The sequence below is a fragment of the Nocardioides sp. W7 genome, assembly GCF_022919075.1.
Lineage (GTDB): Bacteria > Actinomycetota > Actinomycetes > Propionibacteriales > Nocardioidaceae > Nocardioides.
Genome location: NZ_CP095078.1, coordinates 2,718,001 through 2,774,073, shown reverse-complemented (window position 1 = coordinate 2,774,073; position 56,073 = coordinate 2,718,001). Strand labels below are relative to the sequence as shown.

Annotated in this window: 54 protein-coding genes (2 of these 54 cut by a window edge); 21 read left to right on the top strand and 33 right to left on the bottom strand. The window is 71.5% G+C overall.

Translation table 11 applies throughout. The features are described 5' to 3' along the window. From MUB56_RS13185 to MUB56_RS13165, 5 genes are all read right to left on the bottom strand, one after another. On the bottom strand, positions 1-704 hold the 5' portion of the coding sequence (locus MUB56_RS13185) for a pitrilysin family protein (protein WP_244927480.1). The gene continues 688 nt to the left of window position 1, outside the view; the window shows 704 of its 1,392 coding nt (coding positions 1-704); it begins with the start codon at positions 702-704; the stop codon falls past the left edge of the window. A 7-nt stretch (positions 705-711) separates the two neighbouring features. Beyond that, positions 712-2,940 carry a polyribonucleotide nucleotidyltransferase gene (locus tag MUB56_RS13180; protein ID WP_244927479.1) on the bottom strand — a complete coding sequence of 743 codons (2,229 nt, stop codon included), beginning with the start codon at positions 2,938-2,940 and terminating at the stop codon, positions 712-714. A 246-nt stretch (positions 2,941-3,186) separates the two neighbouring features. Continuing rightward, complete coding sequence (gene rpsO / locus MUB56_RS13175) at positions 3,187-3,462, bottom strand: 30S ribosomal protein S15 (protein WP_110238780.1); 276 nt, start codon at positions 3,460-3,462, stop codon at positions 3,187-3,189. A gap of 205 nt (positions 3,463-3,667) precedes the next feature. Then, positions 3,668-3,925: a DUF6458 family protein gene (locus tag MUB56_RS13170; protein WP_244927478.1), complete on the bottom strand. Its 258-nt coding sequence runs from the start codon at positions 3,923-3,925 to the stop codon at positions 3,668-3,670. A 51-nt stretch (positions 3,926-3,976) separates the two neighbouring features. Beyond that, positions 3,977-6,175 (bottom strand): MMPL family transporter, encoded by a 2,199-nt coding sequence (locus MUB56_RS13165; protein ID WP_244927477.1) that lies wholly within the window; start codon positions 6,173-6,175, stop codon positions 3,977-3,979. 110 nt (positions 6,176-6,285) lie between these two features. On the opposite strand from MUB56_RS13165, the gene MUB56_RS13160 reads away from it, so the two are divergent. Next, positions 6,286-7,458 (top strand): sensor histidine kinase, encoded by a 1,173-nt coding sequence (locus tag MUB56_RS13160; protein ID WP_244927476.1) that lies wholly within the window; start codon positions 6,286-6,288, stop codon positions 7,456-7,458. Then, positions 7,410-8,051 carry a response regulator transcription factor gene (locus tag MUB56_RS13155; RefSeq protein WP_244927475.1) on the top strand — a complete coding sequence of 214 codons (642 nt, stop codon included), beginning with the start codon at positions 7,410-7,412 and terminating at the stop codon, positions 8,049-8,051. The genes MUB56_RS13160 and MUB56_RS13155 overlap by 49 nt, the downstream gene beginning before the upstream one ends. Positions 8,052-8,130: 79 nt before the next feature. Here the strand turns inward: MUB56_RS13155 and ptsP are convergent, their stop codons facing one another. Beyond that, positions 8,131-9,825: a phosphoenolpyruvate--protein phosphotransferase gene (ptsP, locus tag MUB56_RS13150; protein WP_244927474.1), complete on the bottom strand. Its 1,695-nt coding sequence runs from the start codon at positions 9,823-9,825 to the stop codon at positions 8,131-8,133. A gap of 99 nt (positions 9,826-9,924) precedes the next feature. On the opposite strand from ptsP, the gene MUB56_RS13145 reads away from it, so the two are divergent. Genes MUB56_RS13145 through MUB56_RS13130 form a run of 4 tightly spaced genes read left to right on the top strand, consistent with a single transcriptional unit; the run spans position 9,925 to position 14,045 of the window. Beyond that, on the top strand, positions 9,925-10,692 hold the full coding sequence (locus tag MUB56_RS13145) for a DeoR/GlpR family DNA-binding transcription regulator (protein ID WP_244927473.1): 768 nt from the start codon (positions 9,925-9,927) through the stop codon (positions 10,690-10,692). Further along, positions 10,689-11,648, top strand: a complete 960-nt coding sequence (locus tag MUB56_RS13140; protein ID WP_244927472.1) for a 1-phosphofructokinase family hexose kinase — start codon at positions 10,689-10,691, stop codon at positions 11,646-11,648. The genes MUB56_RS13145 and MUB56_RS13140 overlap by 4 nt, the downstream gene beginning before the upstream one ends. After that, positions 11,649-13,745 carry a fructose-specific PTS transporter subunit EIIC gene (locus MUB56_RS13135; RefSeq protein WP_244927471.1) on the top strand — a complete coding sequence of 699 codons (2,097 nt, stop codon included), beginning with the start codon at positions 11,649-11,651 and terminating at the stop codon, positions 13,743-13,745. A 42-nt stretch (positions 13,746-13,787) separates the two neighbouring features. Next, entirely contained in the window at positions 13,788-14,045 is a 258-nt protein-coding gene (locus tag MUB56_RS13130; RefSeq protein ID WP_244927470.1) for an HPr family phosphocarrier protein, read from the top strand. Between the two features lie 86 nt (positions 14,046-14,131). Here the strand turns inward: MUB56_RS13130 and MUB56_RS13125 are convergent, their stop codons facing one another. From MUB56_RS13125 to MUB56_RS13095, 7 genes are all read right to left on the bottom strand, one after another. Continuing rightward, entirely contained in the window at positions 14,132-15,322 is a 1,191-nt protein-coding gene (locus MUB56_RS13125) for a sulfite oxidase (protein WP_244927469.1), read from the bottom strand. Between the two features lie 32 nt (positions 15,323-15,354). Continuing rightward, positions 15,355-16,353, bottom strand: coding sequence for a hypothetical protein (locus tag MUB56_RS13120; RefSeq protein ID WP_244927468.1), 999 nt, complete (start codon positions 16,351-16,353; stop codon positions 15,355-15,357). Next, complete coding sequence (locus MUB56_RS13115) at positions 16,350-17,285, bottom strand: bifunctional riboflavin kinase/FAD synthetase (protein WP_244927467.1); 936 nt, start codon at positions 17,283-17,285, stop codon at positions 16,350-16,352. The genes MUB56_RS13120 and MUB56_RS13115 overlap by 4 nt, the downstream gene beginning before the upstream one ends. A gap of 43 nt (positions 17,286-17,328) precedes the next feature. Then, positions 17,329-18,204: a tRNA pseudouridine(55) synthase TruB gene (truB, locus tag MUB56_RS13110; protein ID WP_280637407.1), complete on the bottom strand. Its 876-nt coding sequence runs from the start codon at positions 18,202-18,204 to the stop codon at positions 17,329-17,331. Then, on the bottom strand, positions 18,201-18,689 hold the full coding sequence (rbfA, locus tag MUB56_RS13105; protein ID WP_244932328.1) for a 30S ribosome-binding factor RbfA: 489 nt from the start codon (positions 18,687-18,689) through the stop codon (positions 18,201-18,203). The genes truB and rbfA overlap by 4 nt, the downstream gene beginning before the upstream one ends. 88 nt (positions 18,690-18,777) lie before the next feature. After that, the gene (gene infB / locus MUB56_RS13100; protein WP_244932327.1) at positions 18,778-21,714 is read right to left on the bottom strand and encodes a translation initiation factor IF-2; all 2,937 of its coding nucleotides are present in this window, start codon (positions 21,712-21,714) and stop codon (positions 18,778-18,780) included. 103 nt (positions 21,715-21,817) lie between these two features. Then, on the bottom strand, positions 21,818-22,195 hold the full coding sequence (locus tag MUB56_RS13095; RefSeq protein WP_280637406.1) for a YlxR family protein: 378 nt from the start codon (positions 22,193-22,195) through the stop codon (positions 21,818-21,820). Between the two features lie 78 nt (positions 22,196-22,273). Here MUB56_RS13095 and MUB56_RS13090 point away from each other — a divergent pair, with 78 nt between their 5' ends. Continuing rightward, positions 22,274-23,074: a glycoside hydrolase family 16 protein gene (locus tag MUB56_RS13090; protein ID WP_244932325.1), complete on the top strand. Its 801-nt coding sequence runs from the start codon at positions 22,274-22,276 to the stop codon at positions 23,072-23,074. A gap of 12 nt (positions 23,075-23,086) precedes the next feature. On the opposite strand, the gene nusA is transcribed toward MUB56_RS13090, so the two are convergent. Continuing rightward, the gene (nusA, locus tag MUB56_RS13085) at positions 23,087-24,070 is read right to left on the bottom strand and encodes a transcription termination factor NusA (RefSeq protein WP_244932324.1); all 984 of its coding nucleotides are present in this window, start codon (positions 24,068-24,070) and stop codon (positions 23,087-23,089) included. Further along, the gene (gene rimP, locus MUB56_RS13080) at positions 24,071-24,562 is read right to left on the bottom strand and encodes a ribosome maturation factor RimP (RefSeq protein WP_244932323.1); all 492 of its coding nucleotides are present in this window, start codon (positions 24,560-24,562) and stop codon (positions 24,071-24,073) included. It abuts the gene before it with no gap. A gap of 114 nt (positions 24,563-24,676) precedes the next feature. Here rimP and MUB56_RS13075 point away from each other — a divergent pair, with 114 nt between their 5' ends. Beyond that, positions 24,677-25,180 (top strand): hypothetical protein, encoded by a 504-nt coding sequence (locus tag MUB56_RS13075; protein WP_244932322.1) that lies wholly within the window; start codon positions 24,677-24,679, stop codon positions 25,178-25,180. Further along, a complete protein-coding gene (locus MUB56_RS13070) occupies positions 25,177-25,593 on the top strand; it encodes a ferritin-like domain-containing protein (protein ID WP_244932321.1) in 417 nt (138 codons plus the stop codon). Before MUB56_RS13075 ends, MUB56_RS13070 begins: the two co-directional genes overlap by 4 nt. A 249-nt stretch (positions 25,594-25,842) precedes the next feature. Here the strand turns inward: MUB56_RS13070 and MUB56_RS13065 are convergent, their stop codons facing one another. Then, positions 25,843-26,547 carry an HAD family hydrolase gene (locus MUB56_RS13065; RefSeq protein ID WP_244932320.1) on the bottom strand — a complete coding sequence of 235 codons (705 nt, stop codon included), beginning with the start codon at positions 26,545-26,547 and terminating at the stop codon, positions 25,843-25,845. Positions 26,548-26,570: 23 nt separating this feature from the next. On the opposite strand from MUB56_RS13065, the gene MUB56_RS13060 reads away from it, so the two are divergent. Next, positions 26,571-27,257 carry a hypothetical protein gene (locus MUB56_RS13060; protein ID WP_244932319.1) on the top strand — a complete coding sequence of 229 codons (687 nt, stop codon included), beginning with the start codon at positions 26,571-26,573 and terminating at the stop codon, positions 27,255-27,257. A gap of 19 nt (positions 27,258-27,276) precedes the next feature. On the opposite strand, the gene MUB56_RS13055 is transcribed toward MUB56_RS13060, so the two are convergent. The 7 genes from MUB56_RS13055 to MUB56_RS13025 all read right to left on the bottom strand — a co-directional run bounded on the left by MUB56_RS13055 (position 27,277) and on the right by MUB56_RS13025 (position 35,617). Continuing rightward, a complete protein-coding gene (locus MUB56_RS13055; protein ID WP_244932318.1) occupies positions 27,277-29,076 on the bottom strand; it encodes a proline--tRNA ligase in 1,800 nt (599 codons plus the stop codon). Positions 29,077-29,152: 76 nt separating this feature from the next. After that, positions 29,153-29,518, bottom strand: a complete 366-nt coding sequence (locus MUB56_RS13050; RefSeq protein WP_244932317.1) for a DoxX family protein — start codon at positions 29,516-29,518, stop codon at positions 29,153-29,155. Positions 29,519-29,530: 12 nt separating this feature from the next. Beyond that, positions 29,531-30,376, bottom strand: coding sequence for a GNAT family N-acetyltransferase (locus MUB56_RS13045; protein ID WP_244932316.1), 846 nt, complete (start codon positions 30,374-30,376; stop codon positions 29,531-29,533). 59 nt (positions 30,377-30,435) lie between these two features. Continuing rightward, entirely contained in the window at positions 30,436-31,587 is a 1,152-nt protein-coding gene (gene ispG, locus MUB56_RS13040; protein ID WP_244932315.1) for a flavodoxin-dependent (E)-4-hydroxy-3-methylbut-2-enyl-diphosphate synthase, read from the bottom strand. A 37-nt stretch (positions 31,588-31,624) separates the two neighbouring features. Then, positions 31,625-33,046 (bottom strand): polysaccharide pyruvyl transferase family protein, encoded by a 1,422-nt coding sequence (locus MUB56_RS13035; RefSeq protein ID WP_244932314.1) that lies wholly within the window; start codon positions 33,044-33,046, stop codon positions 31,625-31,627. A 103-nt stretch (positions 33,047-33,149) separates the two neighbouring features. After that, the gene (locus tag MUB56_RS13030; protein ID WP_280637405.1) at positions 33,150-34,511 is read right to left on the bottom strand and encodes a site-2 protease family protein; all 1,362 of its coding nucleotides are present in this window, start codon (positions 34,509-34,511) and stop codon (positions 33,150-33,152) included. After that, positions 34,508-35,617 carry a 1-deoxy-D-xylulose-5-phosphate reductoisomerase gene (locus tag MUB56_RS13025; RefSeq protein ID WP_244932313.1) on the bottom strand — a complete coding sequence of 370 codons (1,110 nt, stop codon included), beginning with the start codon at positions 35,615-35,617 and terminating at the stop codon, positions 34,508-34,510. Before MUB56_RS13025 ends, MUB56_RS13030 begins: the two co-directional genes overlap by 4 nt. Positions 35,618-35,654: 37 nt before the next feature. Here MUB56_RS13025 and gabT point away from each other — a divergent pair, with 37 nt between their 5' ends. From gabT to MUB56_RS13010, 3 genes are read left to right on the top strand one after another with little or no spacing between them, the layout of a single operon-like run. Then, on the top strand, positions 35,655-37,001 hold the full coding sequence (gene gabT, locus MUB56_RS13020) for a 4-aminobutyrate--2-oxoglutarate transaminase (RefSeq protein WP_244932312.1): 1,347 nt from the start codon (positions 35,655-35,657) through the stop codon (positions 36,999-37,001). 46 nt (positions 37,002-37,047) lie between these two features. After that, positions 37,048-38,853 (top strand): amidohydrolase family protein, encoded by a 1,806-nt coding sequence (locus MUB56_RS13015; protein WP_244932311.1) that lies wholly within the window; start codon positions 37,048-37,050, stop codon positions 38,851-38,853. Continuing rightward, a complete protein-coding gene (locus MUB56_RS13010; RefSeq protein WP_244932310.1) occupies positions 38,850-39,299 on the top strand; it encodes a nuclear transport factor 2 family protein in 450 nt (149 codons plus the stop codon). Before MUB56_RS13015 ends, MUB56_RS13010 begins: the two co-directional genes overlap by 4 nt. Before the next feature lie 134 nt (positions 39,300-39,433). On the opposite strand, the gene MUB56_RS13005 is transcribed toward MUB56_RS13010, so the two are convergent. Continuing rightward, complete coding sequence (locus MUB56_RS13005) at positions 39,434-39,865, bottom strand: VOC family protein (protein ID WP_244932309.1); 432 nt, start codon at positions 39,863-39,865, stop codon at positions 39,434-39,436. Between the two features lie 52 nt (positions 39,866-39,917). Next, positions 39,918-40,334 carry a DUF1761 domain-containing protein gene (locus tag MUB56_RS13000; RefSeq protein WP_244932308.1) on the bottom strand — a complete coding sequence of 139 codons (417 nt, stop codon included), beginning with the start codon at positions 40,332-40,334 and terminating at the stop codon, positions 39,918-39,920. Between the two features lie 100 nt (positions 40,335-40,434). Here MUB56_RS13000 and MUB56_RS12995 point away from each other — a divergent pair, with 100 nt between their 5' ends. After that, entirely contained in the window at positions 40,435-41,457 is a 1,023-nt protein-coding gene (locus tag MUB56_RS12995) for a WYL domain-containing protein (protein WP_244932307.1), read from the top strand. A gap of 527 nt (positions 41,458-41,984) precedes the next feature. Here the strand turns inward: MUB56_RS12995 and MUB56_RS12990 are convergent. The 3 genes from MUB56_RS12990 to MUB56_RS12980 all read right to left on the bottom strand — a co-directional run bounded on the left by MUB56_RS12990 (position 41,985) and on the right by MUB56_RS12980 (position 44,140). Next, on the bottom strand, positions 41,985-43,037 hold the full coding sequence (locus MUB56_RS12990) for an HNH endonuclease signature motif containing protein (protein WP_244932306.1): 1,053 nt from the start codon (positions 43,035-43,037) through the stop codon (positions 41,985-41,987). Then, positions 42,982-43,230, bottom strand: a complete 249-nt coding sequence (locus MUB56_RS12985) for a hypothetical protein (RefSeq protein WP_244932305.1) — start codon at positions 43,228-43,230, stop codon at positions 42,982-42,984. Before MUB56_RS12985 ends, MUB56_RS12990 begins: the two co-directional genes overlap by 56 nt. 340 nt (positions 43,231-43,570) lie before the next feature. Further along, complete coding sequence (locus tag MUB56_RS12980) at positions 43,571-44,140, bottom strand: TetR/AcrR family transcriptional regulator (RefSeq protein ID WP_280637414.1); 570 nt, start codon at positions 44,138-44,140, stop codon at positions 43,571-43,573. Positions 44,141-44,375: 235 nt separating this feature from the next. Between MUB56_RS12980 and MUB56_RS12975 the strand changes: the two genes are divergently transcribed. Both MUB56_RS12975 and MUB56_RS12970 read left to right on the top strand, forming a co-directional pair. Next, positions 44,376-45,173 (top strand): alpha/beta fold hydrolase, encoded by a 798-nt coding sequence (locus tag MUB56_RS12975; RefSeq protein WP_244932303.1) that lies wholly within the window; start codon positions 44,376-44,378, stop codon positions 45,171-45,173. Between the two features lie 4 nt (positions 45,174-45,177). Next, a complete protein-coding gene (locus MUB56_RS12970; RefSeq protein ID WP_244932302.1) occupies positions 45,178-45,960 on the top strand; it encodes an SDR family oxidoreductase in 783 nt (260 codons plus the stop codon). Between the two features lie 69 nt (positions 45,961-46,029). On the opposite strand, the gene MUB56_RS12965 is transcribed toward MUB56_RS12970, so the two are convergent. Both MUB56_RS12965 and MUB56_RS12960 read right to left on the bottom strand, forming a co-directional pair. Next, on the bottom strand, positions 46,030-47,322 hold the full coding sequence (locus MUB56_RS12965) for a sigma-70 family RNA polymerase sigma factor (protein ID WP_244932301.1): 1,293 nt from the start codon (positions 47,320-47,322) through the stop codon (positions 46,030-46,032). A 40-nt stretch (positions 47,323-47,362) separates the two neighbouring features. Beyond that, positions 47,363-47,737, bottom strand: coding sequence for a YciI family protein (locus MUB56_RS12960; RefSeq protein WP_244932300.1), 375 nt, complete (start codon positions 47,735-47,737; stop codon positions 47,363-47,365). Between the two features lie 227 nt (positions 47,738-47,964). Between MUB56_RS12960 and MUB56_RS12955 the strand changes: the two genes are divergently transcribed. Both MUB56_RS12955 and MUB56_RS12950 read left to right on the top strand, forming a co-directional pair. Then, the gene (locus MUB56_RS12955) at positions 47,965-48,405 is read left to right on the top strand and encodes a VOC family protein (protein ID WP_244932299.1); all 441 of its coding nucleotides are present in this window, start codon (positions 47,965-47,967) and stop codon (positions 48,403-48,405) included. A 47-nt stretch (positions 48,406-48,452) separates the two neighbouring features. Then, a complete protein-coding gene (locus MUB56_RS12950; protein ID WP_244932298.1) occupies positions 48,453-48,878 on the top strand; it encodes a hypothetical protein in 426 nt (141 codons plus the stop codon). Here MUB56_RS12950 and recQ read toward each other — a convergent pair. Beyond that, complete coding sequence (gene recQ, locus MUB56_RS12945; RefSeq protein WP_244932297.1) at positions 48,868-50,685, bottom strand: DNA helicase RecQ; 1,818 nt, start codon at positions 50,683-50,685, stop codon at positions 48,868-48,870. The two genes, MUB56_RS12950 and recQ, sit on opposite strands and share 11 nt — an antisense overlap. 80 nt (positions 50,686-50,765) lie before the next feature. On the opposite strand from recQ, the gene MUB56_RS12940 reads away from it, so the two are divergent. After that, entirely contained in the window at positions 50,766-50,969 is a 204-nt protein-coding gene (locus MUB56_RS12940) for a sigma factor-like helix-turn-helix DNA-binding protein (RefSeq protein WP_244932296.1), read from the top strand. A 3-nt stretch (positions 50,970-50,972) separates the two neighbouring features. Here MUB56_RS12940 and MUB56_RS12935 read toward each other — a convergent pair whose 3' ends face one another. Next, positions 50,973-52,187 carry a saccharopine dehydrogenase C-terminal domain-containing protein gene (locus MUB56_RS12935; protein ID WP_244932295.1) on the bottom strand — a complete coding sequence of 405 codons (1,215 nt, stop codon included), beginning with the start codon at positions 52,185-52,187 and terminating at the stop codon, positions 50,973-50,975. A gap of 82 nt (positions 52,188-52,269) precedes the next feature. Then, positions 52,270-53,703: a gamma-aminobutyraldehyde dehydrogenase gene (locus MUB56_RS12930; protein WP_244932294.1), complete on the bottom strand. Its 1,434-nt coding sequence runs from the start codon at positions 53,701-53,703 to the stop codon at positions 52,270-52,272. 334 nt (positions 53,704-54,037) lie between these two features. Here MUB56_RS12930 and MUB56_RS12925 point away from each other — a divergent pair, with 334 nt between their 5' ends. Together MUB56_RS12925 and MUB56_RS12920 are read left to right on the top strand one after the other, a co-directional pair. Beyond that, entirely contained in the window at positions 54,038-55,426 is a 1,389-nt protein-coding gene (locus MUB56_RS12925; RefSeq protein WP_244932293.1) for an aspartate aminotransferase family protein, read from the top strand. A gap of 172 nt (positions 55,427-55,598) precedes the next feature. Next, on the top strand, positions 55,599-56,073 hold the 5' portion of the coding sequence (locus tag MUB56_RS12920) for a type IV toxin-antitoxin system AbiEi family antitoxin domain-containing protein (RefSeq protein WP_244932292.1). Its footprint extends 467 nt past the window's final position; the window shows 475 of its 942 coding nt (coding positions 1-475); its start codon is at positions 55,599-55,601; its stop codon lies beyond the right edge, outside the window.

Below are 56,073 nucleotides of genomic sequence, written 5' to 3'. Positions count from 1 at the left end.
AGGTTCGCCGGCCGGTAGTGCTTGCGGTAGAAACGCAGGATCTGGGCGCGGGTCAGTGCCCTGATCGAGTCCTCGGTGCCGCCGATGTCCCTCCCGAGGGCTGAGTTGCGGCCCCAGGCCTGCTCAGCGAAGAGGTTGTGCACGACGTCGTCGGGGTCGTCGTCGTGCATCGCGAGCTCGTCGAGGATCACGTCGCGCTCGGCCTCGACGTCCTCGTCGGCGATCGACGAGCCGGTGATCATGTCGCCGAGCACGTCGACGGCCAGCGGCAGGTCCTCGTCGAGGACCCGCGCGTGGAAGCAGGTGTACTCCTTGGCGGTGAAGGCGTTGAACTCCCCGCCGACCGCGTCGAGGGCGATGGAGATGTCGAGCGCGGAGCGCTCGGCGGTGCCCTTGAACAGCAGGTGCTCCAGGAAGTGCGAGCAGCCGTGCAGGGTCGCCGACTCGTCGCGCGAGCCGACGCCGACCCAGACGCCGATGGCGACCGAGCGGGCACCGGCCAGGTGCTCGCTGATCACGCGCAGCCCGCCCGGCAGGACGGTACGACGTACCAGCGATGTCACCTGCCCGTCGGCGTCGCGGACGGTCTGGAGCGTCCTGGTCGAGCCGACCTTCTGGGTCGGCTTCGGGACCGGACGCTGGGGAGAACGGGCCGACCGGCCAGCAGAGGACTGCTGGCCGGTCGGCTCGGTGCGGGGTGCCACGTGGAGGTCAGGCCTCCTCGGAGGCAGCCTCGTCGGTGCCCTCGGTGCCCTCGGTCTCCTCGACGACCGGGACCAGCGACAGCTTGCCGCGGTCGTCGATCTCGCCGATCTGGACCTGGATCTTCTGGCCCACGGAGAGGACGTCCTCGACGGCGTCGACGCGCTTGCCGCCGGCGAGCGGGCGGAGCTTGCTGATGTGCAGCAGGCCGTCCTTGCCGGGCATCAGCGAGACGAAGGCGCCGAAGTTCGTCGTCTTCACGACGGTGCCGAGGTAGCGCTCGCCGACCTCGGGCATCGTCGGGTTGGCGATCGCGTTGACGGCGGCGCGGGCGGCGTCGGCCGCCTCGCCGTTGGTGGCACCGATGTAGATGGTGCCGTCGTCCTCGATCGAGATCGACGCGCCGGTGTCGTCCTGGATCTGGTTGATCACCTTGCCCTTCGGACCGATGACCTCGCCGATCTTGTCGACGGGGATCTTCACGGTGATGATCCGCGGCGCGGTCGACGCCATCTCCTCGGGCGCGTCGATGGCCTCGGCCATCACGTCGAGGATCGCGAGACGAGCATCCTTGGCCTGGTTCAGCGCGGCAGCCAGGACCTCGGCCGGGAGGCCGTCGAGCTTGGTGTCGAGCTGGAGGGCCGTGATGAACTGGCGGGTGCCGGCGACCTTGAAGTCCATGTCGCCGAACGCGTCCTCGGCCCCGAGGATGTCGGTGAGCGCGACGTACGACGTCTGCCCGTCGACCTCGCCGGAGATGAGGCCCATCGCGATGCCCGCGACCGATGCCTTCAGCGGCACACCGGCCTGCAGCAGCGACATCGTCGAGGCGCAGACCGAGCCCATCGAGGTCGAGCCGTTGGAGCCCATGGCCTCGGAGAGCTGGCGGATGGAGTAGGGGAACTCCTCGCGCGTCGGCAGCACCGGCAGCAGGGCGCGGCGCGCGAGCGCACCGTGGCCGACCTCGCGGCGCTTCGGCGAGCCGACGCGGCCGGTCTCACCGGTGGAGAACGGCGGGAAGACGTACTTGTGCATGTAGCGGCGGTGCTTCTCCGGCGACAGCGTGTCGAGCTGCTGCTCCATCTTCAGCATGTCGAGCGTGGTGACACCCAGGATCTGGGTCTCGCCGCGCTCGAACAGCGCCGAGCCGTGGACGCGCGGGATCACGTCGACCTCGGCGTGCAGCGGGCGGATGTCGGCGAGGCCGCGACCGTCCATGCGGATGTTGTCGCGCAGCACGCGCTCGCGCATGACCTGCTTGCTGACCGAGCGGAACGCCGCGCCGATCTCCTTCTCGCGACCCTCGAACTGGCCGGTGAGCTTCTCCAGCAGAGCGGCCTTGAGCTCGTCGGTCTTGGCCTCGCGCTCCAGCTTGTCCGCGATGGTCATCGCGACGGCCAGGTCGGCCTTCGTGGCGGCCTCGACGGCCTCGAAGACGTCGTCCTCGTAGTCGAGGAAGACCGGGAAGTCCTGGATCGGCTTGGCGGCGACGCCGGCGAGCTGCTGCTGCGCCTCGACGAGCTGCTTGATGAACGGCTTGGCGGCGTCGAGGCCGCCGGCCACGATCTCCTCGGTCGGCGCCTGGACGCCGCCCTGGACGAGGGTGAAGGCCTGCTCGGTGGCCTCGGCCTCGACCATCATGATCGCGACGTCGCCGGTGTCGGTGACGCGGCCCGCGACGACCATGTCGAACACGGCGTCCTCGAGCTGGCTGTGGGACGGGAAGGCGACCCACTGGCCCTCGATCAGCGCGACGCGGACGCCGCCGACCGGGCCGGAGAACGGCAGGCCGGAGAGCTGCGTCGACAGCGACGCGGCGTTGATCGCCAGCACGTCGTACGGCGCGTCGGGGTTGAGCGCCAGGACGGTGATGACGACCTGGACCTCGTTGCGCAGACCCTTCTTGAAGGTCGGGCGCAGCGGGCGGTCGATCAGACGGCAGGTGAGGATCGCGTCCTCGCCGGGGCGACCCTCGGAGCGGAAGAACGAGCCGGGGATCTTGCCCGCGGCGTACATCCGCTCCTCGACGTCGATCGTCAGGGGGAAGAAGTCGAAGTGGTCCTTCGGGTGCTTGCCTGCGGTGGTCGCCGAGAGCAGCATCGTGTCGTCGTCGAGGTACGCGGTGACGGAACCCGCGGCCTGACGGGCCAGCAGCCCGGTCTCGAACTTGACGGTGCGGGTGCCGAACTTGCCGTTGTCGAGAACAGTCTCGACGGCGTGGATGACGGGATCGGTCAAGGATTCGTCCTTGTCTTGCTCGCGGAGCGATCCACGGCGTCCCGCTTGATAAGCGAAGGCCGGTCTTCGATCGAGGCCCGCAGCACGGAGCCGACCACGTCGGCGTCCTGAGAGCCACTACCGAGGACCGAGCCAGAACGGGCGGGTCGCTCCTGTGGTGGGGTGTTCAGTTGGAAATCTAGCGCAGCCACGGGGCCGGGCCAGTAAAGCGTGAAGGGCCCACCGAGGCGGGCCCTTCACGGTGCGTCAGCGGCGCAGGCCGAGGCGCTCGACGATCGAGCGGTAGCGCGCGATCTCGGTCTTCTGCAGGTAGTTCAGCAGCCGACGACGCTGTCCGACCAGCAGCAGCAGGCCACGCCGGCTGTGGTGGTCGTGCTTGTGCGTCTTCAGGTGCTCGGTCAGGTGGCTGATCCGGAAGCTGAGCAGCGCGATCTGCACCTCGGGCGAACCAGTGTCGCCCTCGGTCGTGGCGTACTCGGCGATGATCTTCTTCTTGGTCTCCGCGTCGGTGCCGATAGACATGCGGGCTCCCTCTCTGGTTCGCTGCGCGGCGCGCCGGGGCCTGTTCACCCGGGCACTCTGGATCCGCGGCCGTTGTACGGCGATGGTGTGATGGTGCGGCTGCCCGTGACGGACAACCGATCAAGGCTATCGCGCGACCGCACAGGCCCCAAATGCAGAGCTGCCGCCCATCCCTCGCGGGATGGACGGCAGGTCGCGGGACTGCTCAGATGCCGCCGGGGTCGGCGTGGGTCGAACGCCGCTCCTGGACGGTCTGCGAGCCGTCGGGGTGGGTCGTCGTGGCGACGGTGCCCGTGCGGCGACGACCCATGGTCGAGGCGACCGTCAGCACGAGGGCGAGCACGCCGACGCCGGCCAGGATCAGGCCTGCTGTGTAGAGGTCCACACTGCCGATGGAGTCACCGACGGCGAACGCGAGAATCAAGCCGAGGGCGAGGAGGAAGATCCCCAGTCCGTAGCCCATAGCGGTTCCTTTCGTCTGGCCGTTCCCCTGTGGACGGTCTGCCCGCACTAGTCACCGATGCGGCGCCTCCGCAAACCCTGGGGCGTCGACGTACGCCGGGTCGGTCCCCACCACCGGCTCGCCCCGCGGAGCGACCGGACGGGTCGGCCACCAGGCGCGCTCCCCCAGCAGCACCAGCGCGGCGGGAAGCAGCACCAGCCGGACCAGGGTCGCGTCGAGCAGGATCGCGGCGGAGAGCCCGACGCCCATCATCTTCATCTCCAGCATGGACAGGGTCGCGAAGATCGCGAACACCGAGACCATCACGGCGGCGGCGCTGGTCACCACGCCCGCGGTGTCGGCGACCCCCCGCTGGACCGCGAGCCGGGTCGGGAGGCCCTGATCGACGTACTCCCGGATCCGGCTGACGACGAACACGTGGTAGTCCATGGAGAGCCCGACCAGCACCACCAGGACGAACAGCGGCAGCCAGTCGATGACGAAGCCGGAGCTCTCGAAGCCCAGCAGCGACTCGAACCACCCGTGCTGGAAGACCAGGGTCATCAGCCCGAAGGCGACCCCGACCGAACCGAGGTTGAGCACGGTGGAGACCAGCGCGACCGGCAGGCTGCGGAACGTCGCGGCCATGATCACCAGCGTCAGCAGCAGCACGAACCCGATGATCAGCGGCAGCCGCTGCTGCTGGCGCTCGACGAAGTCCAACGACTCCGCCGGGCCACCGCCCACGGCGTGCTCGGAGCCGGTCGGAAGGCCGGCGATCGGGAGCAGCTCCTCGCGCAGCTGGCGCAGCGCGTCGTCGACCCGCTCGTCGGACTCCTCGTAGGGCATCGAGATCTCCAGCACCGACGTCCGACCGTCGTCCGAGGTCAGGACCGGCGCACCGGTGCTCACGAACGAGCCGGTAGCGGCGGCGTCGCGGTCGAGCTGCTCGAGCGCGGCCACGACGTCGTCCTGCTGCTCGGCGTCGGCGTGGACCACCACGTCGGCCACCGAGCCCTCGGACGGGAACGCTGCAGAGACCTCACGCATGGTCTGCACCTCAGGGATGGACGCCGGGAGCGTCTCGAGGTTGGCGGAGTGGGTCTTCATCCCGAGGGCGGGCAGGGCGAGCGCCACGACGATCGTGCCGGCCAGCAGCAGGGCGACCTTCGGGTGGCGGACGACCGGCGCGAGCAGCCGGCGGCTGATGCCACCGCGTCCGATGCGGGAGTTGAGGCGCCACAGCAGCGGCACCCGGGGCCGGTCCACCCAGCGGCCGAGGCCGGCGAGCAGCGCGGGAAGCACCGTGATCGAGCCGAGGACGGCGATGGCGACGACGAGGATGGAGCCGACGGCCAGCGAGTTGAAGGTCGTGTCGCCCATCAGGAACAGGCCCGCCATCGAGGCGATCACGGCGCCGCCGGAGACCAGGATCGAGTGCCCGGAGGTCTGCGCCGCGATCTCCACGGCGTCGAGCGTGCTGTGGCCCTTGGCCCGCTCCTCACGCTCGCGCTTGAGGTAGAACAGCGAGTAGTCGACGCCGACGGCCATGCCGATCAGCACGATCATGCTGGTGACGGTGGAGTCCGCGTGCACCAGGTGCGAGAGCGGCGCGCTGATGCCGATCGTGGCGGCCACGCTGGTCGCGGCGAGCAGCACCGGGAGCCCGGCGGCGATCAGTGCGCCGAACGCGACGAGCATCAGCAGCAGCGTGACCGGGAGGCTGATCACCTCGGCCGATGCCAGGTCGTCGGCCACCCGTTCGTCGATCGCCACGTCGAGGGACAGGTCGCCCGTCTGGCGGACCGACACGTCGGGATGGTTGGCCGCGACCTCGTCGGTGACCGCGCGCAGTGGCGCGACTGTCTCCGCGTCGTCCGGGTCGTCCGCGCCGTCCTCGGCCAGCCGGACCGCGATCAGCAGCGCGGAGCGGTCCGGGCTCCACTGCGGTTCGGCGACCTCGTCGACGCCGTCGGCGGCCGTCATGGCGGTGACCAGGTCGGCCGCCGCCGCGTCGGCGGCGGCGGCGTCGCCGGTGATGAGGACCATCTCGGACGACGGCTCCTCGAGGCCGGCGTCCGCGATCAGCTGATCGGCGCGACCGGACTCGCCGAGCCGGTAGTCCGCATCAGTCGTCTCCTGGGTGGGAACCGCGGCGGCGAGGCCGACCGCGACGACGACCAGGACGAGCCAGCCGAGCACGGCCCGCCAGGGGTGGGCGGCGCTCCAGCGGGCGGCCCGGATGGGTACTGAGGTGAGGGGATTCGTCATGGCTCCCAGCCTCGTGATCGGCGGACCGTCCGACAGGGGCGTGCGGACCCGGACCCGGGGTGGTGCCAGCACCACCGCGCCGCACCCGCTGTTTCCGCGAGGATGAGGGGGTGAACGCGACTCCCCCTGCCCTCGATCTCCGGCCGCCGAGCCGACTGCTGATGACGGGGTACGCCGGGCTCCAGGTGCTGGCGTTCGTGCCGGTCGTGCTGCTGTTCGTGCTCTGGGTCGTCGGCGGTGTGCTGATGATCGTCTGGGTCGGCGCCCTGCTCCTCACCGCCGCGGTGCCGGCCACCCGCGCCCTCGCGAACGCCCACCGCCGGATGGCCGGACGGGTGCTCGGTCACCCGCTGCCCGCGCCGTACGCACCGCTGCGCGGGCTGGGCCCGGTCGAGCGGCTGCGGGCCATCGCACTGGACCCGATGACCTGGCGCGACCTGGGCTGGATGCTGATGATGATGACGGTCGGCTTCGCGATCTCGCTGCTCGTCGTCGTGCTGCTGATCGGCGTGGTGACCTGGTGGGTGTGGTGGTACGCCGCGGCGCCGCTGATGCGGCTGCGCAGTGCCCTGGACCGGGCTCTCCTCTCCCCCGGCACCACCGAGCGGCTCGAGCAGCGGGTCCAGCAGCTCACCGAGACCCGTGCGGACCTGGTCGACCACTCCGCCGCCGAGCTGCGCCGACTCGAGCGCGACCTGCACGACGGCGCCCAGGCGCGCCTCGTCGCGCTGTCGATGAGCCTCGGGATGGCGGACTCGATGTTCGCCCGCGACCCCGAGGCCGCGCGCAAGATGGTCAGCGACGCGCGGGCGACCACGACCGCCGCGCTGGGCGAGCTGCGCTCCGTCGTGCGCGGCATCCACCCGCCGGTGCTGGCCGACCGCGGCCTCGCCGGCGCCGTCGAGGCGCTCGCGCTGGACATGGCCGTCCCGGTGGACGTGAGCGCGTCGCTCCCCGGCCGCCCGCCCGCCCCGGTGGAGTCGGCCGTCTACTTCGCGGTGGCCGAGTGCATGGCCAACATCGGCAAGCACGCACAGGCCCAGCACGCGTGGATCCGGGTCTCCCACCGCGACGGAATGCTCCGCGCGGAGGTCGGCGACGACGGGCGCGGGGGCGCCGATTCCGCCGCCGGGACCGGGATGCGGGGTGTCATGCGGCGTCTGGGAGCCTTCGACGGCACGATGATGGTCTCGAGCCCGACCGGCGGGCCGACCATCGTCACCCTGGAGGTCCCGTGCGGCTTGTCCTCGCCGAAGACCACGCCCTCCTCCGGGCCGGCCTGATCCAGCTCCTGGAGGGCAACGGGTTCACGATCGTCGCGGCGGTCGACAACGCCGGCGACCTCGAGACCGCGCTCCGGCTCCCGGAGGCGGAGGGGGCGGTGCTCGACGTCCGGATGCCACCGACGCACACCGACGAGGGCCTGCGTGCAGCGATCGGTGTACGCACGGAGCGGCCGGCGTTCCCCGTCATGGTGCTCTCGCAGTACGTCGAGCACCTCTACGCCCGGGAGCTGCTCGCCAGCGGCGAGGGCGCGGTCGGCTACCTGCTGAAGGACCGGGTCGCCGACGTCGAGGAGTTCGTGGAGGGCGTACGACGCGTGCTCGCCGGCGGCACCGTCCTCGACCCCGAGGTCGTGGCCACGATCATGGCCCGCCGCCGCGAGGAGCCCGTCGACCGGCTCAGCCCGCGCGAGCGCGAGGTGATCGCGCTGATGGCCGAGGGCCGGTCCAACACCGCCATCGCCACCGAGCTCGTGGTCACCGAGAAGGCCGTCGCCAAGCACATCAACGGCATCTTCACCAAGCTCGACCTCCCGCTCGACACCGACGACCACCGCCGGGTCCGCGCCGTGCTGGCCTGGCTGCGGCTCTGACCTGACCCGCGTGCCGGACGTCATCCGGATGGAGCCACCTACGGCTCCGTCCGGATGACGTCCGCTGCGTGCGAAGGCCTCAGGCCCGCTCCAGCACCCCGAGCACCGCCGCGCGCCCGGCCATCGGGTCGGCGGCGGACAGCGCCGCCTCGGCGGCCTCCTCGCAGACATCCATCGTGACCGAGGCGAGCCGCGCGCCGACGGGGCGTACGGCGGCGGCGGCCATCGACAGCGACGTGACGCCCATGCCGACGAGCGCGCACGCGAGCAGCGGGTCGGCAGCCGCCTCCCCGCAGACCCCGACCGGCTTGCCGGCCTGCTGCCCGGCGTGGGCGGTGATGGCGATCAGCTGGAGGACGGCCGGCTGCCACGGGTCGGTGAGGTGCGCCAGGTCGGTCGCCATCCGGTCCGCGGCCATGGCGTACTGGGTCAGGTCGTTGGTGCCGATCGAGAGGAAGTCGACCGCCTCGAGCATCCGGTGCGCGAGCAGCGCCGCCGAGGGCACCTCGACCATCACGCCGGCCTTCAGGCCCCGGCTGCGGACCTGCGCGGAGAACGCCCGTGCTTCGGCCACGGTCGCCACCATCGGCGCCATCACCCAGGTCTCGGTGTCGGTGGACTTCGCGGCCGCGGCGATGCCGTCGAGCTGGCGCTCCAGCAGCGCGGGGTTGTCGAAGGAGAGCCGCAGCCCGCGCACACCGAGGGCGGGGTTCTCCTCGCCCTCGTGGGTCGCGAACGCGACCGGCTTGTCGGATCCGGCGTCCAACGTGCGGACCACGACGTACCTGCCGTGGAACGGACGCAGCACCTCGGCGTAGATCTGGGCCTGCTCCTCGACCGACGGCTCGTCCTTGCGGTTGAGGAAGCACAGCTCGGTGCGGAACAGCCCGACGCCCTCGACCGGCGCCCCGGCGGCCTGCGAGGAGGACTCGCCGTCGGCGACGTTGGCCAGGATCTTGACGGCGGTGCCGTCGGCCGTGCGGCCCGGTCCCTCCCACGCGGCCAGGGCGGCCCGGCTCTCGCGGTCGGCGGCGACCTTGCGCTCGGCCTCGGCGGCGTCGGGGTCGCTCTCGACCGTGCCCGCGGTGCCGTCCACCAGGAGCGGGGTACCGCCGGCCAGCCCCATCGCCCCGCCCACGCCCACCACGCAGGGGATGCCGAGCTGGCGGGCGATGATCGCGGTGTGGCTGGTCGGCCCGCCGCGCTCGGTCACCAGCGCCACGACGAGCGCGGGATCCAGGCCCGCGGTGTCGGACGGCGCGAGGTCCTCGGCGACCAGCACCGACGGCAGCTCGGGCGTGGGTACGCCGGGCTCGGGCTCCCCCACCAGGTGCGCGGTGACGCGCCGCTCGATGTCGCGCAGGTCCGTGACCCGCTCGGCCATCAGCCCGCCCATGCCGGTGAAGATGCCGACGAACTGCTCGACCCCGGCGTGCAGCGACGCCAGCAGGTCGTCGCCGGCGCGCAGGTGCTTGCGCACCGCGCCGCGCAGGCCCTTGTCCTTGGCGAGACCGGCACTGGCGGTGAGCACCTCGGCGGCCGCGCCGGAGGCCTTCTCGGCCTTGCGGGCGAAGCCGTCGGCGACGGCCGCGACGGCGGCGTCGTACGCCGCGAGGGCGGCCTCGTCGTCGGCGTACCCGCCGCTGCCGAAGGCCTCGACGGCGGCCGGCGAGATCTCGGCGCGGGCCAGCAGGGCGGGGCCGTACGCCGCACCCGGGACGACGGGGGTGCCCGTCAGAACGACGGAGGGGACTGCGGGAGAACCGGTGACCATGCTCACAAGTAAACGCCCGGCGACCTTGACAGTCAACACAAACGGGGCTAAAACAACAGATACACAGATTCGAGCAGGGAACAGGGAGGGTGGCGGGCGATGTACGCCGAAGAACGCCAGCAGGCGATGGCTCAGCTGGTGGCCGAGCACGGGCGCCTGTCGGTCAACGTACTCGCCGAGCGCTACGACGTCACCACCGAGACGGTACGGCGCGATCTCTCCGCCCTGGAACGGATGGGGCTGGTCCGGCGGGTGCACGGCGGCGCGGTCCCCTCCGACAGCCTCGCGGTCATCGAGTCGGGCCTGCTCGAGCGCGACCAGGCCAACACGCCACAGAAGGAGCGGATCGCCCGCGCGGCGCTCGAGCTGCTCCCGCCGGCCGGATCCACGGTCCTGCTGGACGCCGGCACCACCACCAACCGGCTGGCCAGCCTGCTCCCCCGCGACCACCGCCTGGTGGTGCTCACCCACGCCGTGCCGGTGGCCGCGCGGCTCGCCGGCAACCCCCAGGTCGACCTGCACCTGCTCCCCGGCCGGGTCCGGCCGACGACCCAGGCCGCCGTCGGGGCCGACACCGTCGCCGCCCTGTCCCTGCTCCGCGCGGACGTGGTGTTCCTCGGCAGCAACGGCGTCTCGGTCGAGCACGGTCTCTCCACCCCCGACCACGAGGAGGCGGCCGTCAAGCGGGCCATGGTCCACAGCGCCCGCCAGGTCGTGGTCCTCGCGGACGCGAGCAAGGTGGGGATCGAGTCCCCGGTCCGGTTCGCCTCGCTCGCCGAGGTCGACGTCCTGGTCACCGACACGGGGATCGACCCCGCGGACAAGGCGGCCTTCGCCGCCTCCGGAATGGAGGTCCGAACCGCATGATCATCACGCTCACGCCCAACCCCAGCCACGACCGGACGGTGACCCTCGGCGGCCCGCTCGAGCGCGGTGCCGTGCAGCGCGCCGAGTCGGTGCTGTCCCAGGCGGGCGGCAAGGGGGTGAACATCTCCCGCGCCTCGGTCGCCGCCGGCATCCCCTCGATCGCCGTGCTCCCCGCGGCGAAGGACGATCCCTACGTCCTGGAGCTGCTCGCCGCGGGCATCGACTGCCGCCCGGTCCCGAACGACGGCACGCTCCGGGTGAACATCACCATCAGCGAGCCGGACGGCACCACCACCAAGCTCAACAGCCCGGGTCCGACGGTGACCCCGCTGGTACTCCGTGGACTGGCGGAGTCGCTGCGCCGACGGGCCGCCTCGGCCGACTGGATCGTGCTCGCCGGCTCGCTGCCGCCCGGCGCGCCGGTCGAGTGGTACGCCGAGCTGGTCGGCGCCCTGCGCGACACCGGCGCCCGGATCGCCGTCGACACCAGCGACGAGCCGCTGCGGGCACTGGTCGAGCGGCTGGCCGACGCGCCGCCGCACCTGATGAAGCCCAACGGCGAGGAGCTCGCCTCCTTCACCGGCGGCGACCCCGACGTCCTCGAGTCCGACCCGGAGGCGGCGGCGAAGGCGGCGTACTCGCTCATCGACCGGGGCGTCGAGACGGTGCTGGCCACCCTCGGGGCCAACGGCGCCGTCCTGGTCACGGCCGACGGCGCCTGGCACGCCACGCCCCCGCCGACCGAGGTCGTCAGCACGGTCGGAGCGGGGGACTCCAGCCTCTTCGGGTACCTCCTCGGTGACATCGAGAACAGAGCACCAGCGCAACGACTCGCGCTCGCCGTCGCCTACGGCAGCGCGGCCGCCGGACTACCCGGCACCACCATCCCGCACCCCACCGAGGTCCGGCCCGAGCTCGTCTCGGTCCGCGACCTGCGGCCCACCCAGGGAGACTGAATGTCCGACCTGATCACCACGGCCCTGGTCCGCCTCGACGCGAACCTCGGGTCCGACAAGCACGACGTCATCCGCGCCCTCGCCGGCGTCGTCTCGGACGCCGGCCGAGCCACGGACGTCGACCAGATCGTGGCGGACGCCCTCGCCCGCGAGACGACTTCGCCGACCGGTCTCCCGGGCGGCATCGCGATCCCGCACTGCCGCACCGCTGGGGTGGCAGAGGCCACGCTGGCGTTCGCGCGGCTCGACCCGCCCGTCGACTTCGGCGCCAAGGACGGCCCGGCCGACCTGGCGTTCCTGATCACCGCACCGGCCGGCGGCGACGCCACCCACCTCCAGCTGCTGACCAAGCTCGCGCGCGCCCTCGTCAAGCCGGCCTTCACCGACTCGCTGCGTGCGGCCGAGACGCCCGAGGACGTCGTCGAGCAGATCGAGATCGTGCTCGGCCCGGCGCCGGCACCCAAGCCGACCGCTCCGGCCGCACCGGCCGCGTCCGCAGCTGCTCCCGAGAAGTCCGAGCAGCCCGCCGAGACCCGGCGCCTGGTGGCCGTCACCGCCTGTCCGACCGGCATCGCGCACACCTACATGGCCGCCGAGGCCCTCGAGGCCGCCGCCGCCAAGGCGGGGGTCGAGATCGCCGTCGAGACCCAGGGCTCGGCCGGCGCGAAGCCGCTGGCCCCCGAGACCATCGCGGCGGCCGACGCCGTCATCTTCGCGGTCGACGTCGGCGTTCGGGACCGGCACCGGTTCGCCGGCAAGCCGGTCGTCTCCTCCGGCGTCAAGCGCCCGATCGACGAGGGCGACGTGATGATCGCCGAGGCGCTGCGCTACGCCGGTGACCCGAACGCGCCCCGCGTCGAGGGCTCCTCGTCCGGTGGTGACGACAGCACGTCGTCGACCGGCGCAGGTGAGACCTGGGGCGGGCGCACCCGTCGGGTGCTGATGACCGGCGTGTCGTACATGATCCCGTTCGTCGCCGCCGGCGGTCTGCTGATCGCGCTCGGCTTCCTGCTCGCCGGCTACGAGGTCGCCGACAAGAACAGGTACGGCCAGATCATGGTCGACAGCACGATCTTCGACCTCCCGGACGTCGATGAGCTCGGCCTCGAGCACGCCCTCTTCGGTTCCGGGCTGATGGCCTACCTCGGCGCGCTCTTCTTCGTCATTGGCAAGACCGCGTTCATGTTCTTCGTCCCGGCCCTGGCCGGCTACATCGCCTACGCCATCGCCGACCGGCCGGGCATCGCCCCCGGCTTCATCATGGGTGGCCTCGCGACCAACATCTTCAACGTCCAGAACGGCGACGGCATCACCGGCAACACGGCCGCTGCGGCCACGGGCTTCCTCGGCGCGATCGCCGGCGGCGTGCTCGCCGGTCTGATCGCGCACTGGATCGCCGGGTGGCAGGTGCCCTCCTGGGCGCGCGGCCTGATGCCGGTGCTGGTCATCCCGCTGTTCACGTCGATCATCGCCGGCCTGCTGATGATCGTGGTGCTCGGCAGGCCGATCGGCTGGCTGATGGACCAGCTCAACGACGCCCTCAATGACATGAGCGGCAGCTACGCCATCCTGCTGGGCGTCGTACTCGGGCTGATGATGGCCTTCGACATGGGCGGCCCGCTCAACAAGGTCGCGTACAGCTTCGCGGCCGCCGGCGTGGGCGGGGCGGCGCTCGCCTCCGATGCCCCCGAGCTGAAGATCATGGCCGCGGTCATGCTCGCGGGCATGGTCCCGCCGATCGCCCTGGCGCTCGCGACCGTCGTACGACCCGGGATGTTCAGCGTGCCCGAGCGGGAGAACGGCAAGGCCGGGTGGCTGCTCGGCGCCTCGTTCATCACCGAGGGCGCCATCCCCTTCGCGGCCGCCGACCCGCTGCGGGTGATCCCGGGGATCATGCTCGGCAGCGCCGTCACCGGCGGCCTGTCCATGGCCCTCGACGTCAGCGTCCGGGCCCCGCACGGCGGGATCTTCGTGCTCTTCGCGGTCGACAACGTGATCTGGTTCGTCGTCTCCCTCGCGGCGGGGGTCCTCGTGGGCGCCGCCGCAGTCATCGCCCTGAAGTCCATCGGCAGGAACCCCGCCACCGTGTCCGCCTGAGCGATCGCCCCAGCTCCACCCAGCCCCCAAGAAGGAGAAGCCATGCCCACCAAGTCCGTCGTCGTCGGCTCCGCCGTCGGCCTTCACGCCCGACCCGCCGCGATCATCTCGGAGGCCGCCGGCGAGCTCGACTCGGAGGTGCTGATCGGCATCCCCGGTGACGAGGCCGTCGATGCCAGCTCCGCCCTGCTGATCATGACCCTGGGCGCCGGCAAGGGCGACACGGTCGAGGTCTCCGGCGACAGCGAGGCCGACGTGGACACCATCGCCGCCCTCGTCGAGAAGGACCTGGACGCTTAGCCGCGAGTCAGCAGAAGCAGCGGGCCGAGTCAGCACTACTGGTGCTGACTCGGCCCGCTGTTTCTGCTCACTCGGCGATCGGTGGGTCAGACGACGGTGACCGGGTGCCGGACGACCGCGTCGAAGAAGTACCCGTTGCTGTTGTACGGCGTCACGTCCGGCTGGGTGCGACCGCGCACGTCGGTGGCACGGGCGAGCAGGGTGTGCTCCCCGGCGGCCGGGTGCTTCCAGACGACCGACCATCGCGACCAGCCCGCACCTCGACGCCCACGGTCGGCCAGCTTGGCGGTCCGCCAGGTCGCACCGCCGTCGAGGCTGACCTCGACCCGCTTGATCGGCCCGGCCCCGCTCCACGACCGGCCGGTGAGCTCGATCCGGTGCCGGCGGGCCAGCTGCGCCCCGAGCGGCAGCTCCCACGCCGACCGGACCGGGTTGACGCTCAGCGGCGGCGCGTCCGCGGGGTACGAGCCACCGGTCAGCCGGTACCACTTGGTGTTCCACGGCGAGGTCAGCTCGGTGCTGGAGACCTCGAGCGAGCCCAGCCACTTGATGCTGGCGATCCCGACCCAGCCCGGCAGGACCAGCCGGAGCGGGTAGCCGTGGTCGGGCAGCAGCGGCTGGCCGTTCATGCCCCAGGCGAGCAGCGCGTCGTCGTACGCCTTCGTGATGGGGAACGGGCGCCGCACCGGTCCGTAGTCGACCCCGCCCGTGGCGTAGCTCGGGTCCAGTCCGGTCGCCTGGATCGACACCGCGTCGCGACTCACGCCGAGGGCGCGCAGGACGTCGGCGAGCCGCACGCCCTGCCAGGTCACCGTGCCGACCGCGCCCAGGGTCCAGGCGGTGCCGCTGACGCTCTCGCCCTGCTGGCTGGCGAAGAAGCTACGACCGTTGCCCGTGCACTCGTGCACCGTGGTGACCTCGGCGGGCCGGAAGCCGCGCAGGTCGCGCAGCGAGAGCGATCGCTCCCGCCTGACCGCGTCCCCGAAGACCCGCAACCGGTACGACGACGCGTCGATCGTCGGCGTCACCGTGTGGTTGCGGACGAACAGGTCCGGCTGCGGGGTGAGGTAGCGGCGCGGGTCGACCGAGGCCCAGCGCGTCTCCGCGTTGGTGCCGAAGTCGACGAACCGCTCGGGCGGCAGCGCCTTGAGGATGGCCGGCGCCCCGGCGACCGCGCGCCAGGTGGTGCCGGCGAGGAAGCCGGCAGTGGAGGCCGCTGTCGCACCGGCGGCAGCGGCGGCGAGGAGGGTGCGTCGGGTGATGCCGTTGCGGGACATGCCCGGATGTTAACACCAGTTAGTCAGTTGACTTAAGAGTTTGATGCTCGCAGCGCGAGGTAGACCGTGCGTACGCCGACGGCGCGCTCCAGCTCGATCAGCACGCTGCCGAAGAACTGCTCGCGGTAGGTCTCGTCGGTCACCGTCGAGACGGTGAGGTAGAGGCTGGAGAACGCCGCCAGGAACACCGACACCTTGACCAGCTCGAGCGAGAGGGTCGGGAAGCCCGGGAGGGTGTGCACGTCCTGCCCGAGCCCGGTCCAGCCGCCCACGATGCCGGGCTCCATCACGACGGCCCCGAAGAGCATGAAGAACAGGAAGACACCGACGGCGAGCAGCAGCACCTGGGTCGCCTGGATGACCACCAGGACGAGCACCAGGTTCCAGCGCTCGTACCCCGTCACCTCGGCGTACGACGTCGGATCGGCGTCCGGGTCGTCCACCAGCTCCCGCGCGATCGCGGCCAGCGGGGTGTCGGCCGTCGCCCTCAGCAGCATGCCCTCGTCGACGTGGTCGTCGGTGCGGTCCACCTCCTCGGGCAGCCGCACCAGCAGGAACGCCCCCGCCAGGGTGCCGAAGAGCAGCACGATCAGCCACAGGTCACCGGCGTCGAGACCGGAGGCGACCTCCCAGGCCTCGGCGTTGACGAACAGGAACGTCACGAAGAGCAGCAGCAGCGGCAGCGCCCGCGTCATCATCGGCAACAGGGTCCACAGGCTCCGGAAGGTACGGCGCAGCGCCCAGGTGACGATCGAGCGGGCCTCCAGCGCGGTGAGGGCGTACCAGGTCGCCGCCACCCCGAACACCGTCCAGAGCACCGAGGGCAGGAAGCCGACCTCGTCGGCGAGCTGCCACACCACGACACCGACGGCCGCGGCGCCGAGCCCGGTCCCGACCACCAGCGGCACGATCCGACGCGGTCGCAACGCCGCTCGTACGGCGGCCCGCTGCTCGGGCACGAAGTAGGCCAGCCCGTGCTGCAGGAACCACTGATCGGTGGCCGCGACGGTCCGGTCGACGTCGGCCGTCACGACGCGAGCAGCTCGCGCGCACGCTCGACGTCGCCGGCCATCTGCTCGACCAGCTCCTCGACGGACTCGAAGGCGACCATGCCGCGCAGCCGGTCGACGAAGGAGACCTCGACGTCGACGCCGTACAGCTCCAGGTCGGTGCGGTCGAGCACGTAGCTCTCGACGCGGCGCTCGCGGACGCCGTTGAAGGTCGGGTTGGTGCCGACGCTGATCGCCGCCGGGAAGATCTCGCCGGTGTCGAGCCGCTGCAGCCGGCCGGCGTACACCCCGTCGGCCGGCGCGGCGGTGAGTCCGTCGGTGGGGACGTTGGCGGTCGGGAAGCCGAGCTCGCGGCCCCGCTGGTCGCCGCGGACGACGGTGCCGCGCACGGCGTACGGGCGCCCCAGGGCCTCGGCGGCCCCGGCGACGTCGCCCGTCGCCAGGCAGGTGCGGACGTACGTCGAGGACCACACCATCGGGCCGCCGTCGAGCGGGATGCCCTCGGCGGTGAACCCGAGCCGCTCCCCCGCCGCGCGCAGCGACGCCACGTCGCCGGCGGCCTTGCGTCCGAACCGGAAGTTGGCGCCGACCACGACCGTGGCGGCGCGCAGCGCGTCGACCAGGACCCGCTGCACGAACTCGTCGGGCTCCCAGCCCGCGACGTCGAGGTCGAAGGGCACCGCGAGGACCGCATCGGCGCCCGCCCCGGCCAGCAGCTCGGCGCGCACCTCGATCGAGGTCAGCGTGCTCGGAGCGTGCTCGGGCCGGAGCACCGCCATCGGGTGCGGGTCGAAGGTCACCGCCACCAGGGTCAGGCCACTCGCGTCCGCCAGGTCGCGGGCCCGGGCCAGCACCTGTCGGTGACCGAGGTGGACCCCGTCGAAGTTGCCGACGACGACGGCCGTGGGGCCGAGGTCGGCCGGGACGTCGTGGAGGGAGCGCCAGATCTGCACGCCGAAACCCTACTCAGGCTCGCGCGCGGACCCCCAGCCGGTCTCAGACGAAGACGGCGACCGGGCGGGCACGGCCCTCGCGCGGCTCGTAGAGCGCGAGGAACTCACCGTCCGGGGCGAAGACCGCCACCAGCCCCTCGAGGGGTACGTCGAGGGGTCGTCCGACCCGGACGTCGCGCGCCTGCTCGTCGTCGATCTCGACGGCCGGGAACGCGGCGCGGGCGGCCTCGGCGACCGGCAGCAGGGCAAAGGACTCCCCGAGCTCGTCGAGGGTCCGCGCGACCCCCAGGTCGTAGGGGCCGACGGCGGTCCGCCGCAGTGCGGTCAGGTGCCCGCCGACCCCGAGGGCGGCACCGACGTCGCGGGCGATCGCCCGCACGTAGGTGCCGCTGGAGCAGCGCAGTGAGAGGTCCACGTCGAGGTGGTCGCCGGCCGAGCGGACCTCGTGGACGACCAGCTCGTGCACGGTCACCGGGCGCGCCTTCAGCTCGACCTGCTCACCGTCGCGGACCCGCTGGTAGGCGCGCTTGCCGTCGACCTTGATCGCCGAGACCGCGGTCGGCACCTGCTCGAGGTCGCCGACCTGCCCGGCGAAGGCCGCGCGCACGCCCGCCTCGTCGAGGTGGCCGGCGCTCGCGGTGGCCGTGACCTCACCCTCGGCGTCGTCGGTGGTCGTCGCGACGCCGAGGCGCACGGTGGCGTCGTACCCCTTCTCGGTCAGCATCAGGTGCCCGAGAAGCCGGGTGGCCCGGTTGACGCCCAGCACCAGCACGCCGGTCGCCATCGGGTCCAGCGTGCCGGCGTGCCCGACCTTGCGGGTGCCGGCGAGCCGGCGGACCTTCGCGACGACGTCGTGGGAGGTCATGCCCCCCGACTTGTCGACGACGACCAGGCCCGCCGCGGTGGCGGGGTCGCTCACTCGTCGTCGGCGAGACCGGCGGCGGGCTCGTCGGCGTCGTCCTCGTCGGCGGCGTCCGCCTCGCGCGGCTTCTTGTACGGGTCGGGCTCACCGGCGTACGCCGCACCCCGGCGCGCAGCGACCTCGTCGTCCAGCGCCTTCGCGCGGGCCAGCACCTCGTCGAGATGCCGGGCCGACTCGGGCAGGGCGTCCGCGACGAAGGTCAGCGTCGGGACGATCCGGGTGCCGAGCTGCTTGGCCACCTCGGAGCGGAGCAGGCCCTTGGCCGACTCCAGGGCGGCGGCCGTGGCCGCGAGTGCGGCCTCGTCGTCGCCGGTGGAGTCGAGGACGGTGTAGAAGATCGTGGCCTGCTGGGAGTCACCCGTGAGCCGGACGTCGGTGATGGTCACGAACCCGAGGCGCGGGTCCTTGATCCGGCGTTCCAGCATCTCGGCGACGACGACCTGGATGCGATCGGCGATCTTGCGGACACGGGGGTTGGCCATGCTGCTCACTCTCTCAGAGACTCAAATGACGCGAGTCGGCGCCAGCTTCCCGAACGGTGCGGAAACTGGCGCCGACTCGGCGGATGGATCAGTTGCGGGCGATCTCGCGCATCTCGAAGGACTCCACGATGTCGCCGATCTCGATGTTCTGGTAGTTCTTCAGGACCAGACCACACTCGAAGCCCTCGCGGACCTCGGAGGCGTCGTCCTTCTCCCGCTTGAGCGAGGCCAGGTCGAGGTTGTCCGCGACGATCTTGCCGTCGCGGAGCAGCCGCGCCTTCGCGTTGCGTCGCAGCAGGCCACTGGTGACCATGCAACCGGCGATGTTGCCGATCTTCGACGAACGGAAGATGTTGCGGATCTCGGCCTGTCCGAGCACCGACTCCTCGTAGATCGGCTTGAGCATCCCCTTGAGGGCCGCCTCGATCTCCTCGATGGCGTTGTAGATGACCGAGTAGTACCGGATCTCCACGCCTTCCTTCTCCGCCATCTCGGTCGCCTTGCCCTGGGGCCGGACGTTGAAGCCGATGATGATGGCGTCGGACGCGGCCGCGAGGTCGACGTTGGTCTCGGTGATCGCACCGACACCACGGTCGAGCACCCGCAGGCTGACCTCGTCGCCGACGTCGATCTGCGACAGGGCGTCCTCGAGGGCCTCGACCGAGCCGGACACGTCGCCCTTGAGGATGAGGTTGAGCTCCTGGCTCTCGCCCTTCTCCATGGAGGCCATGAAGTCCTCGAGGGTACGACGCACGCGGCGCTTGGCCTGCATGGCCGCCCGCTCGCGCGACTCGCGCTTCTCGGCGATCTGGCGGGCCATCCGGTCGTCCTCGACCACGATGAAGTTCTGGCCTGCGCCAGGCACCGCGGTCAGACCGAGCACCATCGCGGGACGCGACGGGTAGGCCTCGGTGATGTTCTCACCGTGCTCGTCGAGCATGGCGCGCACGCGGCCGTAGCCGGCGCCCGCCACGATCGAGTCGCCCACGCGCAGCGTGCCGCGCTGGACCAGCACCGTGGCGACCGGGCCGCGTCCGCGGTCCAGGTGCGCCTCGACGACCAGACCCTGGGCGTCCTGCGTCGGGTTGGCCCGCAGGTCGAGCGACGCGTCGGCGGTCAGGATGACCGCCTCGAGCAGCTTGTCCAGGTTGAGCTCGGACTTCGCGGAGACGTCGACGAACATCGCGTCGCCGCCGTACTCCTCGGGCACCAGGCCGTACTCGGTGAGCTGGCCGCGGACCTTGGTCGGGTCGGCGTCGGGCTTGTCGATCTTGTTGACCGCCACCACGATCGGCACCCCGGCGGCCTTGGCGTGGTTGAGCGCCTCGACCGTCTGCGGCATGACGCCGTCGTCCGCCGCCACCACGAGGATCGCGATGTCGGTGGCCTGGGCACCACGAGCACGCATGGCGGTGAACGCCTCATGACCCGGGGTGTCGATGAAGGTGATCCGACGCTCGTTGCCGTCGACGTCGACCGCGACCTGGTAGGCACCGATGTGCTGCGTGATGCCACCGGCCTCCTTGGCGCCGACGTTGGCGTTGCGCAGCGCGTCGAGGAGCCGGGTCTTGCCGTGGTCGACGTGACCCATGACCGTGACGACCGGCGGCCGGATGACCAGGTCGGACTCGTCGCCCTCGTCCTCGCCGAACTCCAGGTCGAAGGACTCGAGCAGCTCGCGGTCCTCGTCCTCCGGGGAGATGACGAGCACCGTGTAGTTGAGCTCCTCACCGAGCAGCTCGAACGTCTCGTCGTTGACCGACTCGGTCGCCGTCACCATCTCGCCGAGCGAGAACAGCATCTGCACCAGCGCCGAGACGTCGACGCCGATGCGCTCGGCGAAGTCGGTCAGCGAGGCGCCACGAGGCAGCTTGACGGTCTCGCCGTCGCCCTTGCGGACGCGCACGCCACCGATCGTCGGGGCCTGCATGGCCTCGAACTCCTGGCGACGGGCCCGCTTGGACTTGCGCCCACGACGCGAGGGACCGCCCGGGCGACCGAAGGCACCCTGGGTCGTTCCGCGCTGGCCGGGACGGTTGCCGCCGCCGGGGCGACCGCCGCCCGAGGGACCGAAGCCACCGGGACGGCCGGGTGCACCGGCACCGGCGCCCGGACGACCGGGAGCACCACCGGGGCCACCGCGACCGGGGGCACCACCGGGGCCACCGCGACCGGGAGCACCACCGGGTCGACCCGGACCACCGGGGCCACCGGGACCACGGCCTCCGGGGCCACCGCCGAAGGCGGCCGGGGACTTGGGCATCATCGCCGGGTTCGGACGCGGCATGCCGGGACGACCCGGAGCGCCACCGTCACGAGCGGCCGGCGGCCGCGGCGGACGCTGGTCGCCACCGGCAGCCGGGGCGGCACCCGGCGCACCAGCGGCCGGGGTCTCGCCGCTGCGCGGCGGGGTGGGCTTGCGGCCCATGCCCTGGCTCGGGGCGAACGGGTTGTTGCCCGGACGCGGAGCACCCGGGCGACCGACGGGCCGCGGGGCGGGCGTCGGCGCCTTGGGAGCAGCGGGGGCGGGAGCCGAGGCGGCCGGCGCCACGGGTGGCTCGGGGGCCTCCGGCGCGGCGGGCTTCTCGGCAGCCGGCTTCTCTGCAGGAGCCGCCGGTCCGGGCTTCGGGCCCGGGCGCGGAGCGGCCTTGGGTGCGGGAGCCTGCGGCGCGGCGGCGGCAGGTGCCTCCGGCGCGGCGGGAGCCTCGGCAGCGGGCACAGCCGGGGCGACAGGTGCCTCGACGGCCGGTTCGGCCTTCGCAGCCTCTTCGACGGGCTTGCGGGGGCCGGGCTTGTGGGCGGACGGCTTCGGGGCCGGCGCCGCGGGGGCCTCGGCCGGCGCAGCGGCGCCGCCGGAGGCCTTCAGGGAGTCGCCGACCTCCTTGCGGAAACGCATCTCCGCGGGCAGCTCGACGGTCGAGCTCGCCGACTTGACGAACTCACCCATCTCCTTGAACTTCTCGAGAACGAACTTGCTCTCGACTCCGAACTCTTTGGCGAGCTCGTGTACTCGGGTCTTGGCCACGCTTCTCCTTCTGGCCTCGAGACCCGCGAGCTCGGAAGTCCGGGGGTGTTGCTCGAGACCGTTAGTGGTTGTGCAAACTCATCGGGAAGTACTCATCGAGTGCTCATGAGCTGCTGCTCCAGTTTCTGTCGGTCGGTGGTGATGGTTCGTGGTGCGCTGCTGCCATCCTCTGCAGGAGCTCCCCCAACGGCTCGGTGGTGAGTCCCGCCCCGCCTGCGGTGAACCGCAGGGCACGAGCGAAGGCCTTCCTCCGCACCGCGAGGTCGTAACACTCGATCGTGGGGTGCACATGCGCCCCACGGCCGGGTGCGGTGCCGTGTGGATCGGGCGAGACGGCTGGTCGGCCATCCGCGTCCGAACCGACGGTCACCCGCAACAGCTCGCGCTTCGCGGCCCGCTTCCGGCATCCGACGCACGTCCGGACCGGTCCCTGCGGGATGTCGGTGTCCGGGCATGCCGAAGATGTCTGTTGGCGGGCCACTGCAAGGCAACCTTACCCGCAACCGGGGCCCGAACCCGAACCGGGCGCGGCGTCGGCCCGCGCCACTAGGCTCCGAGCATGGCCTTCTCGGACCGATTCCGCGGTCCCGGGCTCGACCGGGACACCTGGCTCCCCCACTACCTGCCGGCCTGGAGCTCCCGCTCGGCCTCGGCCGCCTCGTTCCACCTGGGCCCGGACGGGCTGGTCCTCGACGTCCCCGTCGAGCACCCCGTGTGGTGCCCCGACGACCACGAGCCCCCCCTGCGGGTCTCCGGCCTGCAGTCGGGCAGCTTCTCCGGACCGGTCGGCAGCACCCTCGGCCAGCAGCCGTTCCGCACCGGTCAGGTCGTGCTCGAGGAGCAGCCCCGGTTCGAGGGCAAGCTGCTGGCGGCTCCGGCCGCGGTCGAGATCCGGTGCCGGATGAGCCTCTCCCCCCGGTCGATGGCGTCGCTGTGGCTGGTCGGGTTCGAGGACCGGCCCGAGCGGTGCGGCGAGATCTGCGTGGTCGAGGTCTTCGGACGCTCCCTGCGCGACGGCCTCGACGGTCCCAGCGCCGAGGTCGGCCACGGGCTGCACGCCTTCCGCGACCCCGGGCTCACCGAGGACTTCGCAGCGCCTCGGCTGTCGCTCGACGTGTCCGAGTGGCACACCTTCGCCGCCGCGTGGGAGCACGACGAGGCCGTCTTCACGGTCGACGGCCGGGTCGTACGCCGCTGCCCGCGCCCGCCGGCGTACCCGCTGCAGCTGATGCTGGCGGTGTTCGACTTCCCGGGCTGGTCGGTCGGCGACGACGACCACCTGGTGCCGCGCCTGGAGGTCGCCGAGGTCTCCGGCCTCGGCGACTCCCCGACGGACCGGTCAGCCCGGCCGGTCACCTAGCGCGTTCGTGCCTCAGGCATCGCTGCTCGGCTCGTCGTCGGAACGGATGTCGATGCGCCAGCCGGTCATCCGCGCGGCGAGCCGGGCGTTCTGACCCTCCTTGCCGATGGCCAGCGACAGCTGGAAGTCGGGCACCACGACGCGAGCCGAGCGGGCGGCGAGGTCGATCACCTCGACCGAGGTGACCCGGGCCGGCGAGAGCGCGTGCGCGACCAGCTCGGCGGGGTCGTCGGACCAGTCGACGATGTCGATCTTCTCGCCGTGCAGCTCGGACATGACGTTGCGGACGCGCTGGCCCATCGGGCCGATGCAGGCACCCTTGGCGTTCACGCCGGAGGTGGTCGACTTCACCGCGATCTTGGTGCGGTGGCCGGCCTCGCGGGCGATCGCGGCGATCTCGACCGTGCCGTCGGCGATCTCGGGGACCTCCAGCGCGAAGAGCTTCTTCACCAGGCTCGGGTGCGAGCGGGAGAGGGTGATCTGCGGACCGCGCATCCCCTTGCGGACCGAGACGACGAGGCACTTGATCCGGGTGCCGTGGGAGTAGTTCTCGCCCGGCACCCGCTCGCTGACGGGCAACAGCGCCTCGAGCTTGCCGAGGTCGACCATCACGTCGTCGGGGTTGCGACCCTGCTGGATCACGCCCGAGATGATGTCGCCCTCCTTGCCGGCGAACTCACCGAACCGGATGTCGTCCTCGGCGTCGCGGAGGCGCTGCAGCATGATCTGCTTCGCCGTCGTCGCCGCGATCCGGCCGAAGCCCTGGGGCGTGTCGTCGTACTCCTCGCCCTCCGGGTTGCCGTCCGCGTCGGCGTCGCGGACCAGGACGTTCACGTGCCCGGTCTTGCGGTCGAGCAGGACACGCGCGGTCTCCTGCGCGCCCGGGGTCTTGTGGTAGGCCGTCAGCAGCGCCTGCTCGATGGCCTCGACGAGCACGTCGAAGGAGATCTCCTTCTCGCGCTCGAGCATGCGCAGGATGCTCAGGTCGATATCCATCTAGCTCTCCTCTGTGGGGCGGTTGAACTCAATCTGGACGAGCGCCTTGGCGATCCGGGAGTACGGCACCTCGCGGCGCTCGCCCTCCACCTCGAGGGTCACCGCGCCCGACGCGTCCTCGTCGAAGGACCGGACCCGGCCGACGACGACGGACTCGTCGGCGAGCACGACCCGCACCAGGCGGTCGACGTTGCGGCGCCAGTGGCGCGGGAGGGACAGCGGGCGGTCGACCCCGCGGGAGGTCACCTCGAGGGTGTACGGGTGCTCCCCCATGACGTCCGAGGCCTCGAGGACGCGGTCGACCTCGCGGGTCGCCTCGGCGACGTCGTCGAGTGTCACCCCGCCGTCCTTGTCGACGGCGACACGCAGCACCCGACGCTTGCCGGCGGGAGTGATCTCGACCGCCTCGACATCGAGCTCGAGAGCACGCAGGGGGTCGGCGAGCTCTGCCTCGATCCGGTCCCTGAGGGCATCCTGGCTGGCACTGCTCACGGGTGAGCGACCTCCCTTTTCTGTTGTCTGCTGCTCGTCTGTCTGTGCTCGTCCTTGTCGGCACACCTTAACCGCTGGGCGAGCAGGGTTCATCCTGCCCGATAGGGTCGCGCCGTGCTTCGCCGTCTGCCCCCCGTCACCCGTCGGACGACGGTCGGCGCCACCCTGCTCGGCCTGGCCGCCGTGGCCGGCTGCGACCTCGAGGACCTCGACCCGCGCTCGGATCCCACGAGCCCCGGCGACCCGGTCGCCTCGGCGCTTCCGGAGGACGCCGACACCACCCTGGTGAGCGGTGTCGTCGGCGACCTGACGGCGCTCCTGGCGAGCATCCGCGCGGTCCCGCGCGGCGAGCGCGCGTCGTTCCGGCCCCTGGCCCGGCTGCACCGGCAGCACCTCGCCGAGCTCGACGCACCCGAGGAGACGGCAGGCACCTCGACGCCCGCCCCGGCCCCCGTCGCGGCCGTCGAGCTGATCCGTGAGGAGGAGCGCCTGCAGGGTCGGCTGACGACGGCCGCGGTCGCGGCCCAGAGCGGCGAGCTGGCCCGGCTGCTGGGCTCGATGTCCGCGGCGGTCGCCCAGCAGCTCGCCGTGCTCCCCCGGGCGGTGGGATCGCGATGAGCGAGGTCGACGCCCTGCAGACCGTGCTCGCCGCCGAGCACGCGGCGGTCTACGTCCTCGGGGCGCTGGGCGGCCAGACGTCCGCCTCGGCGCAGCCGGCGCTCTTCGCGGCCCTGCAGGACGCCCACGCCGCGCACCGCGACCGCCGCGACCAGGTGGTCGCGCGCCTGCAGGGCCTGGGCGCGTCGCCGGTGCCGGCCGAGCCGGCCTACGAGCTGCCGCCGGACCTCGGCACGGTCGCGGCGGTCACGACCCGGGCGCGTGAGCTGGAGGCCGGGTGCGCGTCGACGTACGGCTTCCTGGTCGGCAGCACGACCGGCGCGCTGCGCCGGTGGGCCGTCGAGGCGCTGACCGACGCCGCCGTGCGGGGCCTGGGCTTCGGCGCCGCGCCGGAGATCCTTCCCGGCAGCTGAGGACCGGGTCGAGAGACGGCCCGGGAGACGGCAACGGCCCGGTGCTGGTCGGTTGCGGGGAACTCCCGAGATGTTCCCCGGAACCGACAAGCACACGGACCGCTGGCGGCCTGGACACGGAGGCCGTTTCCGAAGAACGGCCCAGAGGTGGGGACCGGCGGCACGTCCTTCTTGCACAAGTCTGCAACATGGGCCTCCGCGGCGCGACCGACGGCCCTCCTCACAAACCTGCAATGCAGAAACCTGCAGTCACGACCACCGACGTACGACGTCCAGCACCTCGCCGAGGCGGTGGACGACGGCGTCGGGCTCGCCCTCGGTGTGCCCGAGCTGGTCGGTCGGGATCGTGCTGTGCGGCACGTGGATGGCGCGCAGGCCGGCGTTCTGCGCGCCCCAGACATCGTCGAAGAGCCGGTCGCCGACGTATACGCACCGGGCGGGATCGGTCGCGCCCACCGCGGCCAGCGCGGCCCGGAAGGCCTCGGGCGACGGCTTCGTGCACGCGATCTCGCTGGTGTAGACGTCGCCGTCGACGAGGTGGAGCACGCCGTCGCGCTCGAAGAAGCCCTCGTGCCAGGCCCGCGGCCAGATCGTGTTCGACAGCACGCCCACCTTGACCCCGTCGGCCCGGAGCGCCTCGAAGAGCGGGCCGACCTCGGAGTCGGTCTCGGTGTGCGGCTCCCAGAACTCGTAGTAGGCCGCGAGCAGGTCCGGGTCGTGGGCGAGCCCGGCCTCGGTGAACAGGTCGGCGATCGTGGCGCTCTGCTGGTGGTCGCGGCTGCGACCCCAGATGATCCGGTTCGCCTCGTGCAGCCGGGCCTGGGACACCTCGACGGGGTGGTCGACGTCGATCACGGCCTGGGCGAGCGCCAGTGACTCCGCGTGGAAGTCCACGTCGTGCCAGCGGGTCAGGGTGCCGCCCCAGTCGAAGATCACCGCGTCGATGCCAGCCATGGGCAGCACCCTAAGGTGTGCGCGTGGCCGGCATCGGGACCCTCGCGGAAGGCCCGCTGCACGCCGCGGTGAAGCAGTGGCTGGCGCGGCCGGGCGACCGGTTCGAGGTCCCGGTCGAGCGGTTCGTGGTCGACCTGGTGCGCGCCGACGGCGAGCTGGTCGAGATCCAGACCGGCGGCTTCGGCCCGCTCGGGCCCAAGCTGGACGCGCTGCTCGACGGCCACCGGATGCGGATCGTGCACCCGGTCCCGGCGGAGCGGCGGATCGTGCGGGTCGACTCCGACGGCGTCGTGCTGTCCGAGCGCCGCTCGCCGAAGAGCGCCTCGGTCCTGGAGGTCTTCGACCGGCTGGTGGCCTTCCCGTCGCTGATCGGCCACCCGCACCTCGTGGTCGAGGTGCTGCTCTGCCGCGAGGACCACGTGCGCGGCCCGGCACCGACCCGGAGCACCGGCAACCGGCGCCGGACCAAGGACCCCGGCACGCGCCATCTCGACGCCGTGCTCGGCAGCCACGAGGTACGCCGACCCGTCGACGCGCTCGGGCTGCTCGGGGCCGAGCTGCCGGAGGGACCGTTCAGTACCCGCGACCTCGCCACCCTCCTGGGCGCGCCGGTCGTGCTGGCCCAGCGGGTCGTCTACTGCCTGCGGCTGATGGAGCTGCTCGAGCCGGCGGGCAAGGACGGCCGCGCCCCGCTGTACCGCAGGGCGTGACCGGCGAGGAGCGGTTGCCTCAGTGCCGGACGAGCCGCACCAGGTGGTCGACGACGTGGTCGGCGACGACGTTCTCGCGCTCGCCCGTGCGCCGGTCCCTGACCTCGACCGTGCCGGACTCCGCGAGGCTCTTGCCGACGACCACGATGGTCGGGACGCCGATCAGCTCGGCGTCCTTGAACTTCACGCCGGGGCTGATCCGACCCGCGCGGTCGTCGTACAGGACCTCGACGCCCTGGGTTGACAGCTCGTGGGCGATCCGCTCGGCCGCCGCGAAGATCGCCTCGTCCTTGCCGGCGGCGACCAGGTGCACGTCGGCGGGCGCGACGTTGCGCGGCCACGCCAGGCCGACCTCGTCGAGGGTGCCCTCGGCGATCGCGGCGACCGCGCGGGTGCAGCCGATGCCGTAGGAGCCCATGGTGACCGTGACGAGCTTGCCGTTCTCGTCGAGCACCTGCAGGTCGAGCGCGTCGGCGTACTTGCGGCCGAGCTGGAAGATGTGGCCCATCTCGATGCCGCGGGCCGTCTCGAGGATGCCGCCGTCGCCCGTCTCTGTTCCACACTGCGGGCACTCGTCGCCGTCGCGGACCTGAGCGGCCTCGATGGTGCCGTCGGGGGTGAAGTCCCGGCCCGCGACCAGGTCGAGGACGTGGCTGCCGGCGACGTCGGCGCCGGTGACCCAGCGGGTGCCCTCGACGATGCGGGGGTCGACGAGGTAGCGGATGCCGGACGCGTTCTTCTCGCCCAGCACGCCGGGGCCGATGTAGCCCTTGACCAGGCTGGGGTGCTTGACGAACTCGGTCTCGTCGAAGGGCTCGACCTCGGTGGGCTCGAGCTGGCCCTCCAGCCGCTTCTGGTCGACCTCGCGGTCGCCGGGCACGCCGATGGCGACCGGCTCGCGGGTGCCGTCGGCGTGCTTGAGCATCACCAGGACGTTCTTGAGCGTGTCGCCGGCCGTCCATGCGCGGTCGGCCCGGGGGAAGGCCGCGTTGAGGTGGTCCACCAGGGTCTGGATGGTCGGGGTGTCCGGCGTCTGCTCAGCGTGCGCCTCGGGCGCGTCGTCGTACGGGACGGGGCTGGGCGGGCGGACCTGGACGGCCTCGACGTTCGCGGCGTAGTCGCACCGCGTGCAGCGGACGTAGGTGTCCTCGCCGACGGCGGCCTTGGCGAGGAACTCCTCGGACTTCGAGCCGCCCATCGCCCCCGAGGTCGCCTTGACGATCGCGTAGTCGAAGCCGAGCCGGTCGAAGATCCGGACGTAGGCGTCGCGGTGCCGCTGGTAGCTCTCGTCGAGGCCGGCGTCGTCGACGTCGAAGGAGTAGGAGTCCTTCATCGTGAACTCGCGGCCGCGGAGCACCCCGGCGCGGGGGCGCGCCTCGTCGCGGTACTTGGTCTGGATCTGGTAGATCGACAGCGGCAGGTCCTTGTACGACGAGTACAGGTCCTTGACCAGGAGGGTGAACATCTCCTCGTGGGTCGGGCCGAGCAGGTAGTCGCCCCCCTTGCGGTCCTGCAGCCGGAACAGGTTGTCGCCGTACTCGGTCCACCGGTTGCTGGCCTCGTAGGGCTCGCGGGGCAGCAGCGCCGGGAAGCTCAGCTCCTGGGCGCCGATGCCGTCCATCTCGTCGCGGACGATGCCCTCGATCTTGCGCAGCACCTTCAGCCCGAGGGGCAGCCACGTGTAGATGCCGGGCGCCGCGCGCCGGATGTAGCCGGCGCGGACGAGCAGCCGGTGGCTGGGCACCTCGGCGTCGGCCGGGTCGTCGCGCAGCGTGCGGACGAAGAGGCTCGACATGCGCAGGATCCGGGGGGTGCTCATGGGCAGAAGGGTACGGGCGGGCCACCCCCGCGGACGAACCGGTTGTCGCTCCCGGGACGCGGCCGGGCCGGGGCCCTCAGGCCGAGCGAGCCGCCTTCAGCGCCGCCCGGATCATCGGCAGCTGGAGCGGGAGGCGGGCGTAGGCGGCCGCCTTGAACTTCGTGTTGCGGGTCCGTGAGGCGTCCTGGGCCATCTGCACGTTGCCCGGGAACACGCCGACCAGGAGCAGGACGCTCGCGTAGCCCGCGACCCGGCGGGTCCGCGGCACCGCCAGGCCGGCGGCGCAGAGCAGCTCGGCGACGCCGCTGGCGAGGATGATCTCGCGGTGGGCCGGAACCCAGGACGGCATGATCTGCTCGTAGACCTCGGGCTTGACCAGGTGGATGGCGCCGCTGACGGCGAAGCCGCCGGCCAGGACCTTGGCGGAGGTGGGGAGGCTCATCGGGCCACCTTCTCAGAACATGACGGTCGAGAACCGGGAGGTCTCGCGAAAGCCCACGGTCGCGTAGGCGCGCCGGGCGGGGGTGTTCCACTCGTTGACGTAGAGCGAGACCACCGGCGCGATCTCGCGGCGGACCAGGTCGGCCACCGCCGCCATCCCGGCGATCGCCAGGCCCTCGCCACGCCGGTCGGGCGGAACCCAGACCCCCTGGACCTGCGCGGCGTACGGCGACGCGCACGCGACCTCGGCCTTGAAGACCAGCCGGCCCTCGTCGAACCGGGCGAAGGACCAGCCCCGGTTCATCAGCTGGGTGACCCGGGCGCGGTAGAGGTCCGCTCCCCCGCCGTACTCCGGGGAGATGCCGACCTCCTCGGTGTACATCGCGACACAGGCCGGGTACAGCTCGTCGAGGTCCTGGCGGGTGGTGCGTCGTACGCCGGGATCCGGCGCGACCAGCGGCGCCCCGCTCAGCTCCAGGTGCGGCTGACCCCAGCGGGTCTCCCGGGGCCGGCCCCAGGAGCCGGCGACGCCGTCCCAGAGCACCCGGACCGCCTCGTGCGGCCCGACGATGGTCGAGACGGTACGACCGCGCGCCAGCGCCCGCTCCGCGAACGTCCGGGCGTCGTCGGCGCTCGCCTGCACCGGCACCAGGTTGGCGCCCACGTGGCAGGCGGCGACCAGCTCGCCGTCCTCGTACCGGCCCCACATCTCGCCGCCGAGCCAGCGCGGCTCGAGGTTGGTGGTGCGGGCGCGGTAGTCGGCGAAGACGTTGACCACCGGGTCCTGCGCGGTCAGGTGGAGGAACGCGTCGAGATCGGGGGCCCCGAGGGGGCGCACTCCGTGACGCGTCGTCAGCACGGGCGAAGCCTACGTGAACTGAGCCGTCGCCCTAGCACAAGAACTTCCGACCCGCGGCGCTAGCTGACCGAGACCTCGGCGGTGGCGCCGTCGACCGCCTCCATGCCCTCGGCGATGCGCATCGCCTCCTCGATCAGGGTCTCGACGATCTTCGACTCGGGCACGGTCTTGATGACCTCGCCCTTGACGAAGATCTGACCCTTGCCGTTGCCGGAGGCGACGCCGAGGTCGGCCTCGCGGGCCTCGCCCGGTCCGTTGACGACGCAGCCCATCACCGCGACGCGCAGCGGGACCTCCATGCCCTCGAGGCCGGCGGTCACCTGCTCGGCCAGCGTGTAGACGTCGACCTGGGCGCGCCCGCAGGAGGGGCAGGAGACGATCTCGAGCTTGCGCGGGCGCAGGTTGAGCGACTGCAGGATCTGGATCCCGACCTTGACCTCCTCCACCGGCGGCGCGGAGAGCGAGACCCGGATGGTGTCGCCGATGCCCCGGCTGAGCAGCGCCCCGAAGGCCGTCGCGGACTTGATCGTGCCCTGGAACGCCGGGCCTGCCTCGGTCACGCCGAGGTGCAGCGGCCAGTCGCCCTCGGCGGCGAGCAGCTCGTAGGCGCGGACCATCACGACCGGATCGTTGTGCTTGACCGAGATCTTGAAGTCGCGGAAGCCGTGCTCCTCGAAGAGCCCGGCCTCCCATTTGGCCGACTCGACCAGCGCCTCGGGCGTGGCCTTGCCGTACTTCTGCAGCAGCCGCGGGTCCAGCGAGCCGGCGTTCACGCCGATCCGGATGGAGGTGCCGTGGTCCTGCGCGGCCCGGGCGATCTCCTTGACCTGGTCGTCGAACTTGCGGATGTTGCCCGGGTTGACCCGGACCGCCGCGCAGCCCGCCTCGATGGCGGCGAAGACGTACTTGGGCTGGAAGTGGATGTCGGCGATCACCGGGATCTGGGACTTGCGCGCGATGGCCGGGAGCGCGTCGGCGTCGTCCTGGCTGGGGCAGGCGACCCGCACGATGTCGCAGCCGGAGGCGGTCAGCTCGGCGATCTGCTGGAGCGTCGCGTTGACGTCGGAGGTGAGCGTCGTGGTCATCGACTGCACGGAGACCGGGTGGTCGCTGCCGACCCCGACCTTGCCGACCTGGATCTGGCGGGTCGGGCGGCGCGGGGCGAGCACCGGCGGCGGCGCTGCAGGCATACCCAGGTTGATCTCGGTCATGCCGTCAATCTACTGGCCGGGCCGTCGGCGCCCGACATCACCGACCGGCAAGGCCCGAGCGCCGGAGCAGTCGCGCGCCCAGGCCCCGGCCGCGGGCCTGCGCATCGGCCCGGGCCTGCGCGAGCTGCTCCTTCGTGCGGGCCAGCTCGGTCTGCGTCGCCCGCAGCTCGACCCGGGTCTTGGCGAGCTCGGTCCGGATCCCGTCGACGTCCTGGTCGGCCCGCACCGCGGCGTCGGCCAGGGCGGCGCGACGCGTCTCGGCGCGCTCCTCGCGGACGGCGTCGGTGCGCTGGGCCGAGAGCTCGCGCACCCGGTCGGCGATCGAGCGGACGTTCTGGTCGGCCAGCCGCGACAGCTCGCGGGCCGCCTCCACGACCTCGGGCCGCCGACCGGCCTCGGTCGCCGCGCCCATCGCCTCCTCCAGGTCGGTCACCGCGACGTTGAACGGCATGTGCGGGTCCCAGTGGCGGGCGTAGCGGGTCGGCTTCCTGCGGGTGAAGGTCACCCGCGGACGGGCGTACGACGCCGCGATGATCCGCACGTGCAGCGAGGTGCCGATCACCAGGCGCGAGTCCCGGATCGCCTCGACGACGTCCATCGGGCGGCGCCCGGTGGAGAACTCGACCTCGGTGCTCGGCGAGAGCTGCCGGATCCGCTCGGCGATCCGCTCGGCGTCGGCCATCGAGTCGTGCCCGGCCGCCAGACCGGCCTGCACGAACCGGACCCTCGAGCCGCCCAGGTGCCGGCTCCCGACGAGCTGCTCGGCGATGGTCTCGTGCCCGAGCTGGGCGGCGATGCCGCTCGACACCTGGAGCACGACCACGTCGTTGTCGGGAGCGGGCTCGAACGGCTCGAGGACCCCGATGGCGTGCACCACGTCGGGGGCCAGGGTGTGCTCGACGCCCAGGCCGTGCAGGAAGTCGCTGGACTCCTTGTCGCGGACCGAGACGATGTCGGCGGTCTTCAGCACGGAGTGCAGCTCGTGGCGGATGCGGACCGGGCGGGCGGCCACCCCCGCGACGCCGACGGAGTTCAGCACCGTGACCGCGCCCGCGTTGCGCGGGAAGGCTGCGGGGGTCGGGATGTACGGCGAGACGATCGGCGCGCCGTTCAGCGCCTCGCTGATCAGCCGCTCCTGGACGTCGGGGGTGGCCCGCCGGTAGCGGGCGAACTCCTCGCGCGGGGTCGAGAGCCGGTAGGCGGTCTCGGTGCTGATCCCGCCCACCTGACCGCCGACGGACCAGATCGCGTCGTACTCCCGCTCCTGCAGCTCGTCGCCCAGCGCCACCACCTGGCGGTCGAGGAGCGCGGTCATGTCGGCGCTGAACGGGGAGGCGGAGACGACCTCGCTGCCCTCCAGGTAGCGCTCGGTGACGAGCAGGAAGAGGAGGTCGCCGAAGTTGTCGCGCTCGTAGGCACCGACAGCGAGGACGCGGGGCTGGGGGGCGGGGTGGATCAAGTCTCTCCTCAGTCGGCCAGCCGGACCGAGACCCGGCTCACCCGGCATGCACCGGAACGGGAGCCAGACTAACCGAGCAGGCCCGGCGTCCCGGCCGCGGCGACTACCCCTCCAGGTGCAGGGGTACGACGAGGTCGCCGACGATCAGCACCACGCCCATCACCAGCATCGCCGACGCGACGACGTACGCGATCGGGAGCAGCTTGGCCGCGTCGACGTACCCGGGATCGGGCCGACGGCGCAGCCGGGCGATCCGGCGGCGGAGCCCCTCCCACAGCGCGCTGGCGATGTGGCCGCCGTCGAGCGGGAGCAGCGGGACGAAGTTGAACATCCCGATGAAGAAGTTGAACCCGGCGATCAGCATCACCAGGAAGACGGTCTTGTCGAGCACCGGGAACGTCTCGTGGGAGACCGTCTCCCCGGCCAGCCGGCCGCCACCGACGATGCTGACCGGGCTGTCGACGGCCCGCTCCTCGAGGCCGAGGATCGCCTGGCCGACGTCCCAGACCTTGACCGGGAGGGTGGCCAGCGCCTCGACCGTTTGGACGGTCATGCTGCCCATCTGGTCGAGGGTGAACAGCACCCCGCCGGTCTCGGTCTGAACGGAAGTGGTCGGGACGACGCCGAGGAAGCCCACCTCGCGCAGGGTCTCGCTGGTCTCCGACTCCGGCCGGGCCTCGACGGTCGTGCTGGTGGTGCCGGTCAGGCTCTGCCCGTCGCGCTCGTAGCCGATGGTGGCGGTGCCGCCCTCGTTGTCGCGGATCAGCTCGCGCAGCTGGTCCCAGCCGGTGATGGCGGTGCCGTTGAAGGACGTGACGGTGTCGCCGGGCAGCAGCCCGGCGTCGAGGGCCGGGCTGATCTTGTCGCTGGCGAGGCAGTCGCGACCGCTCTCGGAGTACGGGATCACGCACTCCGAGACCGCCGCGATGACCGGCGGACCGGCGTCGACCTCTTCCGACTTCACGCCGTAGGTGGAGAAGACCAGCAGGAAGAGGAAGAAGGCGATCAGCAGGTTCACCGTGGGCCCGCCGGCCATCACGACGACCTTCTTCCACCACGGCAGCTTGTAGAAGAGCCGGTCGTTGTCGTCGGGGCCGACCAGCTCCCACTCCGCCGCGCGGGCATCCGAGATCAGCTGGGTGAACATGCCGGTGTTGGACTTGCGGACCCGGGTGACCTGGTTGCCGTCGGCGTCGTACGTGACCTCGTCGGCGGCGGCTGTCGCACCGGGCGGCAGCATCCCGACGATCTTGACGTAGCCGCCGAGCGGGATCGCCTTGACGCCGTACTCGGTCTCGCCGACCCGCTTGCTCCACACCGTGGGGCCGAAGCCGATGAAGTACTGGGTGACCTTCCCGCCGAACTTCTTGGCGGGGATCATGTGGCCGAGCTCGTGGAGGCCGATCGAGACCAGGATGGCGACCGCGAAGATCACCACTCCGAGCAGGTAGAACAGCGCGGTCATGCGGGCCCTTCGATCAGTCGTGTCGCCTCGGCACGGGCCCAGGAGTCGGCGGCCAGGATGTCGTCGACGGTGAGCCCGCTCATCGAGGGTACGTCGAGACCCGCGAGCACGCGGGCGACCGTGGGCACGATGTCGACGAAACCGAGCACTCCGCGGCGGAACGCGTCGACGCAGACCTCGTTGGCCGCGTTGTAGACGGCCGGCGCCGTGCTGCCGGTCTCCCCCGCGGCCCGGGCGAGCGCGACGGCCGGGAAGGCCTCGTCGTCGAGGGGGAAGAACTCCCAGGTCTCGGGCCGGGACCAGTCGACCGACGGCGCGGCGTCGGGCACCCGGTCGGGCCAGGACAGGCCGAGCGCGATCGGGATGAGCATGGTGGGCGGGCTGGCCTGGACCAGCGTCGAGCCGTCGACGAACTCGACCATCGAGTGCACCACGCTCGTCGGGTGCACCACGACCTCGATCCGGTCGAAGGGGATGCCGAAGAGCAGGTGCGCCTCGATCACCTCCAGGCCCTTGTTGACCAGGGTCGCGGAGTTGATGGTGATGACCGGTCCCATGTCCCAGGTCGGGTGATTGAGCGCCTGCTCGGGCGTCACGTCGGCCAGCTGCTCGCGGGTGCGCCCCCGGAACGGGCCGCCGCTGGCGGTGAGCACGAGGCGTCGTACCTCCTCCGGCGTGCCGGCCCGGAGGCACTGCGCCAGCGCGGAGTGCTCGGAGTCGACCGGGACGATCTGGCCGGGCTTCGCGCGCTCCAGGACCAGCGGGCCGCCCATGATGAGCGACTCCTTGTTGGCGAGCGCGAGGGTGCTGCCGGCGTCGAGCGCGGCGAGGGTCGGCCGCAGCCCGACGGCGCCGGTGATGCCGTTGAGGACGACGTCGCAGGGCCGGCCGGCGGCCTCGACCGAGGCCTCCTCGCCCAGCCCGGAGTACGACGGCGCGAACTCCTCGACCTGCTGCTGGAAGAGCTCGGGGTTCGACCCGCCCGCGGTCAGCCCGACGACGCGGAACCGGTCCGGGTTGCGCCGTACCAGGTCGAGCGCCTGGGTGCCGATGGAGCCGGTCGAGCCGAGGACGACGACGTCCCGGCGAGAGTCACGAGTTGCCACCTGACCATCGTCCCAGGTCCGCTCTAGAGTCATCTGCATGACCTCGATCCCCGCCACGGGCGGGCCCTCGCTCCCGCAGGAGCGCCGGCTCGTCACCGCGATCCCCGGCCCCGGCTCCCTGGAGCGGCTCGACCGTAAGAAGGCCGTCGTCGCCGACGGGGTCGGCACGATGCTGCCGGTGTTCGTGGTGGCCGCGGGCGGCGGGATCCTGCTCGACGTCGACGGCAACGCGCTGATCGACCTCGGCTCCGGCATCGCCGTCACCAGCGTCGGCAACAGCGCCCCCGCCGTGGTCCGCCGGGTGAGCGAGCAGGTGGCGGCGTTCACCCACACCTGCTTCATGATCACGCCGTACGACGGCTACGTCGACGTCTGCGAGCAGCTCGCGACGCTGACCCCGGGCGAGCACGCGAAGAAGAGCGCCCTGTTCAACTCCGGCGCGGAGGCCGTCGAGAACGCCGTGAAGATCGCGCGCGCCGCGACCGGCAAGGACGCGGTCGCCGTCTTCGACCACGCCTACCACGGTCGCACCAACCTCACGATGGCCATGACGGCGAAGAACATGCCCTACAAGCACGGCTTCGGGCCGTTCGCGGGCGAGGTCTACCGCGCGCCGATGTCGTACCCGTTCCGCGACGGGCTGTCGGGCGAGGAGGCCGCGGCCCGGGCGATCGACGTGATCGAGAAGCAGGTCGGCGCCGCCAACCTGGCCTGCGTGGTCGTCGAGCCGATCCAGGGCGAGGGCGGCTTCGTGGTGCCCGCTCCCGGGTTCCTGCCCGCGATCGCCGCCTGGTGCACAGCCAACGACGTGGTCTTCGTCGCCGACGAGATCCAGACCGGCTTCTGCCGCACGGGCGACTGGTTCGCCAGCGACGACGAGGGCGTCGTCCCCGACCTGATCACCACCGCCAAGGGCATCGCCGGCGGCCTCCCGCTGGCCGCGGTCACCGGCCGCGCCGACCTGATGGACGCGGTGCACGTGGGCGGGCTCGGCGGCACCTACGGCGGCAACCCGGTCGCGTGCGCCGCCGGGCTGGGCGCGATCGAGGAGATGCGCGAGCACGACCTGGCGGGTCGCGCGCGCACCCTGGGCGAGCGGATGCGGTCGCAGCTCGAGGCACTGCAGGCCGAGCACCCGGTCATCGGCGACATCCGCGGCCGCGGCGCGATGATGGCGATCGAGCTGTGCGCCCCCGGCACCACGGAGCCCGACCCGGCGCGGACGGCGGCCGTCTCGGCGTACTGCCACGCCCATGGCGTCGTGACCCTGACCTGCGGCACCTGGGGCAACGTCTTCCGCTTCCTGCCGCCCCTGTCGATCTCCGACGCGCTGCTCGACGAGGCGTTCGGGGTGGTCGCGGAGGCGTTCGCGGCGACCGCCTGACGGGAACCACTTGACGCGTGTCAACACGCGCGGTTCGATGCCGCATGTGACCTACGACACGATCATCAAGGACGGGCGCTTCTTCGACGGCGGCGGCGGCCCGTCGACCGTGCGGCACATCGGGATCCGTGACGGCGTGGTCGCCGCGATCTCCCCCGAGCCGCTCGACGAGACCGGCTGCGGCGAGGTCGTCGAGGCGGCGGGCCAGTGGGTGCTCCCGGGCATGGTCGACATCCACACCCACTACGACGTGGAGGTCCTGCGCGGCCCCGAGCTGACCGAGTCGCTGCGGCACGGCGTCACCACGATCCTGCTGGGCTCCTGCTCGCTCTCGACCGTGCACGTCGGCGGCGTCGACGCAGGCGACCTCTTCGGCCGGGTCGAGGCCATCCCCCGCCGGCACGTGATCAACGCGGTCGCGGAGCACCAGACCTGGGAGAACGCCGGTCAATACGTCGCGGCGCTCGAAGGCCTCCCCCTGGGTCCCAACCTGGCCTCGTTCATCGGCCACTCCGACATGCGCACCGCGACCATGGGCCTGGACCGGGCCACCCGCAAGGAGGTCCGGCCCAGCCGGGCCGAGCAGGCCCGGATGGAACGGATGCTCCGCGAGGCCCTGGACGCCGGGTTCGTCGGCATGTCGGCCCAGCAGCTGCTCTTCGACAAGCTCGACGGCGACCTGTGCCGCTCGCGCACGCTGCCGTCGACGTACGCCCGCGGCAAGGAGATGCGCGGCCTGCGCCGGATCCTGCGCGACCGGGGCCGTGCGCTGCAGGCCGGCCCGGACGCCAGCCACCCGCACACCATCCTGACCCAGGCCCTCGGCTCGATCGGCCTGTTCCGCAAGCCGCTGAAGACCAGCCTGCTCTCGGCCGCCGACATCAAGGCCATCCCGTTCGTCATCCACGTCATCCGCGGTCTGGCCGCCGTGGCCAACCGGCTCGGCGGCGACTTCCGCTGGCAGCACCTGCCGGTGCCGTTCGAGGTGTACGCCGACGGCATCGACCTGGTGATCTTCGAGGAGTTCGGCGCCGGTGCCTCGGCCCTGCACCTGCAGGAGAAGCTGGCGCGCGACGAGCTGATGCGAGACCCGGCGTACCGCGCCCGGTTCCGCAAGGACTACGAGTCCAAGTACGGCCCGCGGGTGTGGCACCGCGACTTCTTCGACGCCGAGATCGTCGCCTGCCCGGACGCCTCGGTGATCGGCAAGTCCTTCGGCCAGGTCGGCCAGGAGCGCGGCGGCGCCCACCCGGTCGACGCGTTCCTCGACCTCGTGCTCGAGCACGGCACCGCCATCCGCTGGCGCACCACGATCTCCAACCACCGGCCCGAGGTGCTGAAGAAGATCGCCCGGGAGTCCGGGGTCCAGATGGGCTTCTCGGATGCCGGCGCGCACCTGCGCAACATGGCCTTCTACAACTTCGGCCTGCGCCTGCTCAAGCACGTGCGCGACGCCGAGCGCGCCGGCAAGCCGTTCATGAGCGTCGAGCACGCCGTGCACCGGCTGACCGGCGAGCTCGCCGACTGGTACGGCCTCGACGCCGGCCACCTGCGCCTCGGGGACCGCGCCGACCTCTTCGTGATCGACCCGGAGCGCCTCGACGACACCCTCGAGGAGTACGCCGAGGCGCCCGTCGCGCAGTACGACAACCTGTCGCGGATGGTCAACCGCAACGACGCGACCGTGCCGCTGGTGATGGTCGGCGGCCGGACGGTGTGGCGGTCCGGTCGCGCGTCGTCGCTGCTCGGGCGCCAGCGCACCGGGCGGTTCCTGCGAGCCGGCGAGCAGTCCCGCGAGCCGCTGTCGACGCCGGCCCGTCGTACGCCTGCTCCCACCGAGGTCGCCTCGTGACCCGCACCCCCGCGGAGGCCGTCCGCGGCCTGTGGCGCACCCTGTCCGCGCGCGACTACGACGGCCTCTCCGACTGGGTCACCGACGACTGCCTCTACATGGACATGCCGCTCGGGCCCTCGCTCTCCGCGCGCGGACCGGGCGACATCGCCAAGCGGCTGAAGGTCGGCTGGGGCGAGCTCGCGGCGTACGAGAACCACGACGGCCTGATCGTGGCCTCGGGCGACGACGTGATGTACGAGCACTCCGAGACCTGGACGTTCAAGACCGGCGAGGTGTTCACCCTTCCCTTCGCCACCGTCCACCGGGTCCGCGACGGCCGGGTCTGCCTCTGGAAGGACTACTGGGACTACGGCGCGATCATGAACAACGCCCCCGCAGCCTGGGTCGAGGGGCTCGCCACCGCCGACACGTCCTGGGTGTACGACGCCACTGCGGACCTGTAGTCGTCGGTTTCCGGCGAGGGCCGCCACGCGCATCCTCGGGCCGACGAGCGTGCGCATCCGATCCCGTCGCCGATGGTCGGCGTCGCGCTGGGCGGCGACCCGTGGCGGGTCGTCACGGGTCGCCGCCTTGCCCGTCAGCCCTCGTGGGGCGCGAGGACGTCGAGGACCCAGGTGACGCCGAAGCGGTCGGTCGCCATGCCGTACAGCGTGGCCCAGCCGGCCGGTGCGAGCGGGACGACGACGGTGGAGCCGGCGCCGTCGTCGGTCAGCCTGGTCCAGTAGGCAGTGATCTCCTCGGAGTCGGCGCCGCGCACCGAGATGAAGTACGGCGCCACGCCGGCCAGGAGCGGACGAGCGGCCGGGACGTCGTAGGCCATGACGTGGAAGCCGTCCGCCGAGGCCACCTGCCCCCACATGACCTGATCGGCCTCGGACTCGTCGGTCACGCTGTGGGCGTCGCGATAGGTCACGGCGGCGATCTCTCCGCCGAAGACCGACTGGTAGAACTCCAGCGCCTCTCGGGCGGTGCCGCGCAGATTGATGTGGGTGACGGTCGTGATGGACATGTCTCTCCTGAGGAGTCGTGGCTGAAGTGGATCGCTGGACGTCGGGTGGTCGTCAGCGCATCGCGACGAGGATCACGGCGCTGAGCACGCTGCTGACGACGAAGAACGGCGCATTGATCGCTCCGTAGAGGAGCGGCCGGGGGAAGTTCGGGTTGATGGCGATCTGGAAGGTCATCGCACTCAGGTAGCCGATGCCCACGACCAGTCCGAAGGCGACGGCGTTCCCGGTGGTCGTGATGCCGAGGGCCTCGATGAGGACGGCGCTGGTCAACAGGGTGACGAGCTGGCACAGGATCGGGCCGGCTGTGGACACGGCGTTCGCCTCCGGGGCGGGCGCACCCTCACGACCGAGCGCGACGGCGTACGGCTTCACGATGACCACGGCGAACCAGACCCCGGCGAGCGCGATGGACGCGACGGCCGCGATCGCGCAGGCCAACCAGTTGATGTCACCCAGGACGTTGAACACGAGGAGCTCCTTGATCCGGCGGCCACCGTGGCCGCACGTCCAGAACTCTGGGCCACATATAGGACAGGTTGTGTCCTCTACTCGAGCCATCATGGCGTCCATGCCCACCACGTCCGGTCGCCTGCTCGCGCTGCTGTCGCTGCTCCAGACCCGCCGGGACTGGTCGGGCGAGGTCCTGGCCGACCGGCTCGCCGTCAGCCCCCGGACGGTACGACGCGACATCGACCGACTCCGCGAGCTCGGCTACCGGATCGCGACCTTCAAGGGACCCGACGGTGGCTACCGGCTCGACGCAGGGGCCGACCTCCCCCCGCTGCTGTTCGACGACGACCAGGCCATCGCCTTGGCCGTGGCCCTCCAGGTGGCGGCGACGAGCGGATCGGGCCTGGGGGCCGCAGTGGGCGAAGCCGCGCTGCGTGCCCTCACCACCGTCCGACAGGTCATGCCCTCGCGCCTGCGTCACCGACTCGACCTGCTGCCCGTCACCGTCGTCGAACCGCCCGGCAGCCACCACCCCGCGGTCGAGCGCGACGTGCTGCTCGCGCTCGGCGCAGCCGTCCACGCCCGGGAGGTGCTGCGTCTCGACTACGCCGGCCCCCGCGCCGGCGCGAGGAACCGTGACGACGCCGGCCGCCCCGCCGCGCCACGCAGGGTCGAGCCCCACCACCTCGTCACCTGGCGCGGCCGCTGGTACCTCGTCGCCTGGGACCTCGACCGCAGCGACTGGCGCACGTTCCGCGCCGACCGCATCACCCCGCGCAGCCCGACCGGACCACGCTTCTCCTCCCGGGAGCTCCCCGGCGGCGATGTGGGCACCTTCGTCACCGGGCGCTTCCGCGGCTCCGAGGGATCCACCCAGTGGCCCTGCACCGGCGAGGTCATCCTCGACCTGCCCGCCGAGAAGATCCGTCCGTTCGCCGGCGACGGTCTCGTCGAGTACGTCGAACCCGACCGGACCCGACTCGTCCAGGGATCCTGGTCCTGGCCCGCCCTCGCCGCCTCGCTGTGCCGCTTCGACACCGACATCGAGGTCGTGGGCCCGCCGGCGCTCGGGGACGCCTTCAGTCTCCTGGCCGCCCGCGCCGCCCGCGCCACCCAGAGGCTGACGCCGCCGGCGGACTGACCTATCCACACCACCGGACCCGGCGAGCACCGATCTCGACGCTGCGCACCAGCGGGCCGGGCAGACTGGAAGCACGGTGGCCGAGCACGCCTTTCTTCGTCACCTTCGGGCGCTCGTGAACCTCGCCACTCCTCGCGCAGCTGGCGACGGGCTTCGCCCGACCTTGCCAGGCGTCGAGCGCAAACAGACTGCGTCATACCGCTGCTCGCCGGGCAACGGCTCCGTGCCTACCACAGGTCCTGCGCGCATCATCGGCGGATGAGCACCAGAGCAGTGGCGTACCGGTCGTCGCCACAGTGGCCGCATTCGTTCTCTACGTCATCTTCGCGATGCTGGTAGGGCTGGAGGATACGGGCGTCTGATCGCGGACGGATCACACACGTCGCGACGAGTTGCCCGGGCTCCCCGGGCCTGTAGTCAGCCGGTTGCCGCAGCGCGTGGCGAGCCGGACGAGCTAACGATGCCGTGGTCGCGTATCGCCGGCCCAAAGAGGCGCATTTCCGTCGCCCAAGCTCCGCTGGATCGGTTTAGGTTCGTCGGTGGAATCGGACGCCGCCGTCGGGGAGCCGCTCTGAGGTGTAGGTCGGGTCGTGGGCTCGATGGTGATGATGGGAGCAGAGCAGCATCCCGTCGGCCAGGTCGGTGCGGCCGCCGGCGGCCCAGGGGGTGCCGGCGTGATGGGCCTCGCACCACGGGGCCGGGATCTGGCAGCCCTCGGCACGGCACTCCCGGTCGGTCAGGGCGAGGGCGCGGCGTTGGGCTCGGGTGAAGAGCCGTTGCGAACGCCCGAGGTCGAGGACCTCGCCCTCGCCGCCGAGGACGGCCGGGACGAGGTGCGCGGTGCAGGCCAACCGCCGGGCCTCCTCGGCGGTGATCCGCTCGAGCGAGTCGCCCGGGGCCGGGTTGCCGAGGGTGGCCGTGCCGAGGTCCGCGCGCAGCGACTCCAGCGACATGGTCACGACCAGGGTGGTCGCGTCGCCGCCGTGGATCGGGAGCCGGGTCGGGTCGAGGGTCTCCAGCAGCTGGCAGAACGCCTGTGCAGCTTTCCGCCCGCGCGGAGTCCGCGGTGCTTCGGCCGGTTCCGGGTCGGCGTCGTCGCGGCGGGGGTTGGTGAAGGCATGCAGATAGGTCGCGAGCCGGGCGGCGGACGCGTCGGGGATCAGTCCGGTGATGCGGGTGGTCCCATCACCCAGCGGCCGCAGCCCGAAGCGCATCCGCTGCTGCGCGGACGCCTCCAGGTCGGCCAGGTGCCGGGCCTCGACGGTCTCGGCGAGCTCGGGGGCGACGACGTCGAGGATCCGGCGACCCAGGCGGCGCAACTCGATGGGGTCGAAGCGCGCGGCGTACCCCACCAACGCGGCCTCCGCCTGATCGACCACAAACGCGTCGACGTCGGCCGGCAGCTCCGCGAGGGACGCCGCGATCGCGTGCGCCTGGTCGAGATTCACCCCACCTTCACGGACCGCCGTCGCCAGCACCGGGCGGTCGGCCAACGCCAACGCGAGGCGAAGATCGGCGGCGCAGTCACCCCGACGACACCGCGTCGCGGCTGCCGCCCAGGCGCCGACGTTCCCGCGCACCGGTCTCCTCGGCCACGTCAGAAGCGTCGGCGGTGACCCGCAGTCGCAGCTCGCCCACCCGGGTCTCGATCGCGGCCAGCTCGATCAGGGCGGCGGCCTTGTCGGTGGTGGTCATGAAGGCCGGGTTCACGTCAGCGACCGACTTCAGGGCACCGTCGATGACCTGGGTGGCGACCCGGATCGGGTGGTCCATGCGAGCCTCCGAGAGCTCCACAAACGGTGCGGGATGATGCTCCAATTCTAGTCGAATGCACGTTCGATCGCCTAGGTCTTCCACAGCCCCCACACGTGGACTGGCGTCGTCCTTGAACCGACGTGCGTAGGGTCGGCACGAGTCATCTGTCGCTTGACACCCCTGACGAGAGACCTCGGAGTACGACGACTCGCCGGTCCCCAGACAACCGGGCTGAGGCTAGAGCCGCTCGGCCATGCCGCGATCGCGCACCTCGGGGAGTGCGTCTGCGCCGCGATCGGGCGTGTTCCTGCCAGACCTTGCCGTCGCCGGCTGTCGTGCGTCCGCGTGTGCTCGGATGTCACTTGCCTCGTGACCGGGCGCGTGCCTGCGCGCCGCGGGGCAGGCCGTCGTCGATGAGCTTGCTCCAGCAGGCAAGGAAGTCGTCGTTGAGGTGCTCGTTGGCGTCCAGGGCTCCCGAGACGACTGCCCCGGTGCGAACCATCATCAGCTGCTCGGCGGTTGAGCGCGGGTCGCTGTGCTCGAGGCGCTGCAGCAGTCCCTCGAGACGCTCGGTGACCCAGCGGCGGATCTCCAGCGCGTGGACCCGTACCGGATGGGATGCCGTGAACTCCGCAGACGCGTTGATGAAGGGACATCCCCGCCGCACTGCGGCGAAGTCGTCACGGGTCAGGGCGGTGGCCAGCTCCTCGAGCGCCTGTCGGGGTTCGTCCGGGTGGGCATCGATGATGCCGTCCACCTGGCGATGGTCGTACGCCGCCCGACGGTCGAGGTAGGCCGAGATCAGGTCGTCCTTGGACGCGAAATGGCGGTAGAGGGTCACCCTGGTGACCCGGGACTCCGCGACGATGCGTTGGATGCCCACCGCGTGGATGCCCTCGTTGTAGAACAGCCGATCCGCAGTGAGCAGGATCCTCTCCCGCGCTCGGGAGGTGTGGGGCGGCGCAGCAACCTGCGCCTCTCCCGACGGTGCTGGCGGTGCCGATGGGCCTGGCGGTACTGCCGGTGCAGGTCGGGTCATCGCGCGCGTCTCGGTTCCTCAGGATCGATCGAGCTGACTCTTGCCAAGTCTCTCGTGGCAGTCCTACCTTAACCCCAAGTGGGTAGATCGATCGGTATACCTACCGTCTCCGAAAGGAACCTCGATGTCCACCAGCACGCCTGTCCTGTTCATCCATGGCCTCTGGCTGCACGCGCGGTCGTGGGACAGCTGGGTCGACCACTTCACCCGGGCCGGGTACGACGCCTCCGCTCCCGGATGGCCCGGCGACCCCGAGACGGTCGCGGAGGCGCGCGAGCGGCCGGAGGAGATCGCCGACCACGGCATCGACGACGTCGTGTCCCACTACGCGAAGATCATCGACGCCTTGCCGACCAAGCCCGTCCTGATCGGACACTCGTTCGGCGGAATGATCGCCCAGCGGCTCCTGGGCGAGGACTTGGCGGTCGGCGCGATCGCGATCGACGCGGCTCAGATCAAGGGCGTCCTCCCCCTCCCGCTCTCCGCCCTCAAGGCCACCCTGCCGGTCTTCAAGAACCCCGCCAACAGGCATCGAGCCGTCTCGCTGACCCCTGAGCAGTTCCGCTTCGCCTTCGGGAACGCCATTCCTGCCGAGGAGTCCGACGACCTCTTCGACAGGTGGGCGATCCCCGCTCCGGGCAGACCACTCTTCGAGGCCGCCGCCGCGAACTTCAACCCGCACTCGCCGGCCAAGGTGGCCACCGACAACCAGGGCCGTGGACCCCTGCTGCTGATCATGGGAGGTCAGGACCACACCGTCCCGGAGGCGGTCACCAGGGCGACCCTCAAGCAGTACCGCCACAGCGAGGCGGTCACCGACATCCTCGAGTTCCCGGACCGCGCGCACTCGCTGACCATCGACCACGGCTGGCGCGAGGTGGCCGACTCGTGCCTGTCGTGGCTCGAGACTCACGGGCTGTGAACCGGTGGACCTGCACCTGAGCGGCCGGACCGCGGTCGTCACCGGAGCCAGCAAGGGCATCGGCCTGGCCATCGCCCGGGCCCTGGCCGACGAAGGGGTGTCCGTCATCGCCGGGGCCCGCGAAGGAAGCGCCGAGCTCGACGACCTCACGAACCGCGCAGATGTCCGGGCGGTCACCGTCGACCTCACCACCACCGACGGTCCCCGCGACCTCGTCGCCGCCGCGACGGAGCGGGGCGGGATCGACATCCTGGTCAACAACGTCGGTGCCGTACGCCCGCGCCTCGACGGGTTCCTCGCCCTGAGCGACGACTACTGGGAGTGGACGCTGACCATCAACTTCCTCGTCGCCGTCCGCACGATGCGCGCTGCCATCCCACTGATGATCGATCGTCCCGGAGCCAACATCGTCACCATCAGCTCCGTCAACGCCTACCTCCCCGACCCCGGCGTCATCGACTACAGCGCTGCCAAAGGCGCCCTCACCAACCTCTGCAAGTCCCTGTCCAAGGAGCTCGCACCGAAGATCCGGGTGAACACGATCAGCCCCGGACCGGTTCGGACCGACCTCTGGCTGGGGGCCGACGGAGTCGCCGCGACCGTCGGCGGAGGCACCGGCCACGAACCAGGCGACGTCGTACGCCGCCAGGAGGCCCAAGCACCCACCGGGCGCTTCACGTTGCCCAACGAGGTCGCCGACCTCGCACTCTTCCTGGCCAGCGACCGGTCGGCGAACACCACCGGCAGCGACTTCCGAATCGACGGAGGGCTCATCGCCACACTCTGACCCCTGCCGGACGCGTCGGAGTACCCCTGACCCGGTGGCTGTTCGAGGTCCAGGACGCCCCGGGGCGGCTCAGCTCGGCTTCGGCACCCGCGCCAGGTTCAGCTGCGCCCGACGGTGCAGGAGTGCACGCTCGCTCTCGTTCCTGGTGCGCGCGGCCGCCTCGGTGAACGCCTCGCTCGCCGGCCCGTGCAGCCCCGCCCGCTCGAGCAGGTCTCCGCGCACGCTCGGTATGAGTGGCGAGTCGCCGAGCACGCCTGCGCCCAGCTCCCCGAGCACGGCCAACCCCGCGTCCGGGCCGAACGCCCGTCCGTGCGCGACGGCCCGGTTCACCTCGACGACCGGTCCCGGCGCGGCGTCGGCCAGGACGTCGTACAGGGCCGCGATCCGGCGCCAGCTCGTGTCCTCGGCACGCTCCGCGCGGGCATGCTGCACGGCGATCGAGGCCTGCAGGAAGTACTTCCCGACCGGCTTCCCACGCGCGGCGAGCAGCTCGGCCCGCTGCAGCGCGGCCATCCCGCGCCGGATCAGCAACTGATCCCAGCGCTTCCGATCCTGCGCCTCCAGCAGGACCGGCGCGCCGGACTCATCCAGCCGGGCGGCCATCCGTGAACCCTGGAACTCCAGCAGCGCCTGCAGGCCGAGCACCTCGGGCTCGTCGGGAGCGAGTACGGCCAGCATGCGCGCGAGCCGCATCGCCTCGTTCGACAGGTCGGGGCGCATCCAGTCCTTGCCGGAGGTGGCGGTGTAGCCCTCGTTGAAGATCAGGTAGATCACGGCCATGACGTCGTCGAGGCGCCTGACCCGCTCCGCCCCCGTGGGCAGCTCGAACTCGGCATGCGCCTCGGCCAGGGTCTTCTTGGCCCGCGAGATCCGCTGGCCCATGGCGGAATCGGCGGTCAGGAACCCGCGCGCGATCTCGCTGGTGGTGAGCCCTCCGACCAGTCGGAGCGTCAGCGCCGCCCGGGACTCGGCACTCAGGGTGGGGTGACAGGTCAGGAAGACGAGTCGCAGGACGTCGTCCTCGATGTGGTCGACCTGGGCGTCGAGATCGGGCATCCCCTCCTCCTCTCCCCCGCCGGCATGCCCGAGCTCCGCGACCTTGCGGCGAAGGAGGTCGGCGCGCCGGAAGTGGTCGATGCCGCGCCGCTTCGCGGTGGTCATCAGCCACGCGCCCGGGTTGTCCGGTATCCCGGCCGCGGGCCACTGCTCGAGCGCAGCGACGAGCGCGTCCTGCGCAAGGTCCTCGGCGAGCTCCACGTCACGGGTCATGCGGGTGAGAGCACCGACGAGGCGGGCCGACTCGGCCCGCCACGCGGCGACGATGGCCTCGCTCGGGTCATCCGAACTGGTCTCTGCCGGCACGACGCCAGCGTAGTGAGTCCCCTTCGCCAAGAAGTCCCGTTCAGTCGCCCGGCGCCTCCGGGCCCGTCGAGATCTGGCGCAGGGTCGAGACCACGGTGGCCTCGGGCCAGTACTTCGCGTGCAGCTCGGCGAACTCCTGCTGCTCGGCCACGGCTTGCTCGAGGGTGTCGTACTGCAGGATGGCCCAGCCGCCGACGACTTCCTTGGCCTCGGCGTACGGTCCGTCGACCCGGCTGACCTCGCCCTGGCGGACCACGAAGTTCACGGCGTCCTCGGTGCCGTACAGACCCCCGCCGTCGAGGAACACACCCTTGGCGACCTGCTCGCCGATGTAGGCGTCCATCGCGTCGAACAGGGCCTTCGGCGGCGTACCGATGCCCTCCTCCATCCTCACGAATCCCATGAAACGCGGCATCTTGATCACTCCTACTGGTTGCTGGGAGATGCTTCTCGCACACACGTCGAACGGCTGCCGGGTTCTTCGACATCGAACCTCAAGAATCTTCCCTCACCGTGCGCGGACCGCGGACGGCTACTGAAATCAGGCTTGACCGCAGCCGGGCGGCAAGAACATGTCGAGATCCCGGCCCCGGCTCCGTCCCAGCATCGAATCGGCACGACGACTGGCAGAGGATGGATCCCATGGCACACGTACGACGTTTCGACCACATCGGCATCACCGTCGCGGACCTCGAATCGGCGACGGCGTTCTTCGTCGGGCTGGGTCTCGAGGTCGAGGGCACCGGATCCGTGGAGGGTGAGTTCGTGGAGACCGTCTGCGGCATCCCGGGCGCGCACTGTGAGATCACGATGCTGCGCCCGCCGGACGGAGGATCCCGGTTGGAGCTTTCCAGCTTCGTCACGCCCGACCACGTGCCCGGATCGCCCACAGCGATGGCCAACGAGCTCGGCCTGCGCAACGTGTCCTTCGAGGTCGGCGACCTCGAGGCGGCCGTCGATGCGGTGGCTGCGGACGGGTACGGGCTCGTCGGCGGCATCGGCGAGTACGAGAACAGCGTGCGGATGGCCTACGTACGCGGACCCGAGGGGATCATCGTGTCCCTCTTCGAGCAGATGGGCTGACGCGCGCGTCGGCCGGCGAGCGCAGCCCGGTCGTGTAGAAACGGCGGGTGATCGAGACTCCCTCCCCCGCCGCCGTCGAGCAGGCCCGGACGCTCGCCGAGCGCTGGCTGCCGGCCTTCCTCGCCGGTCACCGCGCCGACGACGACGTGTACGCCGAGGGCGTCAGCACCTGGCACAACATCGGCGAGCACGAGGCCGAGATCCAGCGGACGCCGTCGCGCACCCGCCAGGTCCGGGCCGGCGCCGACCTCCGCGTCACGGACGTCCGGCTGCGGGTCTTCGACGGCGGCTGGGTCGTCCAGGCCACGACGGTCGGCACCAACGCCGCCGGCGAACCGGTCCGGGTGCCGACCTGCCTGGTCGTCACCCTCCGCGAGGGCCGGATCGCCCGCTTCGAGGAGTACGCCGACTCCCGCGCGGCCGAGGCGCTCTTCGGTCAGGCGGCAACAGGGACGAGCGCAGCTAGGCCGTGATGGCCAGGAGCGCGTCGCCGTACTTCTCCAGCTTGGCGGCACCGAGCCCGGAGATGCCGGCGAGCTGGTCCCTGCTCGTGGGACGCGTCGAGGCGATCTGGCGCAGCGTGGCGTCGTGGAAGACGACGTACGCCGGGAGGCCGGCCTCCCGCGCCGTCTCGCCGCGCCAGGCGCGAAGCTGCTCGAAGAGCGCCTCGCCTGCGGCGTCGAGCGGCACATCGTCGACCTTCGCCTTCTGAGAGGACCGGGAGCGCCTGGTGGCGGCCGCCGCGACCTCGTGCCGCAGCCGGACCTCACGCTCGCCGCGGAGGACCGTGGACGACTCCTCGGTGAGCTCGAGGGTGCCGTAGCCGTCGTCCCCGACGGTCAGCAACCGCTGCGCGAGGAGCTGGCGTACGACGCCGCGCCACTGGTTGGCGTCGAGATCGGTGCCGATGCCGAAGACGGTCAGCGAGGTGTGGTCGAGGGACTCGATGCGGGCGTTCGACTTGCCCAGGAGGATGTCGATGACGTGGCCGGCGCCGTACCGCTGGCGGCGCTGGGCGAGGCGCACGATCGCGGACAGGAACTTCTGCGCGGCCACCGTCCCGTCCCAGGTCTCGGGCGGCGCGGTGCAGGTGTCGCAGTTGCCGCACGCCTCGCTGCCGGGCTGCCCGAAGTAGGCGAGGAGCTGGGTGCGCCGGCACTCGACGGTCTCGCACAGGGCGAGCATCGCGTCCAGGTTCTGGCCCAGGCGCCGCTTGTGGGCGGCGTCGCCCTCGGAGGTCGCCGCCATCTTCCGCTGCTGCACGACGTCCTGAAGGCCGTAGGCCAGCCAGGCCGTGGCCGGGTTGCCGTCCCGGCCGGCGCGGCCGGTCTCCTGGTAGTAGCCCTCGACGGACTTCGGCAGGTCGAGGTGGGCGACGAACCGGACGTCCGGCTTGTCGATCCCCATGCCGAACGCGATGGTGGCGGTGATGACGAGCCCCGGCTCGCGCAGGAAGCGGGACTGGTGCTCGGCGCGCGTCCGGGAGTCCATGCCGGCGTGGTAGGCCAAGGCAGGGATGCCGTTGCGGGTGAGGAACTGGGCGGTCTCCTCCACGGACTTCCGCGACAGGCAGTAGACGATGCCGGAGTCGCCGGCGTGCTCGGTGCGCAGCAGCTCCAGCAGCTGGTTGCGGGGGTTGTCCTTGCTGACGATGCGGTACTCGATGTTGGGCCGGTCGAAGGACGAGACGAACGTGCTGGCCCGGCCCAGGCCGAGCCGGGTGACGATGTCGGCCCGGGTCGCCTCGGTGGCCGTCGCGGTGAGGGCGATGCGGGGTACGGCGGGCCACCGTTCCCCGAGGACTGCGAGGGCCAGGTAGTCGGGACGGAAGTCGTGGCCCCACGAGGAGACGCAGTGGGCCTCGTCGATGGCGAACAGGGCGATCGTGCCGCGGTCGAGCAACGACAGGGTCGACGGAGCCGAGAGCCGTTCCGGGGCCAGGTAGAGCAGGTCGAGCTCGCCGGCGACGTACGCCGTCTCGACGTCCCTGCGTTCCTGGGCGCTCTGGGTGGAGTTCAGGAAGGCCGCCCGGACCCCGAGTGCGCCCAGCGCGTCGACCTGGTCCTGCATCAGGGCGATCAGCGGGGAGATCACGATCCCGGTCCCGGGGCGCACCAGGGACGGGATCTGGTAGCACAGCGACTTGCCCCCACCGGTGGGCATCAGCACCAGTGCGTCCCCGCCGTCGACGACGGTGTCGATGATCTGAGCCTGGTCTCCGCGGAAGGTGTCGTAGCCGAAGACCCGGGAGAGGACCTCGGTCGGGGTGTGCGTCGTCATCGGTGCCATGGTGACGCCTCTGTCCACGCGGGCGAAGCAGCACCCTGGAATGTGGACCGACGTCAGCATATGCTGACGCCATGGAGATCACGACCGGCACCCAGGACGACGACGGCATCGTCGGCGAGCTCGCGGCGGTGGCCGAGGCCAAGCGCGACCTGTCCCGGCGCGAGGAGGTCGCCGTACGCCGGGCGCGCGTCACCGGCCTGAGCTGGGCCGAGATCGGCACGCTGCTCGGCGTCACCCGGCAGACCATGCACCGCAAGTACCGCAAGGTGGGCTAGGCCCTAGGGAGTCAGCTCCTGCTGGCCCCACGGGCTGCCGTACTCGGTCAACAGCTCCAGGAACGGTACGGCGTCGAACGCCTCCGGGCCGAGCACGCCGACCCCGCTCCAGGTGCCGCGGGCGAGCAGCTCGAGGGCGATGACCGGGTTGATGGCGGTCTGCCACACGACGCACTGGTGGCCGTACTCGCGCATCGTCCACTCGTTGTCGACCACGTGATAGAGGTACGTCGACCGGTCGGCGCCGTCCTTGCCCCTGCCGGTGACCCACAGACCCGCGCAGGTCTTGCCCCGCATCCGCGGGCCGACGGTCGCCGGGTCGGGAAGCACAGCGGCGACCACGTCGCGCGGACTGACCTCGACGCCCTTGACCCGGACCTTCTCGGTGCTGTCCAGGCCGAGGGTGTGCAGCACCTTCAGGATATTGATGAACTCGTCGCCGAGGCCGTACTTGAAGGTCGCCCTCTTGCAGTCGACCCAGCGCGGCATCAGGAGCACCTCCTCGTGCTCGACGTTCACGCACTCGACCGGCCCGATGCCCTCGGGGAAGTCGAAGACCTCGGGCTCGGAGAAGGGCACGGTCGTACGCCACTCCTGGTCCTCCCAGATCACCGGCGGGTTGAGGCACTCCTCGATGGTGGTCCACATCGAGAACGACGGCGCGAAGATCTCGTTGCCCTCGTCGTCGGTGACGACCAGGTTGGCGCCGTCGCGGGTGCCGAGCTCGTCGATCTCGCCGAACAGGTGGTCGGCGGCGTAGCGCGCGAACACATCCGAGAGGCCGGGCTCGACGCCCATCCCGACCAGCGCGAGCCGGCCGCCCTCCTCCCACTCCGTCGCGAGCGCGAACTGCTCGTCACCCAGCTTCACGCCGGTCTTCTCGTACGGCGCCTCCGGGTGCGGCCGCGACAGCGACATCGCCATGTCGAGGTAGTCCGCGCCCGCCGCGAAGGCGCCGCCGAAGATCGGCATGTTGAAGACCGGGTCGACCGCGTTCATCACGTGCGTGATGCCGTGCTCGTGGCACAGCGCGCTCACGCTGTCGGCGTCGCTGGCGTCGATGCGGGCCGCGACGTACCGCTCGTCGGTGGCGGCCGCCCGCTCCGCCTTGGCGGCGTCGTAGTCGGCCACCACGACGGTCTCGAAGAAGTCGCGCCGGGCGGCGATGGCGGCGAACGCCGCCCCCACGCCGCCCGCGCCGATCAGGAGGATCCTCATGTCAGTCCCTTTCGCGCGAGAGGGGACGCTTCTCGACCCACCGGGTTTCGAGACGGTCGCGGCGCGACCTCCTCAACCACCGTCACTCACCGATGTAGCTCATGACGTGCTTGATGCGCGTGTAGTCCTCGAGCCCGTACATCGACAGGTCCTTGCCGTAGCCCGAGTGCTTGAAACCGCCGTGCGGCATCTCGGAGACGAAGGGGATGTGGGTGTTGATCCACACCACGCCGAAGTCGAGCTTGCGCGACATGCGCAGGGCGCGGGCGTGGTCCTTGGTCCAGACGCTGGACGAGAGGCCGTACTCGACGCCGTTCGCCCAGCTCAGCGCCTCGGCCTCGTCGGTGAACTTCTGCACGGTCATCACCGGGCCGAAGATCTCCGTCTGGATCTGCTCGTCGTCCTGGCGCAGGCCGGAGAGCACGGTCGGCTCGTAGAAGTAGCCGCTGCTGCCCTTGCGCTGCCCGCCGGTCTCGATGCTCGCGTGGTCGGGGAGCCGGTCGACCATGCCGCTGACGTGCCCGAGCTGGTGGGCGTTGTTGAGCGGGCCGTAGTAGGTCGCCTCGTCGTCCGGCATGCCGGTCGGCATCCCCTTCGCGGCCTCGGCCAGCGCCGCGACGAACTCGTCGTGGATGCCGGCCTGGACGAGCAGTCGGGTCGCCGCGGTGCAGTCCTGACCGGCGTTGAAGAGGCCCGCGCCCGCGATGCCCTCGGCCGCCTTCACGACGTCGGCGTCGTCGAAGACCACGACCGGGGCCTTGCCCCCGAGCTCGAGGTGGACGCGCTTGAGGTCGCCGCTGGCGGCCTCCGCGACCTGCATGCCGGCCCGGATGGAGCCGGTGATCGCGACCATCTGCGGGGTCGGGTGGGCGACCAGCGCGCGGCCGGTGTCGCGGTCGCCGCAGACGACGTTGAGGACGCCGGGCGGCAGGAACTCCTGGCAGAGCTCGGCGAGCAGCGTCGAGCTGGCCGGGGTGGTGTCGCTGGGCTTGAGGACGATCGTGTTGCCGGCCGCGAGCGCGGGGGCGATCTTCCAGATCATCATCATCAGCGGGTAGTTCCACGGCGTCACCTGCCCGACGACGCCGATCGGCTCGCGGCGGACCCACGACGTGTGGTCGGCCATGTACTCACCCGCCGCCTTGCCCTCGAGCAGCCGCGCCGCGCCCGCGAAGAACTTGAAGTGGTCGGAGGCGTACGGCATCTCCTCGTCCATGGTCAGGCCCAGCGGCTTGCCGGTGTCCTTGCACTCGACGGCATTGATCTCCTCGACCCGCTCCTCGATGGCGGCGGCTATCTTCAGCAGCGCGTTCGAGCGGTCCTGGGGCGTCGCGTAGGCCCAGCCCTCGAAGGCGGCGTCCGCGGCGGCGTACGCCCGGTCGACGTCCTCGTCTCCCGAGAGTGGCGCGCGCGCGTACGTCTCCCCCGTGGTGGGGTCGATCACCTCGTACGTCTCACCCGAGAGGGAGTCGACGAGCTCACCGTTGACGACGTTCTGGAAGGTCTGGTCGGCCATGTCGGGAGCCTAGTGACGGGTCGACGGAATCGGTAGGGTCGAGCCGCTTCGTAACACGGAATTAGTCGAGTCAGGCCTCGAAGACGGGCCTTCCGTCCACCCAGGTCGACACAACCCGGGGCGGCGCCGATCTCCTCGACCGACCGACCCGCGCCCGGTGTCCCGACGACCGTCGAAGAGGCTCCGTCGCGGAACGAGGTGGTGCGCGCGGACGCCATGGTCGATGCCTGGCAGATCGTCGCAACCCGCATGTCACAACGAAATCCGCATCAAATCACCCCTGACGCCGACGGATCCGCTTGCGATGAGCCTTGTTTCCGCGCACCATGGGCACATGCGCGCGGACTACGAGCACCTTCAGCAGGCAGCCAAGGACCACCTCTGGATGCACTTCACCCGGCACGACTCCTACCGGGACGCGGACGTGCCGATCATGGTCCGTGGTGAGGGTGCCTACCTCTTCGACGCCCACGGCAAGCGCTACCTCGACGGGCTGGCCGGCCTGTTCGTCTCCCAGCTCGGGCACGGCCGGACCGACCTCGCCGAGGCCGCCGCGAAGCAGGCCGGCGAGCTGGCCTTCATGCCGCTGTGGTCCTACGCCCACCCGAGCGCGATCGAGCTGGCCGAGAAGATCGCGTCGTACGCCCCCGGCGACCTGAACCGCGTCTTCTTCACCAGCGGCGGCGGCGAGGCCGTCGAGACCGCGTGGAAGCTGGCGAAGAACTACTTCAAGCTCACCGGCAAGCCGATGAAGCACAAGGTGATCAGCCGGGCGATCGCCTACCACGGCACCACCCAGGGCGCCCTGTCGATCACCGGCCTGCCGCTGCTCAAGCAGCAGTTCGAGCCGCTGGTGCCCTCGACCTTCCGGGTCCCGAACACCAACATCTACCGCGCGTTCGAGGCCACCGGCGGGCTGCTCGACGACAGCGACCCGGAGGCCTTCGGCCGCTGGGCCGCCGACCAGATCGCCATCGCGATCGAGAACGAGGGCCCCGACACCGTCGCCGCCGTGTTCCTCGAGCCCGTCCAGAACGCCGGCGGCTGCTTCCCGCCCCCGCCCGGCTACTTCCAGCGGGTCCGCGAGATCTGCGACCAGTACGACGTACTGCTGGTCAGCGACGAGGTCATCTGCGCCTTCGGCCGGCTCGGCCACATGTTCGGCGCCGAGCGCTACGACTACCAGCCCGACATGATCACCTGCGCCAAGGGCATCACCTCCGGCTACGCCCCGCTCGGCGCGATGATCGCCTCCGAGAGGCTGATGGAGCCGTTCCTCGCCGACGGCGCGATGTTCGCCCACGGCTACACCTTCGGCGGCCACCCGGTCTCCACCGCGGTCGCGCTGGCGAACCTGCAGGCCTTCGAGGACGAGAAGGTGCTCGAGAACGTCCGCGACAACGAGGCCACCTTCCGCGCCACCCTCGAGCGCCTCAAGGACCTCCCGATCGTCGGCGACGTGCGCGGCGACGGGTACTTCTACGGGATCGAGCTCGTCAAGGACAAGACGACCAAGGAGTCCTTCACCGACGAGGAGTGCGAGCGCCTGCTCTACGGCTTCGTCTCCAAGCAGCTCTACGCCGAGGGTCTCTACTGCCGCGCCGACGACCGCGGCGACCCGGTCGTCCAGCTCGCTCCCCCGCTCATCTGCGGCCCCGAGCACTTCGACGAGATGGAGCAGATCCTGCGCACCGTCCTCGACAAGGCCTCCTCCCTCCTCTGACCTCCCCGCGCGCCGACCCGGCGCAAGTTTGACGCCGAGCCGGCGCAAGTTTGGTGCCGAGCCGGCGCAAACTTGCGCCGGGTCGGCGCAAACTTGCGCCGGTTCGGCGTTTCTCCACAGGTGAGGACCTGGCTGGTGTCGGGCCGACGCCGTACTGGGCAGACAACCGGCCATGCCGATTCCACTGCCCGAAGACTTCCCGTTCCGACCTGATGAGCCGTTCACACGACGGCAGGCGCAGGAGGCCGGCGTACCCGACTGGGTCCTGCACCGGCTGGTGAAGGAGCACCGACTCCGACGTCCGATCCACAAGGTGTACGTCGGGGCCGCCGCGCCCGACTCCCTCGAGCTGCGCTGCCGCGCCCTCGGGCTCGTCCTTCCGAGCGACGGCTTCATCTGCGACCTGACCGCGGCCTGGATCCATGCCGGCGAGAAGGCACTCGCTCCCGGCGACCATGCGACAGTCCCCTCCGTCTCGTGCTTCCGGCCAAGCGAAGGAGGGCGGCTGCGTAACGCCATCACTTCCAGCGGCGAGCGAATGGTCGGGCCTCGGGACCTGGTCGAGATCCAGGGTCTCGTGGTGACCACCCAGCTCCGGACCGCCGTCGACCTCGGTCGTCTGCAACGTACCGCCGACATGCGACTGT

Excerpts from the sequence above, each read along its gene's own strand:
- MUB56_RS13070 (WP_244932321.1), top strand. The coding sequence starts at position 25,177 with ATGAGCGAGGTCGACGCCCTGCAGACCGTGCTCGCCGCCGAGCACGCG.
- MUB56_RS13090 (WP_244932325.1), top strand. The coding sequence starts at position 22,274 with ATGGCCTTCTCGGACCGATTCCGCGGTCCCGGGCTCGACCGGGACACC.
- rpsO (WP_110238780.1), bottom strand. The coding sequence starts at position 3,462 with ATGTCTATCGGCACCGACGCGGAGACCAAGAAGAAGATCATCGCCGAG.
- MUB56_RS13170 (WP_244927478.1), bottom strand. The coding sequence starts at position 3,925 with ATGGGCTACGGACTGGGGATCTTCCTCCTCGCCCTCGGCTTGATTCTC.
- MUB56_RS12960 (WP_244932300.1), bottom strand. The coding sequence starts at position 47,737 with ATGCCGCGTTTCATGGGATTCGTGAGGATGGAGGAGGGCATCGGTACG.
- MUB56_RS13130 (WP_244927470.1), top strand. The coding sequence starts at position 13,788 with ATGCCCACCAAGTCCGTCGTCGTCGGCTCCGCCGTCGGCCTTCACGCC.
- ptsP (WP_244927474.1), bottom strand. The coding sequence starts at position 9,825 with ATGGTCACCGGTTCTCCCGCAGTCCCCTCCGTCGTTCTGACGGGCACC.
- MUB56_RS12935 (WP_244932295.1), bottom strand. The coding sequence starts at position 52,187 with ATGAGGATCCTCCTGATCGGCGCGGGCGGCGTGGGGGCGGCGTTCGCC.
- MUB56_RS12925 (WP_244932293.1), top strand. The coding sequence starts at position 54,038 with ATGCGCGCGGACTACGAGCACCTTCAGCAGGCAGCCAAGGACCACCTC.
- MUB56_RS12930 (WP_244932294.1), bottom strand. The coding sequence starts at position 53,703 with ATGGCCGACCAGACCTTCCAGAACGTCGTCAACGGTGAGCTCGTCGAC.
- gabT (WP_244932312.1), top strand. The coding sequence starts at position 35,655 with ATGACCTCGATCCCCGCCACGGGCGGGCCCTCGCTCCCGCAGGAGCGC.
- MUB56_RS12985 (WP_244932305.1), bottom strand. The coding sequence starts at position 43,230 with ATGGACCACCCGATCCGGGTCGCCACCCAGGTCATCGACGGTGCCCTG.
- rbfA (WP_244932328.1), bottom strand. The coding sequence starts at position 18,689 with ATGGCCAACCCCCGTGTCCGCAAGATCGCCGATCGCATCCAGGTCGTC.
- MUB56_RS13065 (WP_244932320.1), bottom strand. The coding sequence starts at position 26,547 with ATGGCTGGCATCGACGCGGTGATCTTCGACTGGGGCGGCACCCTGACC.
- MUB56_RS13030 (WP_280637405.1), bottom strand. The coding sequence starts at position 34,511 with ATGACCGCGCTGTTCTACCTGCTCGGAGTGGTGATCTTCGCGGTCGCC.
- MUB56_RS12940 (WP_244932296.1), top strand. The coding sequence starts at position 50,766 with ATGGAGATCACGACCGGCACCCAGGACGACGACGGCATCGTCGGCGAG.
- MUB56_RS13005 (WP_244932309.1), bottom strand. The coding sequence starts at position 39,865 with ATGTCCATCACGACCGTCACCCACATCAATCTGCGCGGCACCGCCCGA.
- MUB56_RS12995 (WP_244932307.1), top strand. The coding sequence starts at position 40,435 with ATGCCCACCACGTCCGGTCGCCTGCTCGCGCTGCTGTCGCTGCTCCAG.
- MUB56_RS13055 (WP_244932318.1), bottom strand. The coding sequence starts at position 29,076 with ATGAGCACCCCCCGGATCCTGCGCATGTCGAGCCTCTTCGTCCGCACG.
- MUB56_RS13050 (WP_244932317.1), bottom strand. The coding sequence starts at position 29,518 with ATGAGCCTCCCCACCTCCGCCAAGGTCCTGGCCGGCGGCTTCGCCGTC.
- MUB56_RS13165 (WP_244927477.1), bottom strand. The coding sequence starts at position 6,175 with ATGACGAATCCCCTCACCTCAGTACCCATCCGGGCCGCCCGCTGGAGC.
- nusA (WP_244932324.1), bottom strand. The coding sequence starts at position 24,070 with ATGGATATCGACCTGAGCATCCTGCGCATGCTCGAGCGCGAGAAGGAG.
- MUB56_RS13145 (WP_244927473.1), top strand. The coding sequence starts at position 9,925 with ATGTACGCCGAAGAACGCCAGCAGGCGATGGCTCAGCTGGTGGCCGAG.
- MUB56_RS13140 (WP_244927472.1), top strand. The coding sequence starts at position 10,689 with ATGATCATCACGCTCACGCCCAACCCCAGCCACGACCGGACGGTGACC.
- MUB56_RS12955 (WP_244932299.1), top strand. The coding sequence starts at position 47,965 with ATGGCACACGTACGACGTTTCGACCACATCGGCATCACCGTCGCGGAC.
- recQ (WP_244932297.1), bottom strand. The coding sequence starts at position 50,685 with ATGACGACGCACACCCCGACCGAGGTCCTCTCCCGGGTCTTCGGCTAC.
- MUB56_RS13135 (WP_244927471.1), top strand. The coding sequence starts at position 11,649 with ATGTCCGACCTGATCACCACGGCCCTGGTCCGCCTCGACGCGAACCTC.
- MUB56_RS12975 (WP_244932303.1), top strand. The coding sequence starts at position 44,376 with ATGTCCACCAGCACGCCTGTCCTGTTCATCCATGGCCTCTGGCTGCAC.
- MUB56_RS13125 (WP_244927469.1), bottom strand. The coding sequence starts at position 15,322 with ATGTCCCGCAACGGCATCACCCGACGCACCCTCCTCGCCGCCGCTGCC.
- ispG (WP_244932315.1), bottom strand. The coding sequence starts at position 31,587 with ATGACCGAGATCAACCTGGGTATGCCTGCAGCGCCGCCGCCGGTGCTC.